Source organism: Xanthomonas hyacinthi (assembly GCF_009769165.1).
GTDB classification, from domain to species: Bacteria; Pseudomonadota; Gammaproteobacteria; order Xanthomonadales; family Xanthomonadaceae; genus Xanthomonas_A; species Xanthomonas_A hyacinthi.
The window spans coordinates 452,588-510,258 of record NZ_CP043476.1 but is presented as its reverse complement, the minus strand read 5'-3'; the positions used below and the strand labels follow the sequence as shown (position 1 = coordinate 510,258).

Annotated in this window: 35 protein-coding genes and 1 pseudogene (1 of these 36 cut by a window edge); 22 read left to right on the top strand and 14 right to left on the bottom strand. The window is 68.9% G+C overall.

Annotated elements, in window-relative coordinates; translation table 11 throughout:
• Nucleotides 1–179: 179 nt before the first annotated feature.
• The 9 genes from FZ025_RS02310 (at nucleotide 180) to FZ025_RS02270 (ending at nucleotide 25,182) form a co-directional block, all read left to right on the top strand.
• Nucleotides 180–2,540 carry a glucosidase family protein gene (locus FZ025_RS02310; RefSeq protein ID WP_104558658.1) on the top strand — a complete coding sequence of 787 codons (2,361 nt, stop codon included), beginning with the start codon at nucleotides 180–182 and terminating at the stop codon, nucleotides 2,538–2,540.
• A 354-nt stretch (nucleotides 2,541–2,894) separates the two neighbouring features.
• On the top strand, nucleotides 2,895–5,672 hold the full coding sequence (locus tag FZ025_RS02305; RefSeq protein ID WP_104558657.1) for a TonB-dependent receptor: 2,778 nt from the start codon (nucleotides 2,895–2,897) through the stop codon (nucleotides 5,670–5,672).
• An 81-nt stretch (nucleotides 5,673–5,753) separates the two neighbouring features.
• The gene (locus FZ025_RS02300; protein WP_046978312.1) at nucleotides 5,754–10,088 is read left to right on the top strand and encodes an Ig-like domain-containing protein; all 4,335 of its coding nucleotides are present in this window, start codon (nucleotides 5,754–5,756) and stop codon (nucleotides 10,086–10,088) included.
• Nucleotides 10,085–11,677: a family 43 glycosylhydrolase gene (locus FZ025_RS02295; protein ID WP_046978311.1), complete on the top strand. Its 1,593-nt coding sequence runs from the start codon at nucleotides 10,085–10,087 to the stop codon at nucleotides 11,675–11,677. The genes FZ025_RS02300 and FZ025_RS02295 overlap by 4 nt, the downstream gene beginning before the upstream one ends.
• Nucleotides 11,678–11,696: 19 nt before the next feature.
• Entirely contained in the window at nucleotides 11,697–14,018 is a 2,322-nt protein-coding gene (locus FZ025_RS02290; protein WP_046978310.1) for a S9 family peptidase, read from the top strand.
• A 375-nt stretch (nucleotides 14,019–14,393) separates the two neighbouring features.
• A complete protein-coding gene (locus FZ025_RS02285) occupies nucleotides 14,394–17,396 on the top strand; it encodes a TonB-dependent receptor plug domain-containing protein (RefSeq protein ID WP_244292445.1) in 3,003 nt (1,000 codons plus the stop codon).
• Between the two features lie 207 nt (nucleotides 17,397–17,603).
• The gene (locus FZ025_RS02280) at nucleotides 17,604–20,027 is read left to right on the top strand and encodes a glycoside hydrolase family 127 protein (protein ID WP_046978309.1); all 2,424 of its coding nucleotides are present in this window, start codon (nucleotides 17,604–17,606) and stop codon (nucleotides 20,025–20,027) included.
• A gap of 56 nt (nucleotides 20,028–20,083) precedes the next feature.
• Nucleotides 20,084–21,670, top strand: a complete 1,587-nt coding sequence (locus FZ025_RS02275; protein ID WP_053057179.1) for a glycoside hydrolase family 27 protein — start codon at nucleotides 20,084–20,086, stop codon at nucleotides 21,668–21,670.
• A 617-nt stretch (nucleotides 21,671–22,287) separates the two neighbouring features.
• Nucleotides 22,288–25,182, top strand: a complete 2,895-nt coding sequence (locus FZ025_RS02270) for a TonB-dependent receptor (protein ID WP_386269922.1) — start codon at nucleotides 22,288–22,290, stop codon at nucleotides 25,180–25,182.
• Between the two features lie 282 nt (nucleotides 25,183–25,464).
• Here the strand turns inward: FZ025_RS02270 and htpG are convergent, their stop codons facing one another.
• Nucleotides 25,465–27,369, bottom strand: coding sequence for a molecular chaperone HtpG (gene htpG / locus FZ025_RS02265; RefSeq protein WP_046978307.1), 1,905 nt, complete (start codon nucleotides 27,367–27,369; stop codon nucleotides 25,465–25,467).
• Nucleotides 27,370–27,583: 214 nt separating this feature from the next.
• Between htpG and rsmD the strand changes: the two genes are divergently transcribed.
• Genes rsmD through FZ025_RS02250 form a run of 3 tightly spaced genes read left to right on the top strand, consistent with a single transcriptional unit; the run spans nucleotide 27,584 to nucleotide 29,223 of the window.
• Nucleotides 27,584–28,189, top strand: a complete 606-nt coding sequence (gene rsmD, locus FZ025_RS02260) for a 16S rRNA (guanine(966)-N(2))-methyltransferase RsmD (protein WP_046978306.1) — start codon at nucleotides 27,584–27,586, stop codon at nucleotides 28,187–28,189.
• Entirely contained in the window at nucleotides 28,186–28,692 is a 507-nt protein-coding gene (gene coaD / locus FZ025_RS02255; RefSeq protein WP_046978305.1) for a pantetheine-phosphate adenylyltransferase, read from the top strand. Before rsmD ends, coaD begins: the two co-directional genes overlap by 4 nt.
• A gap of 36 nt (nucleotides 28,693–28,728) precedes the next feature.
• Nucleotides 28,729–29,223: a hypothetical protein gene (locus FZ025_RS02250; RefSeq protein WP_046978304.1), complete on the top strand. Its 495-nt coding sequence runs from the start codon at nucleotides 28,729–28,731 to the stop codon at nucleotides 29,221–29,223.
• Nucleotides 29,224–29,628: 405 nt separating this feature from the next.
• Here the strand turns inward: FZ025_RS02250 and FZ025_RS02245 are convergent, their stop codons facing one another.
• From FZ025_RS02245 to FZ025_RS02230, 4 genes and pseudogenes are all read right to left on the bottom strand, one after another.
• Nucleotides 29,629–30,285: a type III effector AvrRps4 gene (locus FZ025_RS02245; protein WP_146093567.1), complete on the bottom strand. Its 657-nt coding sequence runs from the start codon at nucleotides 30,283–30,285 to the stop codon at nucleotides 29,629–29,631.
• Between the two features lie 696 nt (nucleotides 30,286–30,981).
• Complete coding sequence (locus FZ025_RS02240; protein ID WP_208803726.1) at nucleotides 30,982–32,340, bottom strand: MFS transporter; 1,359 nt, start codon at nucleotides 32,338–32,340, stop codon at nucleotides 30,982–30,984.
• 24 nt (nucleotides 32,341–32,364) lie between these two features.
• Nucleotides 32,365–32,695: pseudogene (locus tag FZ025_RS02235) on the bottom strand (IS30 family transposase); the annotation flags it as partial.
• A 95-nt stretch (nucleotides 32,696–32,790) separates the two neighbouring features.
• Nucleotides 32,791–35,229 carry a TonB-dependent receptor plug domain-containing protein gene (locus tag FZ025_RS02230; RefSeq protein ID WP_046978302.1) on the bottom strand — a complete coding sequence of 813 codons (2,439 nt, stop codon included), beginning with the start codon at nucleotides 35,227–35,229 and terminating at the stop codon, nucleotides 32,791–32,793.
• Between the two features lie 234 nt (nucleotides 35,230–35,463).
• Between FZ025_RS02230 and FZ025_RS02225 the strand changes: the two genes are divergently transcribed.
• The 4 genes from FZ025_RS02225 to FZ025_RS02210 all read left to right on the top strand — a co-directional run bounded on the left by FZ025_RS02225 (nucleotide 35,464) and on the right by FZ025_RS02210 (nucleotide 39,101).
• Nucleotides 35,464–35,943 carry a DUF3574 domain-containing protein gene (locus FZ025_RS02225; protein WP_046978314.1) on the top strand — a complete coding sequence of 160 codons (480 nt, stop codon included), beginning with the start codon at nucleotides 35,464–35,466 and terminating at the stop codon, nucleotides 35,941–35,943.
• 46 nt (nucleotides 35,944–35,989) lie between these two features.
• Nucleotides 35,990–36,451 carry a GNAT family N-acetyltransferase gene (locus FZ025_RS02220; RefSeq protein ID WP_046978301.1) on the top strand — a complete coding sequence of 154 codons (462 nt, stop codon included), beginning with the start codon at nucleotides 35,990–35,992 and terminating at the stop codon, nucleotides 36,449–36,451.
• A gap of 107 nt (nucleotides 36,452–36,558) precedes the next feature.
• Nucleotides 36,559–38,190: a hypothetical protein gene (locus FZ025_RS02215; RefSeq protein ID WP_104558654.1), complete on the top strand. Its 1,632-nt coding sequence runs from the start codon at nucleotides 36,559–36,561 to the stop codon at nucleotides 38,188–38,190.
• Between the two features lie 77 nt (nucleotides 38,191–38,267).
• The gene (locus tag FZ025_RS02210; protein ID WP_046978299.1) at nucleotides 38,268–39,101 is read left to right on the top strand and encodes a DUF3014 domain-containing protein; all 834 of its coding nucleotides are present in this window, start codon (nucleotides 38,268–38,270) and stop codon (nucleotides 39,099–39,101) included.
• A gap of 100 nt (nucleotides 39,102–39,201) precedes the next feature.
• Here the strand turns inward: FZ025_RS02210 and FZ025_RS02205 are convergent, their stop codons facing one another.
• Complete coding sequence (locus FZ025_RS02205; protein WP_046978298.1) at nucleotides 39,202–39,906, bottom strand: glutathione S-transferase; 705 nt, start codon at nucleotides 39,904–39,906, stop codon at nucleotides 39,202–39,204.
• 285 nt (nucleotides 39,907–40,191) lie between these two features.
• Between FZ025_RS02205 and clpB the strand changes: the two genes are divergently transcribed.
• The 5 genes from clpB to FZ025_RS02180 all read left to right on the top strand — a co-directional run bounded on the left by clpB (nucleotide 40,192) and on the right by FZ025_RS02180 (nucleotide 46,236).
• Nucleotides 40,192–42,777, top strand: a complete 2,586-nt coding sequence (gene clpB, locus FZ025_RS02200) for an ATP-dependent chaperone ClpB (RefSeq protein ID WP_046978297.1) — start codon at nucleotides 40,192–40,194, stop codon at nucleotides 42,775–42,777.
• A 147-nt stretch (nucleotides 42,778–42,924) separates the two neighbouring features.
• Nucleotides 42,925–43,134, top strand: coding sequence for a ribbon-helix-helix domain-containing protein (locus FZ025_RS02195; RefSeq protein ID WP_046978296.1), 210 nt, complete (start codon nucleotides 42,925–42,927; stop codon nucleotides 43,132–43,134).
• The gene (locus FZ025_RS02190; protein ID WP_046978295.1) at nucleotides 43,131–43,403 is read left to right on the top strand and encodes a hypothetical protein; all 273 of its coding nucleotides are present in this window, start codon (nucleotides 43,131–43,133) and stop codon (nucleotides 43,401–43,403) included. The genes FZ025_RS02195 and FZ025_RS02190 overlap by 4 nt, the downstream gene beginning before the upstream one ends.
• Nucleotides 43,404–43,523: 120 nt before the next feature.
• Nucleotides 43,524–44,810 carry an O-acetylhomoserine aminocarboxypropyltransferase/cysteine synthase family protein gene (locus tag FZ025_RS02185; protein WP_046978294.1) on the top strand — a complete coding sequence of 429 codons (1,287 nt, stop codon included), beginning with the start codon at nucleotides 43,524–43,526 and terminating at the stop codon, nucleotides 44,808–44,810.
• Between the two features lie 337 nt (nucleotides 44,811–45,147).
• The gene (locus FZ025_RS02180; protein ID WP_046978293.1) at nucleotides 45,148–46,236 is read left to right on the top strand and encodes a sterol desaturase family protein; all 1,089 of its coding nucleotides are present in this window, start codon (nucleotides 45,148–45,150) and stop codon (nucleotides 46,234–46,236) included.
• A 73-nt stretch (nucleotides 46,237–46,309) separates the two neighbouring features.
• On the opposite strand, the gene FZ025_RS02175 is transcribed toward FZ025_RS02180, so the two are convergent.
• Both FZ025_RS02175 and FZ025_RS02170 read right to left on the bottom strand, forming a co-directional pair.
• Nucleotides 46,310–46,624, bottom strand: coding sequence for a PsiF family protein (locus tag FZ025_RS02175; protein ID WP_046978292.1), 315 nt, complete (start codon nucleotides 46,622–46,624; stop codon nucleotides 46,310–46,312).
• Between the two features lie 111 nt (nucleotides 46,625–46,735).
• Nucleotides 46,736–47,545: an AraC family transcriptional regulator gene (locus FZ025_RS02170; RefSeq protein ID WP_046978291.1), complete on the bottom strand. Its 810-nt coding sequence runs from the start codon at nucleotides 47,543–47,545 to the stop codon at nucleotides 46,736–46,738.
• A gap of 57 nt (nucleotides 47,546–47,602) precedes the next feature.
• Between FZ025_RS02170 and FZ025_RS02165 the strand changes: the two genes are divergently transcribed.
• Nucleotides 47,603–48,829, top strand: a complete 1,227-nt coding sequence (locus FZ025_RS02165) for an MFS transporter (protein ID WP_046978290.1) — start codon at nucleotides 47,603–47,605, stop codon at nucleotides 48,827–48,829.
• On the opposite strand, the gene FZ025_RS02160 is transcribed toward FZ025_RS02165, so the two are convergent.
• The 6 genes from FZ025_RS02160 to FZ025_RS02135 form a co-directional block, all read right to left on the bottom strand.
• A complete protein-coding gene (locus FZ025_RS02160) occupies nucleotides 48,826–50,052 on the bottom strand; it encodes a type III PLP-dependent enzyme (RefSeq protein WP_046978289.1) in 1,227 nt (408 codons plus the stop codon). The two genes, FZ025_RS02165 and FZ025_RS02160, sit on opposite strands and share 4 nt — an antisense overlap.
• The gene (locus FZ025_RS02155) at nucleotides 50,049–51,797 is read right to left on the bottom strand and encodes an IucA/IucC family protein (RefSeq protein WP_104558674.1); all 1,749 of its coding nucleotides are present in this window, start codon (nucleotides 51,795–51,797) and stop codon (nucleotides 50,049–50,051) included. The genes FZ025_RS02160 and FZ025_RS02155 overlap by 4 nt, the downstream gene beginning before the upstream one ends.
• Nucleotides 51,790–52,962 carry an MFS transporter gene (locus FZ025_RS02150; RefSeq protein ID WP_046978287.1) on the bottom strand — a complete coding sequence of 391 codons (1,173 nt, stop codon included), beginning with the start codon at nucleotides 52,960–52,962 and terminating at the stop codon, nucleotides 51,790–51,792. Before FZ025_RS02150 ends, FZ025_RS02155 begins: the two co-directional genes overlap by 8 nt.
• A complete protein-coding gene (locus FZ025_RS02145; protein WP_104558653.1) occupies nucleotides 52,959–54,779 on the bottom strand; it encodes an IucA/IucC family protein in 1,821 nt (606 codons plus the stop codon). The genes FZ025_RS02150 and FZ025_RS02145 overlap by 4 nt, the downstream gene beginning before the upstream one ends.
• On the bottom strand, nucleotides 54,776–56,002 hold the full coding sequence (locus FZ025_RS02140; RefSeq protein WP_046978285.1) for an ATP-grasp domain-containing protein: 1,227 nt from the start codon (nucleotides 56,000–56,002) through the stop codon (nucleotides 54,776–54,778). The genes FZ025_RS02145 and FZ025_RS02140 overlap by 4 nt, the downstream gene beginning before the upstream one ends.
• A 252-nt stretch (nucleotides 56,003–56,254) precedes the next feature.
• A protein-coding gene (locus FZ025_RS02135) for a TonB-dependent receptor family protein (RefSeq protein WP_244292564.1) crosses the window boundary here: on the bottom strand, nucleotides 56,255–57,671 show its 3' portion. 635 nt of this gene lie beyond the right edge of the window; only the last 1,417 of its 2,052 coding nucleotides appear in the window; its start codon lies beyond the right edge, outside the window; its stop codon occupies nucleotides 56,255–56,257.

Here is a 57,671-nt window from a genome sequence, read left to right as displayed (position 1 = left end):
GAGCGAAGCCTCGCGCACCTGCTCTTGTTTAACCCTGACAGTACGCGCGAAGCATGGTGCAGCCACCGTTGCGCCAACCAAAGCTATGCAATTTTCCGCACCGGTCCTCGACACAGCACACAAGACCTCGCCGCCCCTGCAGCGCACGATGATGCGCTATTGCTCATCGGGGACGGGACATGGATCGGAGAGATTTCCTGCGCCAGGGGCTGGCGGTCGGCGCGGTAGCCGGGGTCGAAGCGCTCGCCGGCGGCATCGCCGCGCCCGCCAACGCCGCGCCGCCAGCGCCGGCCGCGCCGCGGCTGCAGCCGCTGGCCGCCGACGCGCTCGCCGGGCACACCCTGCAATGCCGCTTCGTCGACGCCGGCGCGCAGTGGCAGGTGTACGAAGACCTGCGCAGCGCCGATGGCGACCTGACCCTGCTCGGCCCCGGCGGCGCGCTGGTGCTCGGCAAGCGTACCGAACCGGTCTATCCCGCCGCGCAGGCGCCGTATTTCGGCATGCAGCTGGCCGAGGTGGCGCTGGCCGAGGCCGACCTGCTCGCCGACCGCCTGCTGCGCGACGGCGACCCGCGCGCCGACGAAGTGCGCGACGCGGCGCCGCCGCCGGCCTCGCAACTGGATCCCAAGGACGACAACGGGCGCCTGCCGTGGACCACCTTCGTCGGCACCCGCGAATGCGCCGACACCATGCCGGTGTATCCGGACGGCCGCACCCGCGCCTATCGCGCGCTGCACGCCTTTCCCGAGCTGGGCAAGGCCGACCTCGTCGCACGCCGCCACGAAGGCCTGATCGGCGGCTGGATGCCGGCGGTGCGCAAGGTGGTGGCGGCCGGCGCGGGCCGCTACTACGACGTGCTGCTGTTCGCCGACGTGCTCGCCACCGATCGCTTCATCGTGCAGACCTGGCACCGCAGCGCGCTGGTCGAGCACGGCCAGGTGACCAAGGTGGTGTACGGCTACAGCTATCCCGACTACCCGCCGCGGCGCGGCCCGCGCAGCGCCGAGGACTTCTACCGCGGCCTGCTCGCCTTCGCCGGCTACTGGCAGGGCCTGCTCGCCGACACCGTGCAGGCGCGGCTGCCCGACCCCAGTTGGAGCGACATGGCGCGCTTCGCCTTCGCCCGCGAACTGGTGGTACGCCCCGGCGGCACCTATCCGAAGTACGGCGCGGTCGATCGCGACTACTACGGCAACGAATACGACGGCTTCCAGGACACCTTCACCAGCTCGCTGTACGCGAACCTGGAATGGGGCCGCTTCGCCCAGGCCGCGGCGGTGCTGGACGGCTATTTCAGCGACTTCGTGCAGGACGACGGCATGGTCAACATGCGCGGCGCGGAGACCGGCCAGTTCGGCCTGACCCTGTCGCTGCTGGCCCGCTACCTGCGCTACACCGGCGATGCGGCGCTGCTGCGTAAGCACCGCGGCAAGATCGAAGCGACGGTGCAGGTCCTGCTGGAACTGCACGACGCCAGCCTGAAGCTGCCGGCGAAGGCGCCTGGGTACGGCCTGATCCATGGTTGGAACGAATCCGACGCCTGCCTGTTCCCGGATCCGACCCTGTGGTGGAAGCCGTACTACGCCAACAGCGCGCTGGCGATCCGTGGTTGGCAGGACATCGCCGCGGTGTGGACCGCGATCGCCGGGCCGGGCGCGCAAGCCGCCGCGGCGCAGTGGCGGCGGCGCGCGCAGCAACTGACCGCGCAACTGCACAAGACCCTGCGCGCCAATATCCGCCGCGACCTGACCCCGCCCTACATCGGCCCGCTGCCGGGAGTGAAGCTGACCTTCCGCCAGTCGCTGCAGCAGGAGACACCCAGCGAACAGGGCTGGCCGCACCGCGCCTACGCCGAACTGCTGCAGGCCGACGTGCTGCCCGACGATCTCGCGCACCTGGTCATCGATTGCGTGCGCGGCCATGGCGGCACCAGCCTGGGCGTGGTCGGCAACATCGCCCCGCCCACCCCGGAAGGGCGCGACCTGCTCGGCTTCATTTCCTACGGCTACGCGCAGCAGCTGTTGCGCCTGGACCGGATCGAGGAATACCTGCTGTTCCTGTACGCGCACCGCTACCACGTGCATACGCGCGGCAGCTGGACCGCGGGCGAGGTCAGCGGCATCACCGGCGGCATGCCGCTGTTCTGCATCCCGGCGCAGATGACCATCCCGCTGCTGCTGCGCTGGATGCTGGTGTTCGAGGACAGCGCCGGCGAAGAGCTGTTCCTGGCGCGCGCGCTGCCGCGCGACTGGCTGGGCAGCGGCGAGCCGATCGCGATCCAGGCCGCACCGACCCGCTGGGGCGCGGTGTCGCTGACCCTGCGCGGCGATCCGGCGCGCAAGCGCATCGACGGCACGCTGGCGTTGCCTGAGCAGGCGCCGGCACGCACCTGGCTGACCCTGCGCGTGCCGGCCGGCACGCAGCTGCGCGAGGTGCTGATCGACGGGCGCGCGGTGGCGCTGTCCGGCCCGCGCAACGAACGCGTGCGGGTGCCCGCCGGCGCAGCGCGGCAAATGACGATTGCGGCCGCCTACGGCTGAGTGGCGAAAGCGTTGGAGAAATGCCCCGGCGTGCGCGATTCAGTGCGATATTCCGCACGTTTCGCCGATAAATACGACAAGACAGCCCGACTACGCTACGCGCATATTGTGTCCATGCGGTGATATCCATGGGGGAGATTTCTGCACGATGGACAGGCTGCCGGACGCAGCGCCGTGGACCCTTTTAGCGTTGTCGCATTAGCGGCGTTGGGATCTCCCACCCAGCGCGGTTGCTGCGTACGGCGTCCCGCCTCACTCCCTTCGCCAACGACCGCTTGCGCTCGGCGTGGCTGTCCCTGGATCGGCTTGCCGTGGCTGCCGACCGGTGGCCATCGCAGCCCAAAGGAGAATCCGATGTCGTCTTTGTCTGCCCGCGTTGCATCGCCTTCCATCCGCCTGCGCTGGTCGCAGCGGCCGCGTCCGCTGGCCGCCGCGATCGGCACCGCGTTGGCGCTTGCTGCTATCGCGCCGTGCGCCCTGGCGCAGGAGGACAGGTCCACCGATACTGCGGCCAGCACGCTCGACACCGTCACCGTGACCGGCTCGCATATCCGCCGCGTGGACGTGGAGACGGCCAGCCCGGTGGTCACCATCGACCGCCAGCGCATCGAAGACAGTGGCAAGTCCACCGTCGGCGAACTGCTGCAGAACATGTCGGTGATGGCGGGCTACCAGGCCAATACCTCGATCAACAGCGGCTTCAGTCATGGCCGCGCGCTGGTGTCGATGCGCGGCCTGGGGCCGGAGCGGACCCTGGTACTGCTCAACGGCCACCGCATGAGCGGTCCGGCGAGCAGCGTCAGCGCCAGTCCGGGCGTGGACCTCAATTCGATTCCGGCCTCGATGATCGACCATATCGAAGTGCTGACCGCCGGCGCCTCGGCGATCTACGGCTCCGATGCCATCGGCGGCGTGGTCAATATCATCCTCAAGAAGGGCTACAACGGCGCCGCGTTGGAGACCGACTACGGCATCAGCGGCCACGGCGACGGCATCCGCCGCAATTTCGATCTGGAGTGGGGCAAGACCTGGGAGCGCGGCAGCGTGATGCTGGGGCTGAGCCACAACTCGCAGAACGCGCTGTACAACCGCGATCGCAGCTTCTCGCAGAGCCAGCTCAGCTACACCAACGGCGTCATCGGCAGCATGAGCGGTAGCAATACCCGCGCCGTGCTCAGCGACGGCTCCAGGCTCACCCCGAACAGCAACCTCGGCGCCGGCACGCTGACTGCCGCCGATTTCCATACCTTCGGCAGCGAGTCGGGCGACAGGTACAACTACTACGACACGCAGTACATGATCACCCCGGTGGAGCGCACCAACTTCACCATGCGCGCCACCTACGATCTGACCGACAGCATCCAGGCCTACGTCGATCTGCTGTGGACGCACAGCAAGACCACCTCGCATCTGCAGCCCTATGGCATCAGCGCCAGTTCGCTCGGCGTGGACATCGCCGCCAATCCCTACAACCCGTTCGGCTCCGATCTGAGCGACTACTACCTGCGTTCCCCGCTGTTCAGCCGCAAGTATGTCTCATCGATGGCGCAGACCAACCTGGTCGCCGGCCTGCACGGCGCGTTCGGCGATTCCAGTTGGCAGTGGGATGCCAGCGTCGGCTACGCCAAGTACAAGGACAAGCTGGTGCGCTATGGCTTTGCGGTGACCTCCGAGCTGGCCGAGGTCATGCAGAACGACAACGTCTTCAACCTGTCCGATCCGGCCACCATCGCCGCGCTGAACTCGACCTTGTTGCCGGTCGATCTGAAGGACGAGAGCACCAGCAAGAACGTCAACCTGGCGCTCAACGGTACGCTGTTCGCGCTACCGGCGGGCGACCTGCAGGCCGCGTTCGGCGCCGAGTACCGCAAGAACGATTTCCACCAGGGCACGCAGAGTTCGGTGGCGATGGCCGATGCGTTCGGCGCCTGCGACTACATGGACGGCTGCATCATGCGGCAGGGCCACGACGAGAGCATCAAGGAAGTCTATGTCGAGTTGCTGGTGCCGCTGTTGAAGGATCTGCCGCTGGTGCACTCGTTGAGCCTGGACATCGGCAGCCGCTATTCCAACTACAGCGCCTGGGGCGGCACCACCAACAGTTCGCTGGCGCTGGAGTGGCGCCCGATCGCCGACCTGCTGGTGCGCGGGACCGCCGCGCAGGTGTTCCGCGCGCCGGGGCTGGGCGACCTGTACGGCTCGCCGTACCAGGGCACCAACGATGTCGGCAGCTATACCGATCCGTGCGAGGGCTACACCGGTGGCGCCCCGGCCGGGGCGTGCCGGAACGTGCCCACCGACGGCAGCTTCGTCAACACCGGGACGATGAAGGTGTACGTCACCGGCGACGCCAACGCCGGGTTCGATCTGAAGCCCGAGTCCGGCCATTCCTACGATGTGGGCCTGGTCTACGATCCCGAGTGGCTGCCGGGCTTCTCGGCCAACCTGGACGCGTGGCGCGTCGAGTTGACCAACATGATTTCCGGCACCGACTACACCTATGTGTTGGAGCAGTGCTACAAGGGCGACGCGCGCTTCTGCGCCTTGGTGCAACGCAGTTCCACCGGCCAGCTGAGCAGCGTCACCGTGCCGTATGCGATCAACTACGACCAGGTGCAGATCCGCGGCTACGACTTCGCCACCAAGTACCAGTGGGACACCGAACGCTGGGGCAATTTCCGCCTCGGCCTGGACGCGACCTACATGTCCGAGTACCTGGTCGGCGACGACGGCCACAACTACGTCGGCGAGACCTCCGGCACCGGCGGCAACCTGCCGCGCTGGCGCGCCAACCTCAATGTCGGTTGGGACTACGCGCAGTGGCATGCGAGCTGGACGGCCCGTTACGTCGGCCACAGCACCGTCGGCAGTGCCTTCGAAGGCTATTGCTACAACACCGATGCCAGCGGCACGTGCGTCTATTTCGGCGTGCCGGTCTACATCTATCACGATGTTTCGGTGAGCCGGAAGTTCGAGAAGGCACACCTGAGCGCGTCGTTGGGCGTGGACAACGTCTTCGACAAGAAGCCGCCGCTCTACTACGGCTATTACTCCAACGCCTCCAATACCGATGCGTCCACGTACAACACGGTCGGGCGCTACGCCTGGGGCAAGTTGCGCTGGGAGTTCTGAGCATCGCGGTCGCCGTTGCGCAGGGCTGCTGCTACGCAGCCCGCGCCGTGGCGCCTGCATCCGCGGCTGTGATGGGATGACATGAAATCGAAGGTTGATTGCTACCGGCGCGGTCGCAGGCCGCAGCCGCTATGGCTGGCGCTGTCCCTGGCCGGTCTCGCCGGCATGCTGCCGAGTGCGCCGACGCAGGCCGATCCACATGTGTCGGCGACGCAAGCGGTGCGGGAAAACGCCGCGCTCGGCGATCCGCGCTTCAAGGGCACGCCGACGCCGATCCCCGACAGCGGCGTGGCCTTCGCGCCGGGCGGGCATCTGCAGCGGGTGTTCGCCGCCGACCTGGCGGCCGGCGCCGGCGCTGCGCCGGGCGAGGATTTCTGGATCGACCGCATGCTCGCGCGCAGCGGCACCGGCGGCGGTTTCGACGACAGCAACAACTGGCTGTTCAGCCGCGGCCGCGCCGCCTACATGTACACGCATCAGCCGCAGCAGCCGGGCTTCGTCGGCGACGTCGCCTACGCGCACAAGACCGGCCACGATGCGCTGTTCCGCCTGCAGGCGGAACTCGACGGCAAGCCGCTGCAACTGGTCGAGGACAGCGCGCAGCGGCGGCAGACGCCGAGCTATTTCAGCAGCGTCTACGCCGATGCCGGCGCCGGCGTACGGCTGCGCCTGGTCAAGTTCATCAGCGAGCAGAACGTGGCCGTGGCCGAGGCCACGCTGTCCAGCAGCGACGGCGTGGCGCGCACGCTGACCCTGCGCGCGATCTCGCCGATGGCCACGCATGCCGACGGCACCGAGCTCACCGGCGCGTTCGCCACCCACAATGCGATCACCACGGTATTCCCGCGGCTGTCCGGCGACGGCTTCGCGGTCGAGGGCGGCTCCATCGCGCGCCGCGTGGCGCTGCCGGCGAGCGGCGAGGCGGCCACGCTGAAGGTGCAGCTCGGGCTGGTCGCGCGCGAACTGCCGGCATCGCTGCAGGAATACCGGCGCATCGCCGCGCAGTCGCCGCAGCAGGCCTACAGCGAGCATGTGGTCGCCTACAACCGCTGGTGGGCCGACAACCTGCCGTACCTGGATACGCCCGAGGACAACATCGACAAGACGGTGTTCTACCGCTGGTGGCTGCTGCGCTTCAATTTCCTCGACGCCGCGGTGCCCGGCAACGACTACCAGTTCCCGGTGGCGATCGAAGGCGTGCTCGGCTACGACAACGCGATCGTGCTGACCACCGGCATGTTCATCGACGACCTCAAGTACCTGCGCGATCCCAGCTACGCCTACGGCTCGTGGCTGGGCGCCGGCGAGACCGCCGGCGGCGGCAAGTACGTGGACAATCCCGGCGCGCCGGAGAACTGGTCCAATTCCTACGCCCAATACCTCAGCGCCGCCGCCTGGCGCGCCTACCAGCTGCACGGCGGACCGCCGGCGGTGGCGGCGCAACTGGCGCGCTACGCCAGCGCCGACGTGGACGCGTTGTTGCGTGCCTACGACCGCAACGGCAACGGCCTGATCGAGTACGACTGGGCGGCGATGACCGGCAACGACGCCGATGCGGTGTCCTTCGACTGGGCCAGGCAGCACGGCCAGATCCGCATGGACCGCAGCGAGAGCGCCTACGTCTACGCCAACGCGCAGGCCGCGGCGCAGGCCGCGGAACTCGCCGGCGATGCGGCCACCGCTGTGCGCATGCAGGCGCTGGCGGCGAAGATCCGCAGCGCCGTGCTCGCCGTGCTGTGGCAGGACCACAGCGCCAGCGCCGACGGCATGGGCCTGCACGGCGACCTGCTCAAGCAGCGCCAGGCCGATGGCGCGCGGCTGCCGGTGGACTGGAAGGAGACCAACAACTACTACCCGTTCAGCGTCGGCCTGATGCCGCGGCAGGGCGATGCCGACTACGATCCGAAATACGTGCGCGCGCTGCGCCTGTTCGCCGACGCGCGGCAGTATCCGATCTTCCCGTTCTACACCGCCAACCAGGCCGACCGGCAGGCGCGCGGCGCCGGCGGCAGCAACAATTTCTCGGTGATCAATTCCACCGTTGCCTTCCGCCTGCTCGGCAGCGCGCTGCGCGACTATCCCAGTCCGTATCTGGACGCGGGCAGCTACCGCAAACTGCTGTACTGGAACGCCTGGGCGCACTACATCGACGGCGACAACCGCTACCCGGACCAGAACGAGTTCTGGGCGCAGGGCAGCGCCGCCGACGGCGGCAGCATCGGCTACCGCTCGTGGATCCACCACACCCAGCTCGGCGCGACCAACTTCACCGTGATCGAGGACGCGATGGGCCTGCGTCCGCGCAGCGACGCCAGGATCGAGCTGTCTCCGATCGATATCGGCTGGGATCACTTCGCCGCCGACGCGGTGCGCTACCGCGACCGCGACCTGGCCATCGTCTGGGACCGCGACGGCCGCCACTACGGCGGCGCGGTGCCCAAGGGCTATTCGCTGTATCTGGACGGGAAGCTGGCGTTCACCGTCGATCGCCTGGCGCATGTGCTCTACGACCCGGCCAGCGGCCGCGTGCAGGCGCTGCCGGACGCGGTCAACGCGGATGCCGCGCAGCTGCGTGTAGTCAGTTCGAAGGCCATTGCCCTGCAGGCGCCGGAGCAGGTGCGCTTCGCCGCCGATGCGCGCATCACCGCGGTGCTGGCCGACGCCGGCGTGGACACCACGCTGCCGGCGACCGCGCACAACCTCGCGCAAGGCGCGGCGGTGAGCGCCAGCTATGCCGCCGACGGTTTCCCGGCCAGCGCGGCGGTGGACGGCAGCACCGCCAACGAACCGTTCTGGGGCACGGTCGGGTCGCCGTCGCGCAGCGACTGGATCGAACTCGACCTGGGCCGTCCGCAACTGCTGGACGACGTGCGCCTGTACTTCTACCGCAGCTCCTCGCCGCCCGGCGAGCAGCACGGCTTTGCCTCCGGCACCCGCGCCGGCTACGCGCCGCCGTGGCTGTACGTGCTGCAGTATTTCGACGGGCATGCCTGGAAGACCGTGCCCGGCCAGGTGCGCGATGCGCCGATCGCGCAGGGCAACCGCAACCGCGTGCGCTTCCCGGCGCTGCGCGTGCAGCGGCTGCGCGTGCTGGTGACCCATGCCGGCACGCTGCGCACCGGGATCAAGGAAATCCAGGCCTATGCCAGCGGCGCGCGGGTGCCGGCGGTGAAGGCCAATCAGGCGCCGCAGGTCGAGGCCTGGCAGCAGGATGGCGCCGGCGGCGCGCTACGTCTCGTTGGCCGCGTCGGCGACGACGCGTTGCCGAACGGCAGCTTGGCGCTGCATTGGCGCGTGCTGCAGGCGCCGCCCGGCGGCGCGGCGATCTTCGAGGAACCGCAGGCGGCCAGCAGCAGCGTGCGCTTCACTGCGCCCGGCGCCTACACGCTGCGCTTGCAGGCCGACGATGGCGCGTTGCAAGGCCATGCCGACGTGGCCGTGGTCGCCGCGCCGACGCCGGCCGGGCAGGGCCTGGAAGTGCAGGGCGACGCCGAGGCCAGCGCGCAGGTCACCGCCGGCCATCACCGGTTGCAGGCGCTCAACGACGGGCTGCTGCCCGCGCCGGATCAAGCGCCGTCCGCGGATCGCCGCTGGGGCAGTTGGGGTCGCGCGCAGCCGGCCTCGGTGTGGGTGCAGTACCAATGGCGGCAACCGCAGCGCTTGAACGGTGCCGCGCTGTATTTCTGGGACGACCAGCCCGACGGCGGCGTGGCGCCGCCACGTGCGTGGAAGCTGCAATACCGCGATGGCGAGCAGTGGCGCGACATCGCCGTGCGCGGCGGCTATCCAGTCGCTGCGCGCGGCGAACCGAGCCGCGTGGCGTTCGCGCCGGTGACCACCAGCGCGTTGCGCGTGGTGCTGGACACCGCCGCGCAGGGCGAGGGCCACGCCGCGGTCGGCATCGACGAATGGCAGGTGTTCGCCGAGCGCGCCGACGCGGTCGAGCCGATTGATGTGCGCGTGGCGCCGGGCGAGACGCCAGCGCTGCCGCAGCGTATCGCCGGCTATTTCGCCGACGGCAGTTGGGCGTGGCTGGACGTGCGCTGGCCGCAACTCGAAGCGGCGGCGTTGGCCGGCGAGGGCCGCGTGCAGGTGCAGGGCCTGGTCGATGGCGGTTTGCCGGTCAGCGCCAGCATCTGGGTGCGCGCCACCGCGCCGGGCCAGATCAACACCGTGCAGGCGCCGCCGCCGCTGCATGTGCATGCCGGGCAGGTGCCGGCGCTGCCGGTATTCGTCGGCGTGCAATACAACGACGGCTCGCGCGAACGCGTGCCGGTGCAGTGGCCGCCGTTGGCGCCGGCCGCCTATGCCGCGCCGGGCACCAGCAGCATCGTCGGCAGCGCGCAGGGGCGCGGCGGCAGCGGGCAGTTGCCGGTGCGACTGCAGATCGTGGTCGATGCGGCGGTGGCGCCATGAGCCTGTATCGCGCAGCGCAGCGTGCCGCACGCGTCGGCACCTGCCTGCTGTTGGCGCTCGCCGTTGCCGGAGCGCAGGCGGCACCGTTGCTCGCGCGCAGCGTGCACAGCGCCGGCAATCCGATCCTGGCCGACGGCCGCGACTATTCCGCCGATCCGGCGCCGCTGGTCGCCGACGGCAAGCTGTACATCATCGCCGGCCGCGACGAGGCGCCGCCCGACGTCAACGACTTCGTGATCCAGCGCTGGCAAATGCTGGTGACCGACAATGTCGGCAGCGGCAACTGGACCCACTACCCATCGTTGCTGCGCCCCGAGCAGGTGTTCGCCTGGGCCGCCGCGGGCCGCGCCTATGCCGCGCAGATCGTGCAGGGGCCGGACCGGCGCTATTACCTGTACGCGCCGGTCGAAGAAAAACACTCGCCCAACGCCGATCCGTTCGCGATCGGCGTGGCGGTCGCCGACAGTCCGTTGGGGCCGTGGCGCGACGCGCACCCGCAAGGGCCGATCCTGTCGCAGTCGTTGCCGGTCAGGAACACGATCCAGAACATCGACCCGACCGTGCTGGTCGACGACGACGGCCGCGTGTATCTGTACTGGGGCACCTTCGGCAAGCTGTTCGGCATCGAGCTGGAGCGCGACATGGTCACGCCCAAGGGCGCGGCGGTGGCGGTGACCACGCTGGACGGCTATTTCGAAGCGCCATGGCTGTTCAAGCGCAATGGCACCTACTACATGGCCTATGCCGGCAACCGCGCCGGGCCGGACTCGGACTGCACGCCGACGCTGTATCACGCCTGCATCGCCTACGGCAGCGCGCCGTCGCCGCTGGGGCCGTGGACCTACCGCGGGGTGATCCTGCCGCCGGTGTCCTCCACCACCTCGCATTCGGGCATCGTGCAATTCAAGGGCCAGTGGTATCTGGTCTATCACACCGCCGATGCCAAGGGCGGCGGCCACTTCCGCCGCAGCGTGGCGATCGACCGGCTGGACTGGGACGACACGCAGCGGCCGGCACGCATTCGCCCGGTGCTGGCCACGCGCGCGCCGCAGCCGTCGGTGCCGCTGCAGCGCAACGTCGCCCGCTACGCCCATGCCAGCGCTTCCAACGGCCCGGACATCCCGCATCAGTACTGGATCGCCGCGCTCAACGACGGCGTGGTCAAGCGCAATCCGCTGCCGCCGCAGATGTGGGGCAGCTGGAATGCGCACAATCCGCCGCAGCAGTGGATCCAGTACAGCTGGGCGCAGCCGCTGACGCTGCAGCGCAGCCGCATCGTGTTCTGGGCCGACCATCCGCCCGGCGCCAACGAAGGCGTGGCGCCGCCGGCGCGCTGGCATCTGGAATACCGCAAGGACGGGCAGTGGCTGCCGCTGGCGCAGGCTGTGGGCGCTGCGGTCGCGGGCCGGGTGCAGACGCTGCGTTTCGCGCCGGTGACCACGCGCTGCGTGCGCGCGGTGTTCGATGCCTCCGGCGGCGACGGCGGCTATGCCGCGCTGGCGGTGCAGGAATGGGAAATGTGGGCCACGCGCGCGCAGCGCCTGGCCCAGGCCGGCGTTGCGGATGCGCAGCGCTGCGACACGCTTTGATGCATCAGGTGGTTGACGAATGAAGACGGATCGAAACGGGCGGCGCGTCGCGGCGCTGGGTGCGCTGCTGCTCGCAGTGGTGGCGCTGGCGCCATGCGCGCTGGCCGCGCCCAGCGCGGACGACTACCAGCGCGCGCAGGCGCTGAGCCAGCGCTACGAGGCGCTGGTCGATCGCCAGCCGTCGCAGCCGCTGTGGCTGGACGCCGGGCATTTCCTGTACCGGCGCTCGCTGGCGCGCGCCGGTGCCGCCCCGGCGATCGAGTACCGCCGGGTGGCGGTGGACGGCGGTCGCAACGAACTCGCCTTCGATCACGCGCGGCTGGCGGCGGCGATGTCCGCGGTTAGCGGCAAGCCGGTCGATGCGACGGCATTGCAGCTGTCCGAGGTGAAGCTGGATGCGCACCGGCTGGCCTTCGAGAGCGATCGGGTGCGCTGGCACTGCGACCTGCCGCAGTACCGTTGCACGCGCACCGAGATGGGCGCGTTGCCGCCCGATTCCTACGACATGAGCATCCCGCTGAAGCAGGGCGCGGCGTATGCGCAGGCGTCGCCGGACGGCAGGTGGCGGGCCTGGGTCGAGGCCGGCAACGTGGTGGTCGCGCCGGCCGGCGGCGGCACCCCGGTCGCGCTCAGCCGCGATGGCAGCGCCGCCGAGTACTACGCGGCGGACAGCCTCGCCTGGTCGCCGGATTCGACCCGGCTGGTCGCCTACCGCATCAAGCCGGCACCGCTGCGCACGGTGCACTACATCGAGTCGGCGCCGCCGGACCAGTTGCAGCCCAAGCTGCACCAGCAGATCTACGCCAAGCCCGGCGATCCGCTGCCGGTGCTGCAGCCGGTGCTGTTCGACCTGGCCTCGCGGCAGGCAAAGGCAGTGCCGGCAGGGCTGTTCCCGAATGCGTTCGCGCTGAGCTGGCCGCAGTGGCGCAGCGACGGCAGCGGCTTCACCTTCGAGTACAACGAACGCGGCCACCAGCGCTATCGCGTCATCGAGGCGGATGGGCGCAGCGCGCAGGCGCGCGCCCTGATCGAGGAAACCTCGCCGACCTTCATCGAGTATTCCAATCTCAGCGGCACCCACGAAGGCGGTGGCAAACGCTATCGCCACGATTTCGCCGATGGCGCGCGCACCCTGTGGGCCTCCGAGCGCGACGGCTGGGAGCAGCTGTACCTGTACGCCACGCGCAGCGGCGGTGCGCCGCGCCAGGTCACCCGCGGCGAGTGGGTGGTGCGCAAGGTCGAGCGCGTGGACGAGGCCGCGCAACAGATCTACTTCATCGCCTCGGGCATGACGCCCGGCGAGGATCCCTACTACCGTCACGCCTATCGCATCGGCCTGGACGGCAGCGAGCTGACCGCGCTGACCCCGGCGCAGGCCGACCATGAAGTCGTGCTGTCGCCCGACGGACGCTGGCTGCTCGACCTGTATTCGCGGGTGGACCTGGGGCCGGTGCTGGAACTGCGCCGCAGCGACGACGGGGCGCTGGCGCGGCAGGTCGAGCGCACCGACCTGAGCCGGCTGCGCGCGGCCGGCTGGGTGCCGCCGCTGCCGTTCCACGCGCCCGGCCGCGACGGCAAGACCGAGATCTGGGGCGTGATCCATCGGCCGCAGGCGCAAGCCGACGGGCAGCGCTACCGCGTGGTCGAGAACATCTACGCCGGGCCGCACGGCGCGTTCGTGCCCAAGACCTTCAGCGCGCGCGTGCCGGCGCTGACCGCGCTCGGCTTCGCCGTGGCGCAGATCGACGGCATGGGCACCAACAACCGTTCGCGCGCGTTCCACGACGTGGCCTGGCGCAACCTCAAGGACGCCGGGTTCCCCGATCGCATCGCCTGGCACCGCGCGGCGGCGGCGCAGTATCCGTGGTACGCGATCGAGCAGGGCGTGGGCATCTACGGCAGCTCCGCCGGTGGCCAGAGCGCGCTCGGCGGCTTGCTGTTCCATCCGGAGTTCTACGTCGCCGCGGTGGCCAATTCCGGCTGCCACGACAACCGCATGGACAAGATCTGGTGGAACGAGCAATGGATGGGCTGGCCGGTCGGGCCGTGGTATTCGGCTTCGTCCAATGTCGACAACGCCTGGCGCCTGCAAGGGCATCTGCTGCTGGTGACCGGCGACATGGATCGGAACGTGGATCCGGCCAGCACCTTGCAGGTCGCCGATCGGCTGATCAAGGCCGGCAAGGACTTCGATCTGCTGGTGGTGCCCGGCGGCGACCATGGCGCCGGCGGCGACTACGGCCGGCGCCGGTTGGCGGACTTCTTCGTGCGCTGGCTGCAGCAGGCACCGACGCCGGACTGGAACCGGCAAGCGGCGGCATCGGCGCCTGTCGCGCACTGAGGTTTGCGCGCGTGCCTGCGTGAGGTGGCGCGCGGCGTGCGGCAATCGCTGCGATCCATCGCAACATATCGACAAATTTCCACGTCAAAGGCGACGTTTTTCCACAAGACGCTGGCCCGGTCGACGTGAAACTCTGCAGTTGCGGTGCGTGGCGACGCGCAACAGGTTTTCCGGGGTGCGGAGGCGCGCAACGGTTCCTCGGGGCGCAGAGATGCGCAACGGTTTTCCGATGCGCAACACGCGCACCGCATTCTGCGCCGTGCGGGGATGCACGGCCTCCATCGATCGATGCGGGTTCTCGTTGCCGTGCGCAGCGAGGGCGCGGCGTCGTGCGGCCTGGATTTGCGTGCAGGCCGCTCAACCGAGAGACAGCCCATGCGCGACGTTCGCTTGCCTTCCCCACCTCCGGCCTCCGCCTGTCGCGATCGACGCGGACACGGGCGCACGCTGCTGTGCGCTGCGATCGGCATGGCGCTGCTCGCGGCGTTGCCGGCGGCGGCGCAGGAGGCGGCCACCGTGCGCGATACCGCCACCGCGGCCGCCGATGGCAGCGACAGCGCCGCCGACGCCAAGACCCTGGACAGCGTGGTCGTCACCGGTTCGCGCATCCGCCGCAACGATGCGCTGGACGGCCCCACGCCGCTGACCGTGATTGGCGCCGAGCAGATCCGCGCGGCCGGCTATACCGAGATCGCCGACGTGGTCAATCAACTGCCGAGCCTGGCGCTGACCCAGACCAGCCAGACCAGCAACCTGGCCGGCAATCCCGGCATCAACGCGCTGGACCTGCGCGGCATGGGCACCCAGCGCACCCTGGTGCTGGTCGACGGCCGCCGCCAGGTGCCGGCGATCCCGGGCACCTCGGCGGTGGACGTGAGCAATATTCCTTCCAGCCTGGTCGAACGGGTGGAAGTCATCACCGGCGGCGCCTCGGCGCTGTACGGCGCCGACGCGGTCACCGGCGTGGCCAACTTCATCCTGAAGAAGGATTTCCAGGGCCTGGACGCCAGCGCGCGCTACGGCATCTCCAGCCGCGGCGACATGCGCAGCAGCAGCGTCGATGCGCTGTTCGGGCACAACTTCGCCGACAACCGCGGCAACCTCACCGTCTACGGCTTCTACGAGCGCGAACCCGACGCGGTCTCCGGCCAGGACCGGCCGTGGACCGCCAGCGGCTACCCGATGTACACGCGCAACAACCGCAACCAGCGCTACTGGATCTCCGACAACAACCGCAACATCAACAACGCCGAGGACGCGCAGCTGATCCTGGGCGGACGCCACTACGCGATGACCGCCGATGGCCAGCTGCGCGACCCTGTGCTCGGCCCGGGCGGCTACGTCAACGCCGGGACGGTGAGCCTGGCCAATCCAACCGACGCGCTGGGCAGCCTGCTCAGCGACGGCGGCGAGTACGGCGGCCGCTACGACTCGTATTATCTGTCGGTGCCGTCGGACCGCTTCTCCAGCCGCGCCACGTTCAACTTCGATGTCGGCGACAGCCTGCGCCTGTTCGTCAACCTCGGCTACTCGCAGAACCAATCGCAATCGGCCTGGCGCGCGCTGAGCGCGTTCGGCAGCGAGGCGGTGCCGGCCGACAGCCCGTTCATCACCGACGAGATGCGCGCGGCCAACGGCGGCACGATCACCGACGGGGTCTACTTCGCGCGGCACTTCGACGCGGAGCTGGGGCAGGGCCACAGCGAATATCGGCGCCAGTTGTTGCAGGGCGTGGTCGGCGTGGAAGGCGATTTCAGCCTGGGCGCGCGCGCCTGGAACTATTCGGCGTACTACTCCTACGGCCGCACCCGGCAGCGCAACCGCGACATCGATACGGTGGCCTATCCCCGCTATTACCTGGCGGTCGATTCCACCGCCGCCGCCGACGGCAGCGCGGTCTGCCGCAGCACGCTCAGCGATCCTGGCAACGGCTGCGTGCCGTTGAATCCGTTCAAGCGGCTGACCACGCAGGAGATCGGCTACCTCCGCTACGACACGGACTGGGCCACCACCACGCTGACCCAGCAGGTGCTGTCGGCCTATGCGTCCGGCGGCATCTTCGACCTGCCCGGCGGCGAGGTGCAGATCGTGTTCGGCGGGGAGTACCGCAAGGAGCGCAACGACATCGGGACGATCGCCCAGTACGATCCGGCCAACCCGGCCTACGACGCCATGCTGGGCACTACCCAGCTGCCACTGAGCGGGCAGTACGACGTCAAGGAGGTGTATAGCGAACTGCATCTGCCGCTACTGGCGGGCAAGCCCTTTGCCGAGCGCCTGGCAGTGGATGCGGCGGTGCGCGTGTCCGATTACAACACTGCCGGCCGCACCGTCACCAACAAGTTCGGCATCGACTGGTCGCCGATCCGCGACATCACCCTGCGCGGCACCTACGGCAAGGCGGTGCGCGCGCCCAACATCGGCGAACTGTACACCGCCAGCAGCATCGGCGGGCTGTGGATCACCGATCCGTGCAACACCTACAATTTGAACTACCGCACCGACCGCAGCCAGTACACCGCGGCCAACTGCGCGCAGCTCAATCCCTCCGACAAGAGCACCTACTGGCTGTACCGCGACATCATCACCAAGGGCAACCTGGAGCTGGGCAACGAGACCGCCAAGACCCGGACCATCGGCGTGGTGCTGCGGCCGCGCTTCCTGCGCGACGTCTCGCTGTCGGTGGACTACTACAATATCGATCTGCGCGGGGCGATCGATTCGTTCCCGGCGCAGACCATCATCAACAAGTGCGTGGACGCGCCGACCCTGGACAACCAGTTCTGCTCCTTCGTCAGTCGCGACGCCGACGGCAACCTGCTCAACGTGGTCACGCAGAAGCTCAACCTGTCGCGCTACCTGACCCGCGGCGTCGACTTCGCCGCGCAGTACCGCTACGACCTGGCCGAGCGCTGGGGCCAGAATGCCGGCGCGCTGTCGTTCGACCTGAACTACACGCACCTGATCCGCCAGGACTACACGCTGGATCCGGACCAGCCGGACGAGGTCACCCGTTTCGCCGGCGTGTTCGGCTCGCCGTCCTGGAAGGGCGTGCTGCGCAGCACCTGGTCCAATGCGCATGCCGGCGCGACCTGGTCGCTGCGGCACTTCTCCAAGATGCGCAACAGCACCGAGATCACCGACACCGACTACCAGAAGGTGTGGACCGGCAACGTGTTCTACAGCGACGTGTCCGGCTACTACCGGCTCAAGTCGGGACTGGAGCTGTTCGGCGGGGTCAGCAACCTGTTCGATCGCGCGCCGCCGCGGGTGCCGGGGGCGGAGGCGGGCGGCGCCAATTTCGAACTGGGCTATCACGCCGGCGTGTACGACGTGATCGGTCGCATGTACTACGGCGGGATCCGCCTGGCGCTGTGAGAAACGGGTGCGATTCGGCGCAAATCCGCATGTCTGCGAGGCCGTGGCGACAAGACGCGATGACGTATCGATGACACAGTGGCGACAGGCCGCCCGTTCGTGGCCGCGGTCGGGCCTGCGCCTGCCGCCGCCAAGTGCAAAGGAGCACGCAATGCCGTCTCGCGTTTCCCCTCGGTTCCTGGTGGCCATCCACTCGCGCGGTGCCCGATGAGCGCGCGTTGCGGACACGTCCACACCGCGCACTGCGCGCGCACCGCGTCCGCGGACGCCGATGTGGCGGCGCTGGATCCATCGCGGCGCCGTTTCCTGCAATGGAGCGCATTGGCCGTGGCCGCGGGCCTGCTGCGCTTCCCGCTGGACGCCGCCGCCTCCAGCGCCGGCCGCGTGCAGGCGCTGCCGCTGCGGCAGGTCACGCTCAAACCGTCGCTGTTCCTGGATTCGCTGCAGACCAATCGCCGCTACCTGCTGGAACTGGAGCCGGACCGCCTGCTGCACAACTTCCTGCAATACGCCGGACTGCCGCCCAAGGGCGAGGTCTACGGCGGCTGGGAGGGCGACACCATCGCCGGGCACACGCTCGGCCACTACCTCAGCGCGCTGGCCAAGATGCATGCGCAGACCCGCGCTGCGGCGCTGCGCCAGCGCATCGACTACATCGTCGCCGAACTGGCGCGCGCGCAGGCGCGCGATCCGGACGGCTACGTCGGCGGGCTCACCCGCAAGAACGACAAGGGCGCCATCGACAGCGGCAAGCTGGTGTTCGAAGAGGTGCGCCGCGGCGTCATCAAGGGCAGCAAGTTCAATCTCAACGGCAGCTGGTCGCCGCTGTACACGGTGCACAAGCTGTTCGCCGGCCTGCTCGATGCGCATGAACTGGCGGGCAACGCGCAGGCGTTGCAGGTGCTGCTGCCGCTGGCCGGCTATCTCGGCGGCGTGTTCGACGCGCTCGACCACGCGCAGATGCAGACCCTGCTGGACACCGAGTTCGGCGGCCTCAACGAATCCTACATCGAACTGGGCGCACGCACCGGCGATCAGCGCTGGGTGGCGCTGGGCAAGCGCCTGCGGCACGAGAAGGTGATCGATCCGGCCGCGGCCGGCCGCGACGAACTGCCGCACATCCATGCCAATACCCAGGTGCCCAAGTTCATCGGCGAGGCACGCCAGTTCGAGGTCGCCGGCGATGCCGACGCGGCGGCGGCGGCGCGTTTCTTCTGGGAGACGGTGACCGGCCACTACAGCTACGTCATCGGCGGCAATGCCGACCGCGAGTATTTCCAGGAACCGGACACCATCGCCGCGTTCCTGACCGAGCAGACCTGCGAGCACTGCAACAGCTACAACATGCTCAAGCTGACCCGGCACCTGTACCAGTGGACGCCGCAGGCGCGCTATTTCGACTACTACGAGCGCACCCTGCACAACCACACGATGGCCGCGCAGCATCCGGCCACCGGCATGTTCACCTACATGACGCCGATGATCAGCGGCGGCGAGCGCGGCTACTCCGACAAGTTCGATTCGTTCTGGTGCTGCGTCGGCAGCGGCATGGAGGCGCACGCGCAGTTCGGCGACTCGATCTATTGGCAGGACGCGGCGTCGCTCTACGTCAACCTGTACATCCCCTCGACCCTGGACTGGCCCGAGCGCGACCTGGCGCTGGAGCTGGACAGCGGCGTGCCGGACAACGGCAAGGTGCGGCTGCAACTGCGCCGCGCCGGCGCGCGCACGCCGCGACGCCTGCTGCTGCGGCTGCCGGCCTGGTGCCAGGGCGGCTACACGCTGCGCGTCAACGGCAAGGCCCAGCGCGGCACGGCCGCCGACGGCTACCTGGCGCTGGAGCGGCAGTGGCGCAGCGGCGACGTGATCGAACTGGACCTGGCGATGCCGCTGCGCCTGGAGCATGCCGCCGGCGACGCCGACACGGTGGTGGTGATGCGCGGTCCGCTGGCGCTGGCCGCCGATCTCGGCCCGGTCGCCGATCCCTACGATGCGCCGGACCCGGCGCTGGTGGCCGCGGCCGATCCATTGGCAGGGTTCGCCGAATTGCCGCAGCCCGGGCACTTCCTGGCCGCCGCCACGCAGCCGCCGGGGCTGACCTTCGTGCCGTTCTACGCGCAGTACGAACGCCGCAGCGCGCTGTACTTCAAGCGCCTGGCGCCGGCGCAGTGGGCGCAGGAAGCGGCACGGCGCGCGCGCCAGCAGGCCGAGCGCGCCGCGCTGCAGGCCAGCGCGGTGGACATGATCCAGTTCGGCGACGATGCTTCCGAGCAGGCGCACAAGCTGCGCAGCGACACCTCCTTCGGCGGCGCCTACCGCCGCCAGCAATGCCGCGACGTGCGCGGCAAGGGCTTCGTCGAATTCCAGATGAAAGGCAGCGCGCAGCCGCTGGCGTTGCGCCTGCGCTTCTGGGGCAGCGACAAGGGCCGCTTCAATATCCTGATCGACGGCAAGCTGGCGGTGGAAGTGCAGGTGGACCGCAGCCAGGTCGTCGACTTCGTCGATCGCGATTACCCGTTGCCGCCGGCGCTGACCGGCGCCACGCAACTGACCTTCCGCATCGAGCCGCAGCACGGCGATACCGCCGGGCCGCTGTTCGGCGGCTGGTTGATCCCGGCCGCGAGCGCATGACGGCTGCGGCAGCGCACGCACGCGGCGCTGGCGTCGCGCCCTGACAGGAACCATCGATGGCTTCATGCACGCGCTTCGCTTTTCCCGCCCGCCGCTGGCTGTGGCGTGGCCTGCTCGCGCTCGCCGTGACTGGCAGTGGCGGCTGCGCGCATGCGCCGCCGCAGGCCGCGGCCGCGGCCAGCCCGCTGCACGGCATCTGGGTGATCGCGCAGGGGCCGTCGTTTCCCGGTCCGCGCTACCTGCGCATCGTCCAGCGCGACGGCCAGGCGCAGGGCAGCATCACCACCGACTGGTACGGCGAGGTGCCGATGCAGCAACTGCGCATCGACGGCGACGTGGCCCATTTCCAGATCGACAACGGCAATCCGCGGCTGCCGGCGCAGCCGTGGACCGCGACCCTGGAGCACGGCCAGCTGCACGTGGCCGGGCGCATCTGGGACGAGCAGGTCGACGTGCGCGCAAGCCGCGGCAGCGAGGCCGACGCGGCACGGCTGGCGTTCCCGGTCGCGCCGCTGCCGGCCTATGCCGCACTGCCGGGCGACGGCCTGGCGCCGACCCCGCCGCTGGGCTGGAGCAGCTGGAACCGCTTCGCCGAGCACATCGACGACGCCACCGTGCGCCGCATCGCCGACGCGATGGTCGCCTCCGGGCTGCGTGATGCCGGCTACGTCTACGTCAACATCGACGACGGCTGGCAGGGCCAGCGCGACCGCGACGGCGTCCTGCAGCCGAACGCGCGCTTCCCCGACATGCGCGCGCTGGCCGACTACGTGCACGGCAAGGGGCTGAAGCTCGGCCTGTACAGTTCGCCCGGTCCCAAGACCTGCGCCGGCTACACCGGCAGCTACGGCCACGTCGAACAGGACGCGCGCACCTGGGCCGGCTGGGGCATCGACTATCTCAAGTACGACCTGTGCTCGGGCGAGGGCATTTTCCGCGAACCGCAGCAGGTGCGCCGCGCCTATCTGCAGATGGGCCAGGCGCTGCGCGCGAGCGGGCGGCCGATCGTCTACAGCCTGTGCCAGTATGGCCGCGACCATGTCGGCCAATGGGGCCGCGAGGTCGGTGGGCACCTGTGGCGCACCACCGGCGACATCGAGGACAACTACGCGAAGATGGCCTCGATCGGCTTCGAGCGCAACGGCGATCCCGCCGATGCGGGGCCGGGCGGCTGGAACGATCCGGACATGCTCGAGGTCGGCAACGGCGGCATGAACGTGGACGAGTACCGCACGCATCTGGCGTTGTGGGCGCTGTCGGCGGCGCCGTTGCTGCTCGGCAACGACCTGCGGCAGATGACGCCGGCGACGCTGGCGCTGCTGCGCAACCGTGACGTGCTGGCGATCGACCAGGATGCGCTCGGCGTGCAGGGCAGGGCGGTGCGCAAGGACGGCGCGATCGAGATCTGGCGCAAGCCGCTGGCCGACGGCGGCGTCGCGCTTGGCGTGTTCAATCGCGATGCGCAGCCGCATCGGGTGGCGCTGACGGCGGACGACGCCGGCACCGCGTTGCACGGGCGCCGCTGGCGCGATCTGTGGCGCGGCGGCAGCCGGCCTGCTGGCGAGCTGCGCAGCGTGCAGGTCGCTGCGCATGGCGTGGTGTTGCTGCGGCTGTCGGCGCCGCCGGCTGCACACCCGCGTTGAGTTCGACAGGAAGGCGGGGACGTGCGGTTACGGGCGCGGTCCGTCATGCCTGCGCGCCTGCCCGGGTGTTGCGCGCGTGGCGCGGCTTGGCGATGGATTGCAACCATCGCCATGGTCCGACAAACGTTGTGCCGAGTTGCACGCGGCCTAACGCTGGCATGCACCGCCCCCTCCGGCGGAACCGGAAGCAACAGGCATGCATGCATGCCGGTCGGCCGCCCGATTGCGCTACCGAGTCGCGACCATGCGTTATTCCGCATGCAGAACCGCTAATTGCGACAAGACGCCGGCCGTGGTTCCGGGCACATTGTGATCGCATCGTTAAAGCGTGATGACTTTTTGCTTTCCGGCCGGCGGCCGGCGCGCGGGACAGGAGCCGCCGCCGTTCGCCACCCACCGCAGGACCGGGGATCTGCGCACGCGCAGCGTGCGAAGGACACCAAAGTATTCCCGTGGTGGCGTCCGGCCTTCCTAGAGGCCGCGGCGCAGGATGCGTAATGACCGGTGGCGCTGTTGCAGCGCCGCCCTCTTTGCACGATCCGTCCGCTGGCGCCCGCCGGCGCGGACCCGCTCGGCCCTTCGTTTCGCCCATGCCACGTGTCGCCATCGCTCAGGAGATTCCCATGTCGTTCCCGCACGCAAGCCATCTTTCCCATCACCGCGCACCGGTGCCGCAGCCGTTGGCGCTGGCCGTGGTCGCCGCGTTGTCGCTGGGCGCCGCATGCCCGGCGCTGGCGCAGGAGGCGGACGCGGACGACGGCAAGCCCCGGACCCTGGACAGCATCGCGGTCACCGGCTCGCGCCTGCGCCGCGTCGATACCGAGACCGCCAATCCGGTGGTGACGATCAGCCGCGCGCAGATCGAGGCGACCGGCAAGGCCACGCTCGGCGACCTGGTGCAGGAACTGCCGTCGATCGCTGGCAATGCGACCAATCCCAACACCAACAACGGCGGCGGCACCGGCGCCTCGACCATCTCGCTGCGCGGCCTCGGCGACAAGCGCACGCTGATCCTGGTCAACGGCACGCGCCTGGCCAGCAACGACGTCAACGCGATCCCGGCGACGATGATCGAGCGGGTCGAAGTGCTCAGCGACGGCGCCTCGGCGGTGTACGGTTCGGACGCGATCGGCGGCGTGGTCAACTTCATCCTGCGCAAGGGCTTCGACGGCATCGAGGCCAGCACCGACTTCGGCACCAGTTCGCGCAGCGACGGCAACCGCCGCAATTTCTCCCTGACCGCCGGCAAGACCGGCGAGCGCGGCAGCATCGTCGCCGGCCTGTCCTACCACAACATCGATGCGGTCTCGGCCGGCGCGCGCAGCTATTCCAAGGATGCGCTGTCGCTGATCGACGGCGTCGCGGTGAAGCAGGGCTCCTCGGCCACGCCGACCGGCAGCATCAGCTTCAACGACGGTTCCGATGCGGCCAGGGCGCTGGCGGCGAGCAACGGCTGCTCGCGGGTCACCTTCAACGGCGGCAGCGGCAGCCCGACCAATGCCAGCCAGTACCACTGCTACAACGCGGCCAGCGACTCCTACAACTACCAGCCGTACAACCTGCTGCAGACCCCGCAGGAGCGCACCAATGCCTTCGTGATCGGCAGCTTCCGCTTCAACGATCACCTGGAAGGCTACGTCAACAGCTACTTCAGCAAGACCAGCTCGGCCTCGGTGATCGCGCCGATCCCGATCTTCGCCAACGGCGACAATTTCCTGGTCTCGGCCGACAGCTACTACAACCCGTTCGGGCTGAACTTCGGCACCGACCGCAGCGCCGGCCAGTCGTACAACGACTTCAACACCCGCGCCACGGTGCTCGGCAACCGCCGCTACGAGTACAACACCTACAATTTCCAGATCAATCCGGGCCTGCGCGGCAGCGTCGGCGACAGCTCCTGGCAGTGGGACGCCAGCGTCAACTACGGCAAGGTCAAGCAGAAGTCGATCAACTACGGCTTCCTCGACTACGCCGGCTTCAACGCCGCGGTGGGGCCGTCGTTCCTGGACAGCGACGGCACGGTCAAGTGCGGCAGCGCCGGCGCGGCGATCGCCGGCTGTACCCCGATCGACATCTTCAACCTCAACAGCGCCAGCAACAAGGCCGCGCTGGAAGCGCTGGTGGTCAATCCGATCGTCACCAACGTCTACACGGTCAAGCAGTTCGAGGCCAATGCCAACGGCAACCTGTTCGACCTGCCGGCCGGCACGGTCAGCCTGGCGGCCGGCGTGTCGTATCGCAAGGAACGCACCTCCACCGCCGCCGATGCGCTGTGGACCGGCGACGAGAACGGCCTGTGCGGGGTGATCGAATTCTGCGCCACCGTGCTCGGCGGCAGCTTCAGCGTCAAGGAGGCCTATGCCGAGGCGCTGTTCCCGCTGCTGGCCGGCCTGCCGCTGGTGCATTCGCTGAACCTGACCGTGGGCAGCCGCTTCTCCGACTACGACACCGTCGGCAGCAAGACCAACAGCAAGGTCTCGCTGGAGTACCGCCCGATCGAGAACCTGCTGCTGCGCGGTACCGTGTCGCAGGTGTTCCGCGCGCCGAACATCAACGAGCTGTACTCCGGGGTGGTCGGCGATTCGCCGTCGGTCAACGATCCGTGCAACGGCTACACCGGCGGCCATGCCGCGGCCTGCGCCAACGTGCCCACCGACGGCAGCTACCGGCAGGCCGACAACCAGGTCGGCGCCAAGGCGTCCGGCGCGGTGGTGGCCGGCTACCAGCTCAAGCCGGAAACCGGCAAGTCCTACGATTTCGGCGTGGTCTACGATCCGGGCTGGCTGGACGGCCTGTCGATGAGCGCGGACCTGTGGAAGATCAATCTGCAGGACACCATCACCCAGGTGTCGGCGCAGACCGTGCTCAACCAGTGCTACGCCAATGCGTCCAGCGCGTTCTGCGCGCTGATCCACCGCAACGACAACGGCACCGTCAACTACATCGCCGAGCCGACCGTGAACCTCGGCAAGCTGTGGGCCAGCGGCGCCGATTTCAGCCTCAACTACCGCCTGCCGGACACCGCGTGGGGCAGCTTCAACGCCAGCCTCAACGGCACTTACGTGATCCGCTACGACATCAACCCGGACACCACCGACGCCAGCACCGTCACCATCCACAACGCCGGCAAGTACACCTACGCCTACGGCAACTTCCCGCGCTGGCGCGGGCTGGGCACGCTGAGCTGGAACCTGGGCGACTGGAGCGCGACGTGGCGCATCCGCTACATCGGCAGCACCGAGATCGGCAGCGCCGATACGCGCCAGGGTCTGTCGGCCGACGCCGATCAGGCCGCCGTGGTGCGCGGCATCGGCGCCTACGTCTATCACAACGTGCAGGTCGGCTATAACCTCAAGCCCTGGCACACCCGCGTCGAACTGGGCGTGGACAACCTCACCGACAAGCAGCCGCCGCTGTACTACGCCAACAACGTCACCAACGCCAACACCGACGTGGCCACCTACGATCTGCTCGGCCGCTACTACTGGGCGCGGGCGACGGTGAAGTTCTGAGTCGCGACGCTCGCCGCCGGTCCGCGCCGCCGCTGCGCGGGCCGGCCTGACCGGTTTGGGCGTGGCCAGACCCGGCCGCGGCGGCGTCTCTCCACGGCTGTGGCGTTCATTTGCTGTCGGCCTGCACCAAGCATCGCGCATGCCGATGCGCTTGCGCCGTGCCGCCGTGGAGCATGGCGCGGTTCACCGGCCGTCACGAAAAAAGGGCACGCAGGCCCTTTTTCGTTTCGTCGCGATGCCGCTCCTGCTGCGCTGTGCAACGCAGGCAGCGGCGTCGGTCGCCTACGCCGCCAGCTCCAGCAGCAGCTTGTTGAGCCGGCGCACATAGGCGGCCGGATCCTTCAGGCTGTCGCCGGCGGCCAGCGCGGCCTGGTCGAACAGCACCCGCGCCAGATCGCCGAAACGCTCGCCGTCGGCTTCCGCGTCGAGTTTCTCGATCAGCGGATGTGCCGGGTTGAACTCGAACACCGGCTTGCTCTCCGGCAGCGTCTGTCCGCTGGCTTCCAGGATCTGCCGCATCTGCAGGCCCAGGTCGCCCTGGCCGATGGCCAGGATCGCCGGCGAATCGGTCAGCCGGTGCGACACGCGCACTTCCGAGACGTCCTCGCCCAGCGCCTGCTGGATGCGCTCGACCAGGCCCTGCTTGGCCTTGGCCGCTTGTTCCATGGCCTGTTTTTCTTCGTCGCTGTCCAGCTTGCCCAGGTCCAGGTCGCCGCGCGCCACGTCGACGAAGGACTTGCCGTCGAATTCGGTGAGATAGCTCATCAGCCACTCGTCGATGCGGTCGGTGAGCAGCAGCACTTCGATGCCCTTCTTGCGGAACACTTCCAGGTGCGGGCTGTCCTTGATCTGCGCGTAGCTCTCGCCGGTCAGGTAGTACAGCTTGTCCTGGCCTTCGGGCATCCGCGCCACGTAGTCGGCCAGCGCCACGCTGTGCTCGGCGTCGCCGCTGTGGGTGGAGGCGAAGCGCAGCAGTCCGGCGACCTTTTCGCGGTTGCCGAAATCCTCCGCCGGACCTTCCTTCAGCACCTGGCCGAAGTTCTTCCACACGTTCTTGTAGCGCTCGGGCTCGTCCTTGGCCAGCTTCTCCAGCATGTCCAGCGCCCGCCTGCTCAGCGCCGACTTCATCGAGTCGATGACCGGGCCGGACTGCAGGATCTCGCGCGATACGTTCAGTGGCAGGTCGCTGGAATCGACGATGCCCTTGACGAAGCGCAGGTACAGCGGCAGGAACTGTTCGGCCTGGTCCATGATGAAGACGCGCTGCACGTACAGCTTGAGCCCGCGCGAGGCGTCGCGCTGGTACAGGTCGAACGGCGCGCGCCCGGGCAGGTACAGCAGCGAGGTGTACTCGAGCTTGCCTTCGACCTTGTTGTGGCTCCACGCCACCGGGTTCTCGTGGTCGTGCGCGATGTGCTTGTACAGCTCCTGGTATTCGGCGTCCTTGATCTCGTTGCGCGGCCGCGTCCACAGTGCGCTGGCGCGGTTGACGGTTTCCCACTCCGGGGTTTCCGGCTTGTCCTTGTCCTCGCCGTGGTGTTCCTTCGGCAGTTCGATCGGCAGCGCGATGTGGTCGGAATACTTGCGCACGATGCCGCGCAGCTTCCAGCCGTCGGCGAAGCCGTCCTCGCCTTCCTTCAGCTGCAGCACGATGCGGGTGCCGCGTTCGGGCTTGTCGATGGTGGCGACCTCGAACTCGCCTTCGCCGCGCGAGGACCAGTGCACGCCCTCGCTGGCCGGCAGCCCGGCGCGGCGGCTGTACACCTCGACCTGGTCGGCGACGATGAAGGCGCTGTAGAAGCCCACGCCGAACTGGCCGATCAGGTGCGAATCCTTCTTCTGGTCGCCGGACAGATGCTTGAGGAAGTCGGAGGTGCCGGACTTGGCGATGGTGCCCAGGTGCGAGACGATCTCCTCGCGGCTCATGCCGATGCCGTTGTCGTCGATGGTGACGGTGCCGGCGTCCTTGTCGAAGCCGATGCGGATGCGCAGCTGCGCGTCGCCGTCCAGCAGTTCGGGCTTGACCAGCGCCTCGAAGCGCAGCTTGTCGGCCGCGTCGGAGGCATTGGAGATCAGTTCGCGCAGGAAGATCTCCTTGTTGGAATACAGCGAGTGGATCATCAGCTGCAGCAGCTGCTTGACCTCGGTCTGAAAGCCCAGGGTTTCTTTTTGGGTTTCCACGCTCATCGGTGCTTGCTCCATGGGGGATGGCAGGCCGCGCGGAGGAGGGCGCGACTCTGCCACAGCAGATGGAGGCGGCGGCGCCCGGCTTCAAGCGCCCCGTGGCGCGAGCGGGCGCCATGGCGCTGGTCTATCATCCTGGCCCCGTTCCCTACCCAGCGCCGTCGATGCCGACCCCGTGCCCGTTGCCTCCCGATTTGCGGCCGTCGCGAGGCCGCCGATGAGCCGCGCCGGCGAGGGCCAGGTGCGCATCATCGGCGGGCGCTGGCGCAACACGCGGCTGCCGGTGCCGGACCTGCCGGGCCTGCGCCCGAGCTCCGACCGGGTCCGCGAGACCCTGTTCAACTGGCTGCTGCCGGCGTTGCCCGGCGCGCGCGTGCTGGACCTGTTCGCCGGCAGCGGCGCGCTCGGCCTGGAAGCGGTGTCGCGCGGCGCGGCCTCGGCCTGCCTGGTCGAGCGCGACCCGGCGCTGGCCGCCGCCCTGCGCGCCAGCGTCGCCAGGCTGCAGGCGCAGGCGCAGATCCAAGTGGTGCAGGACGACGCGCTGCGCTGGCTGCAGGGGCCGGGCGCCGACGCCCCGGCCGACATCGCCTTTGTCGACCCGCCGTTCGCCGCCGGGCTGTGGGACGCGGTGCTGCAGCGGCTGCCGGCGCGGCTGGCCGCCGATGCCTGGCTCTATGTGGAGTCGCCGGCCGGGCAGGCGCCGGCGCTGCCGGCGCCGTGGGCGCTGTACCGCGAGGGCGGCAGCCGCGAGGTCCGCGCTGCCCTGTACCGGCGCACCGCTGCTACACTTCGCGGCGACCTTCACGCGGTATCCAGCGCATGACCGTGGCCCATAGCCGCATCGCCGTCTACCCCGGGACCTTCGATCCGGTCACCAACGGTCACATCGACCTGGTCAACCGCGCCGCGCCGCTGTTCGAGCAGGTGGTGGTGGGCGTGGCGCAGAGTCCGTCCAAGGGGCCGACGCTGCCGCTGGAATTGCGCGTGGACCTGGCCCGCGAGGCGCTGGCCGGGCACCGCAACGTGGAGGTGATCGGCTTCGACACGCTGCTGGCGCATTTCGTGCGCTCGGTCGGCGGCGGGGTGCTGCTGCGCGGCCTGCGCGCGGTGTCGGATTTCGAATACGAGTTCCAGATGGCGAGCATGAACCGGCATCTGATCCCGGAGGTGGAGACGCTGTTCCTCACCCCGGCCGAGCAACACAGTTTCATTTCGTCGTCGCTGGTGCGCGAGATCGCGCGGCTGGGCGGGGACGTGTCCGGCTTCGTGCCGCCGTCGGTGGTGCAGGCGCTGGTCCAGGCCCGCCAGGCCGCGGCGCAGCGCTGAGCCGTCCGTCATTCACAGACAACAAGGGAGCCATCCATGAAGAACACCGTACGCGTGCTGCTGATCGTCTCGCTGGCACTGGGCTTCACCGCCTGCAAGAAGCAAGAGGCCGCCGCGCCTGCCGCCGACGCGCAGCCGGCGCTGGCCGCACCGTCCAAGGACGACGATGCCGGCTGGAAGAAGTACCTGCAGGAAGTGGCGATCCAGAACATGGGCAGCATCACCAACAGCCCGTTCCTGTACTACCTGCCGCCGGAGTCGGATGCGGATTTCCAGGCCAAGTACGAGCGCCAGGTCGAAAGCGCCACCACCGCCATCGGCCGCGGCATCCAGCCGGGCAACATGCTGGCGTTCGGCTCCTCGGCCTCGGCCAAGATGGCCGACCTGATCGCCGCCGCCTTCGCCAAGGTCGAGCCGAACACGATGAAGGGCGTGCGCGTGGTCTACATCGGCAACGCCGCCGACAACGCCCGCGTGCAGACGGCGATCCAGCCGAGCGGCGCCGAGTACATCTTCGTCGAGGCCAAGTAAGCCCTGCACTGTCGGCGTGCCTGCACGGGCACGCCGGCCCCGCGCGCATCCGCTGCCCGATCGCGGCGCGCGCCTCGGTTCACGCGGTGCCGAGGAACGCCTGCCGCTGCCTGCCGAGCCGCCAGCGCATGTCCTTGCCATGGCTCCTCTTCTCAAACGAAGGCGTCTTCTCAAACGAAGGCGCCTCCTCGGAAGCCGGGGCGGTTCGCACTGGTGTTGCGATACCGAGTCGAATGCTCCGCCACAATCGAGACTGGCAGCGCCTCCTGTCTGCAGGAGGTCGCGGCACCTCCCGCAGACAGCGCCTGCGGCTGAAACGATGGAAAGCTTCGGACAAATAGCGCGCCGTATGCGCCCAATGCCTGAAAGCAATATGCCCGAAAGCTGGTTGAGGCTCAGAGCTAATCAAGGATGATTGTTAAGTCTGAGATTCTCGTTCGTGAGCACCACTTCGCGTCTACGGAGTTCAAAAAGTTCTTCATTTACTTTATCTCTATTTTCAGTGGCAGCTTGCAATTGAGCATCATCATTCGGGTTTTCAATATCTTCTGTTAGTTCAATGATCAACTGTTCTTTTTTTCTTATTTCATCAGTCAATTTGGCAATGTTTCCAGCTGGGACAACGTTCACATGGCGTGACGAAGAGCCGAATTGATAGACGCGTTTGCCTGTGCCACCCAAGAGAGCGTTGCGCGTGAATGGGATTTGCAACCCGCCAGGCGCAGGCTTGAAACCACGTTGCTGGAGTTTGTCGATGGCGCTCAGATGAGGGTTGTTGGAAGGGCCGGCTTGAGTATTGATGTCCACGCGCTGAGCGTCAAAAGCTCTAGCTCGACATGCGTGCTCCGGTGACTTGGCGGAAGACCTGGTTGCGACCTGGCCCCGCTGCGGCGCTCGCGCGCTTGACCTTGCCGCGGGCAGTCCTCGAACTTCAGCGGGGGGTATTTCTGGAGCGGGTAAGGCAGCATCGTCGGCGGCTGCGGCAATGCGACTTTTCGATTCATGAACAGATGCGGAATTATTGAAGCCGGCACTGGCTGAACTGAATGAAATATTACGCATGGGAAACCTCATGTCAAAGAAATTGAACAGACACACACAAAGTATGGCTTCGATCAGACGGGCAAGGAGCAATCAGCGAAAATCTGCCCATTGTGCCGAAATATTTGACTGCGGCGGCTGATTCAACGCTGATACGCAATGCCGTTGCAGGTGCTCGTGACGGGCGAAACCGCACCGCAAGCCGGTTGCTGGCCTGGTAGCGCCCAACAAGAAACCGACCCTCCACTGGCACCACGCGTCCCCGCGTCCAGGCGCTCATCGCCGAACATCGCCTGCTGCGCGGGCATGAATTCCTTTCCGTGCCGGTTACCGCGATAGGCTGGGGCCGGCCTGCGCCTGGGTGTTCTGTTGCTGCGTCATCTCGATTTGTTGCTGGCACACCTGGTCCTGTTTGATGACCTCGGCCTGCTGTAGACACCGCCCTTGGCGTGACGCGCGCGGGCCACCGCGCCGGGATGACGACCGAGCTGCCGGGCCCTGTGCGCATTGGAAGCAGATAACGCAAACCCGCAGGCCGCCTGATAACGTTCGTCCTGGGTCGGGTATCGATAGGACATGCGCCATTCCACTTGGTCGTGTAGTGGCGCAGGCTGCGGCAGCTGGCCCACTACCGTTTGGGAAAGCTGCACTTCGTGCGCGAATCCACCCGCGCTTTCCTAATGCGCCGCGGCGTATTCGATAGTCTCCCTGCTGAAATCACTGCGCCAAGTGCGATGCGCGTCGAAGCGAGAATGAAGCGATGACGGCGATACCCATTGCTGCAGCACCCAGCCAGGATGCCGTCGTGTATCCGCTGTCGGTTGGAAACTTCGATCCAGCAGGGGTGTAGGCGGCCAGCGTTAGGCCACCTAACGCGCTGCCAATCGAGAAACCAACGCTTCGGATCACCTGATTGAAACTCATCGCACTGGACGTTTCTTCACGTGGGGTGACGGCGAGGATCGCTACGGGCATTGCCGCCGAGAAGATCCCGACGCCCAACCCCAACAAACCCATGACTGCAAACGCCAGCCACAGTTGGACTCGGGCCACGGCAAACAAGACCAGCGCCGCCAGAACCGCCGCGCCTCCCAGGGCCAGAATGGTTGCTGCAACCAACCGCGCGCGCAGCGGCGGCACCAACGTTCCGCCTACAAATCCGAGTGCGGAGAAAGGCACCAACACCAAACCGGCGACAAAGACGCTGACACCGAACCCGTGACCTGCCGCTACTGGTGTTTGCACGTATCGGGTGACGAGCGTGAGCAATAGATACATGCCGATGCCGCCCAATAGCATGACCGCGTTGGCTCCGGCCACTGCCGGATGACGTAGTAAGGCCACGTCAACTAGAGGAGCAGCGGATCGGGTTTCGTGGCGCGCCCAAAGGCCGATCAGAATTACAGCCGCGACTAGAATGGCGCCGGCGAACATGGGATGGTCGATCCACAGCGCTGTCTGGCTGATTGCGAGAAGAAGAGCCAGCAAGCCAGCACCCAGCAGTGTTGCGCCTTGCAGGTCTACGGATGCCGAGCGACGTTCAGGTGCTTGTGGTATCCAGAGCCAAGCCGCCAGCAGTGCGGGCACGCTAATCAGCAGGCCGAGGCCATACGCCGCACGCAATCCTGCCAAGTCGACCAGAAGTCCGGAAAGCGGATAGCCGATGCCAACGCCGATAGTCGAGACAACGGAGAGGTGGGCAATCGTGCTCGGCGAGTGCGCGGCGGGCAAATGATCCCTTGCAACGCCCATCATCAGCGCCGTCAGCCCCAGTCCAGCGCCTTGGGCGACCCGCCCGGCCAGTAGCCAGCCAAATGATGGCGGTACAGCCGTCAGCAAACTGCCGGCCGCGACGACAGCCAAGGTCGCCAGGATCGTTTGCCGACGATGAGCGCCGGTGCCAAGCCGACCCAACAGCGGGGTTGCGATCGCGCCCGCTAGCAGCGGGGCGGTGAGCGTCCACTGGGCGACAGCCAGCGATACGCCGAACTGGCTCGCCACGGACGTAATCAGCGGTGCACCGAGGCTGCCAACGACTGCGACGACGAGCGCGATGAATATCAGCGTCGGTACCATCGGACGTTCCTTGAGGGGGCGGATTCAACTCTGGTTCGCAACGCTGTTGGGGAACTCCTCGGAGAAAACTTCGAGGGGCGTTCTGAATTCGAGTATCTTGCGCGGGCGGTTGTAGAGTCGTTGCTCGATCCATCGCAAGTGCGCATCGCGTATCGTGCTGAAGTCGGTGTTCCCTGGCAAGTACTGCTGGGTCATCAATCCGTTGGCATTTTCGTTGCTGCCACGCTGTGTATGGATCAGCGAAGTAGAAGTCGCCCTGCAAGGCAGCAGCGATCAGTTGATGATCGGCGAACTCCTTGCCATTGTCGGCCGTCAGGGTATGCACTGCGTCGCCTGGCCGCCCCAGGCGCTGAATCCGCCCCGCACCCCCACCGCCCACGTCGGCGCAGTGCCCGCCGACGTGAGGCGCTGTTGCGAATCGCCAATTCCGAATCCCCAATCCCACCTTCGTCAGAAGGTATACCGCACCCGCCCGTAGTAATACGCACCGTTGCTGCCGATCGGCGACAGCACGTCGTAGGGCAGGTTGCCGAAGTAGTAGATGTCGCTGTTGGAGCGGTCGGAGTAGTTGTCGGTGAGGTTTTGCCCGCCCAGCGCCACGCTCCACTGCGCGGTGATGTGGTATTCGACCTCGGCGTCGAGCTGCCACTCGGCGCCGTAGGTCTGGCGCGGCACATAGCCATCGCCGAAGTCGAACACGCGGGTGGCGCTGCCGTAGCGGCTGAGGCGGGTCTGCAGCGCCCAGCGGTCGTTGTTCCAGTTCGCCGCGAACTGGGCGCGGCTGCGCGGCGCGGCGTCGGTCAGGGTGTTGCTCTCCTCCACGCCGAACAGCACGTAGTCCGGATTCAGCGCCAGCAGCTGCGGCGGCGTGGCGACCAGGTTCTTCAGTTCGGTCTTGGCGTAGCTCCAGGTGCCGGTGAGCTGCAGCTGGCCGTCGCCCAGCGCCTGCCGCCAGTTGCTGACCAGCTCGGCGCCGCGGGTGCGGGTGTCGGCGGCGTTGACGAAGAAGCTGGCGCTCTGCAGGCCGGTGACGCCGAAGTTCTGCGCCACGAACGCGGTCAGCGCGTCGCCGCTGATGTCTTCGGACAGCGCGATGCGGTCGTCGATGTCGATCTGGAACAGGTCCAGCGACAGGTCGAAGTGGGAACCGATGCGGCTGGTGAAGCCCAGGCTGTAGTTGACCGATTTCTCCGGCTTCAGCTCGCGTGCGCCCAGCGCCTGCGCGATCGGGTTGTTGACCGACAGCAGCCGGCCCTGCAGCAGCTGGCCGGCCGCGTCGTAGCCGCTGGAGGTGGCTTCGTAGCCGATCTGGCTCAGCGACGGCGCATGGAAGTTGTTGGAGATCGCGCCGCGCAGCGCGAACGCCGGCACGAACTCGTAGCGCGCGGCCAGCTTGCCGGTCAGTTCGTCGCCGAAATCCTGGTAGTGCTCGTAGCGCGCGGCCAGGTCGGTGGAGAACTTGTCGCCGAACTGGCTGGACACGCTGGCGTAGACGCTGGCGACGTTGCGCGACAGGTCGGCCGCGTCCTGCGGGGTCAGCCCGCCGCCGGCCTGGGCACCGGTGGGGCGATCGGTATAGGCGCCGGCGGCGTAGCTGGCCGGGTCGCCGGGTCGGGTGCGGTAGCGCTCGCGGCGGAACTCCACGCCGCTGCCGACGGTGTGGGTGGCGCCGGCGGCGTCGAAGCTGCGGCTCAGGTCCAGGTTGGCCACGCTCTGCTCGAAGGCGTAGTCGCCGGTCTTGAAGCGGGTCGGGCTGTCGGGGCCGAGCGAGGCGTTGAGCGAATTCTTCAGCCGGTAGGTGAAATCGTTGCGGCCGTAATCGAGGCTGGCGTCGTAGGCCCAGTCGCCCCATTGCCCGCGCGCGCCGGCCACGCTCTGGATGTCGCGGTTCTCGCCCAGCGACACCGGCCGGTAGCCGTTCGGGTAGACCTGGGTCCAGTTGGCGTCGCTGTCGGGATAGCGGAAATAGTTGGCGCCCTGCGTGTCGCGCTGATTGTAGGTGCCGAAGAAATAGAACTCGCTGCTCTGGCCGAACGGCAGCTTGCCGTTGATCCAGGCGTTGAGGTCCTTGCTGGCGCCGTCGCCGAGCACGTAGTTGCGCTTGCCGGCCAGGGCCAGGTTGGCTGGAGTCTGCGCCTCGAACGGCGGGATCTGGTCGTAGCCGGCGCGGTTGGTGCCCTCGCGGTTCTTCAGCTCCAGGCCGACCTTGAAGAAGCCGCCGTCGTCGCCGAGGCGGGTGCCGACCTTGGCGCTGGCATAGCTGGTCTGGCCGTCGGTGACGGTGCGGTCGATCGGCTTCACGTCGGTATGGTTGGCGCCGAAGCTGGCTTCCAGCGCGCCGCTGTCCGGATCGTCGTCGAGGATCACGTTGATCACCCCGGCCACCGCGTCGGAGCCGTACTGCGCGCCGGCGCCGTCGCGCAGCACCTCGATGCGCTTGATCGCGCTGATCGGGATCGAGTTGAAATCCACCGGGGTGGTGCCCTTGCCGATCTTGCTGTCGGTGTTGACCAGCGCCGAGGTGTGGCGGCGCTTGCCGTTGACCAGCACCAGCACCTGGTCGGGCGAGAGCCCGCGCAGCTGCGCGGCGCGGATGTGGTCGGCGCCGCCGGAGTTGGACTGGCGCGGGAAGTTGAACGAGGGCAGCAGCGCCTGCAGCGCGCTGCCCAGCTCGCCGTTGACCATGCCGGCCTTGCGGATGTCCTCGGCGCTGAGCACGTCCACCGGCGCGGTGGACTCGAGCACGGTGCGGCTGCTGGCGCGGGTACCGGTGACGATCACCGTGTCCAGGTTGGCTGCGGCGGCGGTCTCGGCCTGCTGCGCCAGGGCGGGGGCCGACAGGACCAGGGCGATGGCCAGGCTCAGCGGCTTGGCGAACGGATGCGACATGAGGAACTCTCTCCTGAAACGGTGACCGCGAAGGCCGCCGCAGGCGCCGTGGTCGGGCGCAATGCGCGGCAAGATTGCTGCATCCATCCGGATGAAGCGATATATTATCTTGCCGTTAACGCGGCGGCGAGCCGTTGCATTCCATCCGTTCGGCATCAGCTCATGTCCGGCGGTAACCGGATGCGCGCCGCCGCCTACCGTTGCGTCCTTCCGTTCCGCTTCCGAGATCTGCCGATGCTGCTGCGTGCCCCCTTGCTTGCCGTGTTCCTGGCCCTGACCGCCTGCGCCAGCGTGGCGCCGTCCGCTTCCACTGCGCCGGCCAAGGTCGGCGCCGCCATGCAGGGCGATGCCGCGCGCCCGGCGCAGGCCAGCGGCTGGGTGCGCAGCGAGCTGTATTTCGGGGTCGGCGAGGAGAGCGGCCCGGCCGATCGCGCGCAGGCCGAGCCGATCAGCGAGCCGCAATGGCGCGCGTTCCTGGACAAGCAGGTCACGCCGCGCTTCCCGGATGGCCTGACCGTGTTCGACGCCTATGGGCAGTGGCTGTTCCGCGGCGCCAAGGAGCCGAACCGGCTCAACACCAAGGTGCTGGTGATCCTGCACGAGGACACGCCGCAGCGCCGTGCCGACATCGAGGCGATCCGGCTGGCGTGGAAGCAGGCGACCGGGCACCAGTCGGTGCTGTGGTCGCGGCAGCCGGTGGAGGTGTCGTTTTGAAGCCGGGATTCGGGAGTGGGGAGTGGGGATTCGGAACAGCGGGGCGGTGACGTTTTCGATCCGCGAGGACGATCTGTCCGGTGAAGCGGTGCGTGCGTTGCTCGCGTACCACCTGCAGCAGATGCATGCGCAGTCGCCGCCGGGCAGCGTGTATGCGCTGGACCTGTCCGGGCTGCAACGCGCGGATGTGACCGTGTGGAGCGCCTGGCGCGGCGATGCGCTGGCCGCGGTCGGTGCGTTGCGCGTGCTCGACGACGGCGGCGGCGAACTGAAGTCGATGCGAACCCATCCGGACTTCCTGCGCCAGGGCGCGGCCGCGGCGCTGCTCGAACACATCGTGGACGTGGCGCGCGCCGCCGGCCTGCGCCGGCTGAGCCTGGAGACCGGCAGCGGCGCGGCGTTCGACGCGGCGCTGGCCTTGTACCGGCGACGCGGCTTCCGCAACGGACCGGCGTTCGCCGATTACGTGCCGAGTGCGTTCAACCAATTCCTGCATCTGCCGCTGTAGCCGCGTCGCACAGGCGCGGGCCGGGATGCTGCATCCCTGTTCGTGCGCCAATCCGCAGGCGCCGCTTCCATTACCATCCATCGATCCCTCACCAAGCCATCGCCCGCATGCCCAGCACCGCTCCTGTTTCGTCGCGCCCGCGCTGGTTCGTCGCCGGCGACCTCAACGGTTTCTTCGGCCTGGTGGTCGACAACCTGTCGATCCTCGGCTTCATCACCCTGGCCCTGGTCGGCCTGTTCCAGTTCCCGGCCGAGGTGATCTATACGCGGATGATTCCCGGCACCGCGTTCGGCGTGCTGATCGGCAATCTGCTGTACACCTGGATGGCGCGCCGGCTGGCCGCGCGCAGCGGGCGCAGCGACGTCACCGCGATGCCGCTGGGCCTGGACGCGCCGACCAGCATCGGCATGGCGCTGCTGGTGCTCGGCCCGGCGTTCGTGCGCTACAAGCAGCAGGGCCTGGACCCGCAGGCCGCGGCGCTCGCCACCTGGCATCTGGGCATGGCCGCGCTGGTGGTGATGGGCCTGCTGAAGACCGTGCTGTCGTTCTTCGGCGATGCGGTCACCCGCGCGCTGCCGCGGGCGGCGCTGCTCGGCTCGATCGCCGGCATCGCGCTGGTGCTGATGGGCTTCCTGCCGCTACTGGAAACGCTGCGCGCGCCGCTGGTCGGGCTGGTGGTGCTGGGCCTGCTGCTGTACGTGCTGATCGCCAAGGGCCGGCTGCCGTACGGCCTGCCCGGCGTGCCGCTGGCGCTGCTGCTGGGTACCGCGCTGTACTACTGGTCGAACGCGGCCGGGTTCGGCATTCCCGGCTATCAGGCGCCGCCGTGGGTGGCGCCGCAGCTGGTGTTGCCATGGCCGAGCCTGGGCTTCGTCGCCGGCCTGGCCGACAGCGTGCTGCTGCTGCCGCTGCTGCTGCCGTTCGGGCTGCTGATGGTGGTCGGCGGCATCAACGTCAGCGAGAGCGCGCGCGCCGCCGGCGACGACTACCGCACCCGCGACATCCTGCTGGTCGAGGCCTGCTCGACCCTGGTCGCCGGGGTCTGCGGCGGCGTCGCCCAGACCACGCCCTACATCGGCCAGCCGGCGTACAAGCACATGGGCGCGCGCAGCGGCTACACGCTGCTGACCGGGCTGTTCATCGGCCTGGGCGGCATGCTCGGGCTGGTCGCCGGGCTGGTGCAGTGGCTGCCGCTGGCGGTGCTGGCGCCGATCATCGTGTACGTGGCCATCGACATCACCACGCAGGCGTTCCAGGCCACGCCCAAGCGCCATGCCGGGGCGATGGTGCTGGGCTTCCTGCCATCGGTGGCCTACCTGCTGGCGATCAAGGCGCCGGGCTGGATCCCGGCGGACAAGCTGGCCGCGCTGACCACCACCCTGGACGGCCACGGGCTGCCCGAACTGGCAGTGATCTTCACCCTGGGCAACGGCTTCATCATCACCGCGATGCTGTGGACCGCGGCGGTGGCGGCGATGGTCGACGGGCGCCTGCGCCGCGCCGCGGTGTTCCTGCTGGTCGCGGCCGGGCTGACCCTGTTCGGCCTGATCCACTCGGTGGATCCGCGCGGCGGCATCTACCTGCCATGGACGCTGAGCGGCCTGCCCAAGCTGATCGCCTGGCAATTCGCCGGCGGCTACGTGGCCCTGGCCGCGCTGCTCGGCCTGCTGTCGCTGCAGAAGCCGCGTGTGGTGCTGGTGGACGCGCGCATCGCATTCGGCGCAGGGGCCGCTGGCTGAACGTGGGCCGTCCCGCGTTGGAACCGGCGACGGGTGCGGCGGTCACACCTGCCACGTTCAACGGAGAACCGGACACCATGCAGCCGCGTCATTCGTCCTGGCCCTGGATCCTGGTCGCTGTGCTGGTGGCCGCTGCCGCGTCGTGGCTGTTCCGCGACAAGCTGAGCGCGCTGCTGCGTGGCGCAGCGCCTGCGCCTGCTGCGCTGGCGCCGGCAGCTGCGTCGAGCGCGGCACCGCCCGCGCCCGTGGCCGCAGCGGCCGCAGTGCCGCCGCCGATCCAGCATCCGATCGATCCTGCCGCCGCCGCCGATGCGGCGATCCCGGCGCTGGCCGACAGCGACGCGGCGGCGTGGGCCGAACTGGCGACGCTGGCCGGCAGCGAGGCACCGCTGACGCTGTTGATCCGCGACCATCTGATCCAGCGCGCGGTGACGATGATCGACAACCTGCCGCAGCGCCGCGTCGCCGCGCGCACCCTGGCCTTGAAGCCGGTCCCCGGGCAACTGCAGATCGCCACCGATGCGGCCGATGCCAGCAGCATCGCCGAGGCCAACACGCAGCGCTACGCCCCGTACGTGCAGGCCTTCACCCAGGCCGATGCCGGCGCCATGGTGGCCGCGTATCGGCGCTTCTATCCCTTGTTCCAGCAGGCCTACGTGGAGCTGGGCTATCCCCAGGGCTATTTCAACGACCGCCTGGTGCAGGTGATCGACCATCTGCTGCAGGCGCCTGTACCGGCAACGCCGCCGGCAGTGGCCGCCGATGCGCGCACCGGCAAGTACCGCTTCGTCGATCCGGCGCTGGAGTCGCTGTCGGTCGGGCAGAAGGCGCTGCTGCGCCTGGGGCCGGCGCAGGCCGCGGCGGTGCGCAAGCAGCTGCAGGCGATCCGTGCGGCGTTGGTCCGGACCTGAGCGCCATCCTGGCTGTCTTCGGTACCGGCGTTGTGGAATGTCTTGTGCAGCGTTGCAGAATCATGTGCGACTCCCACAACAGGCATCATGCCGCCACGCCTCACCCATCCAGCTCCGGATAGCGCCGGAAAATGCCGTTGTCGTTGAACGGCAGGCGCCGCGCCGATGCCAGATACGCCGCGATGGCCGGGCGTTCGGACACGCGCTGCTGCAGGGCGCGCAGTTGCGGCAGCTTCGGCGAGAGCTTCTTCATCGCGGTGGGAAACGCGTAGTCCAGGCCGCTCATCAGCTGGAACAGCGACAGGTCCACGTAGGAATGTTCGCGCAGCGCATGGCGCCCGCCGCCCTGGCTCATGACCTGCTCGAAGTAGCCCAGGAACTTCGGCAGCCGCTGCGTGCGCAGGTCTTCGGCGCGGCGCCGCGCTTCGGGCTGCTGCTCTTCGTAGTACAGCGCGCTGGCGATGGGGTGGTGGCTGTCGTGGATCTCGGTCACCAGGTCGGCGATGGTCAGCTGTAATTGCAGCGCCTGCAGCCGCCGCGACGCGCTGTCCGGCACCAGTCCCAGCGATGGGCCCAGGTAATGCAGGATGTTGCCGACCTGCGCGATCAGCAGCCGCCCGGCTTTCAGGAACGGCGGCGCGAATGGCCGCGCGCCCGGCTGCGCGCCGTCGAGGAAGGGCTGCAGTGCCGCGTCGCCTTCCTCGCGGGCGACGTCGCGGTAGGCCGCGCCGGCATCCTCCAACGCCAGCCGCACGAACTCGCCGCGGCCCTGGATGCCGGTCCAGTAATAGAGTTCGTAGTGCATTGCGGCTCCTGTGCGGGAAGGTTCGGAAGCGCGAGGGTAGGGGCACTGGCGGTAGCGGCGTGTGACCGTGCGGCGACTGGCGCAGCACGCCGCTCGGTGGCGAGGGTGCTGCGCCGGATGCACGCCATGCGCGCACGGCGGCTGTCGTCGCGCAGCCCTTGGGCGGGCGGTCGGCCAGGCGGCGCAGACGGAGACAGGCAGGCCCGCGGCCTTGAAACATGCCGCAGCAACCGCATCTGACTAGCATGCCGGCGCGGCCGGCCCCCCTTTCAGAGGAACTTCCCGATGCGGATGGACAAGCTCACGTCGCGTTTCCAGCAGGCGCTGGCCGACGCCCAGTCGCTGGCCGTGGGCCGCGACCACACCATCGTCGAGCCGGTGCATGTGTTCACGGCGCTGCTCGACCAGTCCGGCGGCAGTACCCGGCCGCTGCTGGCGCAGGCCGGGGTCAACGTGCCGGTGCTGCGCGAGCGGCTGGGCGAGGCGCTGGACAAGCTGCCCAAGGTCAGCGGCCAGCCCGGCAACCTGTCGATCGGCAACGATCTGAGCCGCTTGCTCAACCAGACCGACAAGCTGGCGCAGCAGCACAACGACCAGTTCATCGCCAGCGAGTGGTTCGTGCTGGCCGCGGCCGACGATGCCGGCGCGCTGGGCCTGGCGCTGCGCGCCGCCGGCGCCGACAAGAACAAGCTCGAAGCGGCCATCGACAAGCTGCGCGGCGGCGAGACGGTGCAGTCGGAAAGCGCCGAAGAGCAGCGCCAGGCGCTTGAGAAATACACCATCGACCTCACCGCGCGCGCCGAGAGCGGCAAGCTGGATCCGGTGATCGGCCGCGATGAGGAAATCCGCCGCACCATCCAGGTGCTGCAGCGGCGCACCAAGAACAACCCGGTGCTGATCGGCGAACCCGGCGTCGGCAAGACCGCCATCGTCGAGGGGCTGGCCCAGCGCATCGTCAACGGCGAGGTGCCGGAAGGCCTGCGCGGCCGCCGCGTGCTGTCGCTGGACATGGGCGCGCTGATCGCCGGCGCCAAGTTCCGCGGCGAGTTCGAGGAGCGGCTCAAGGGCGTGCTCAACGACCTGTCCAGGACCGAAGGCCAGGTCATCCTGTTCATCGACGAACTGCACACCATGGTCGGCGCCGGCAAGGCCGACGGCGCGATGGACGCGGGCAACATGCTCAAGCCGGCGCTGGCGCGCGGCGAGCTGCACTGCATCGGCGCCACCACCCTGGACGAATACCGCAAGTACATCGAGAAGGACGCCGCGCTGGAGCGGCGCTTCCAGAAGGTGTTCGTCGGCGAGCCGACGGTGGAAGACACCATCGCCATCCTGCGCGGACTCAAGGAGCGCTACGCGGTGCATCACGGCGTGGAGATCACCGACCCGGCGATCGTCGCCGCGGCCACGCTGTCCAACCGCTACATCAGCGACCGCCAGCTGCCGGACAAGGCCATCGACCTGATGGACGAGGCCGCCAGCCGCATCCGCATGGAGATCGACTCCAAGCCGGAAGAACTGGATCGCCTGGAGCGGCGCCTGATCCAGCTCAAGATCCAGCGCGAGATGCTGAAGAAGGAAAAGGACGAGGCCTCGCGGCAGCGCCTGGCCGACCTGGAAAGCGATATCGACAAACTCGAGCGCGAGTTCTCCGACCTCGACGAAGTGTGGCGCTCGGAGAAGGCCACCTTGCAGGGCGCGACCAGGATCAAGGAGCAGATCGAGCAGGCGCGGGTCGAACTGGAAGCGGCGCATCGGCGCCAGGACTACGCCAAGATGAGCGAGATCCAGTACGGCCTGCTGCCGAACCTGGAGAAGCAGCTGGCCGCGGCCGGCGATGCCGAGCATCACGATTTCAAGCTGGTGCAGGACCGCGTCACCGCCGAGGAGATCGCCGAGGTGGTGTCGCGCTGGACCGGCATTCCGGTCAACCGCATGCTCGAGGGCGAGCGCGACAAGCTGCTGCGCATGGAAGACGAACTGCACCGGCGCGTGGTCGGCCAGGAAGAGGCGATCAAGGTGGTCTCCGATGCGGTGCGGCGCTCGCGCGCCGGCCTGTCCGATCCGAACCGGCCCAGCGGCTCGTTCCTGTTCCTGGGCCCGACCGGTGTCGGCAAGACCGAGCTGTGCAAGGCGCTGGCCGAGTTCCTGTTCGACAGCAGCGAGGCGATGATCCGCATCGACATGAGCGAGTTCATGGAGAAGCATTCGGTGGCGCGGCTGATCGGCGCGCCTCCGGGCTACGTCGGCTACGAGGAAGGCGGCTATCTGACCGAGGCGGTGCGGCGCCGGCCGTATTCGCTGATCCTGCTCGACGAGGTGGAGAAGGCGCACAGCGACGTGTTCAACATCCTGCTGCAGGTGCTCGACGATGGCCGCCTCACCGACGGCCAGGGCCGCACCGTGGACTTCCGCAACACCGTCATCGTGATGACCTCGAACCTGGGCTCGCACCAGATCCAGGAACTGAGCGGCGACGGCTCGGCCGAGGCCTACACGCAGATGAAGGCGGCGGTGATGGGCGTGGTGCAGGCGCATTTCCGCCCGGAGTTCATCAACCGGCTGGACGACATCGTGGTGTTCCATCCGCTGGACAAGGCGCAGATCAAGTCGATCGCGCGCATCCAGCTGGGCGGCCTGGACAAGCGCCTGGCCGAGCGCGGGCTGAAGATCGAACTCAGCGACCGCGCGCTGGAACTGCTCGGCAACGTCGGCTTCGATCCGGTGTACGGCGCGCGGCCGCTGAAGCGCGCGATCCAGTCGCAGCTGGAGAACCCGCTGGCGCAGCAGATCCTGTCCGCGCAGTTCCTGAGCGGCGACACGATCCGCGTGGATGCCGAGGGCGGACGCCTGGTGTTCGTGAAGGCCTGATGCGATCCGCGTCGCGGCCGCGGTCGCCATCGCCTGAATCCAGAATCGGGCGATGGAATCCGGCGGCCAGTTGGCTAATGGGTCGGCGAGGTGTCCTTGAGGGTATTTGATGTATATTTTCCTCATCCAACGACCCGCGAGGCTCCCATGTCCGTCCGCCTGAACCTGAATCTTTCCGACGATCTCAACAAGGCCATCGACCAGGCTGCCCTGGAATCCCAGCAGAGCAAGAGCGAGATCCTGCGCAAGGCGTTGCAGCTCTACCTGGCCGCCCGTGACGGCACCAAACAGGGGCGCAAGATCGGCCTGGTGAATCCGGAGACCCGCCAGCTCGAAACCGAGATCATCGGTTTATGAGCACGCTTGACCTGAACAGCCCGCCGAGCGGGCACAGTTTCAAGGTCAATGTTGAGAAGAACGAAACCGAGGCCGAGCGAGCGGTCCGCCTGACCAAGGACATCCTGTTGTTCTTGTTCGCCTCGGTGTTCATCGGCGCGATTGGCTGGATCTGCCTGACGACGCTGCTTGATACGACCGGCAAGGTATCGGCCGATGACAAGAAATGGGCGATGTCGTTCCTGACCGCAGTAGGCGGTGCCCTGGTCGGCTACCTGGTGCGCAAATAGCGCCATGCGATCTCAGGCCGCAGCGTCGCCGGCCTCAAGGCATAGGCTTATAACCAGCGGTTAGCAGGCGCTGCACGCGATCGCCGCTATCGTCTCGGCTCCTCTTGCCGAGACCCGCCCATGTCCGACCCGAACTGGAAGCTGGAAACCATCGCCGTGCATGGCGGCTACCGCCCCGATCCGACCACGCGCGCGGTGGCGGTGCCGATCTACCAGACCGTGGCCTATGCTTTCGACGACACCCAGCACGGCGCCGACCTGTTCGACCTGAAGGTGCAGGGCAACATCTACAGCCGCATCATGAATCCCACCACCGATGTGCTGGAACAGCGCATCGCCGCGCTGGAAGGCGGCATCGGCGCGCTGGCGGTGGCCTCCGGGCAGGCCGCGGTGACCTATGCGATCCAGACCATCGCCGAGGCCGGCGACAACATCGTCTCCTCCAGCGCGCTGTACGGCGGCACCTACAACCTGTTCGCGCACACGCTGCCGCTGTCGGGCATCGAAACCCGCTTCGCCGACTACCGCGATCCGGACGCGTTCGCCGGGCTGATCGACGACCGCACCAAGGCGATCTTCGTCGAGTCGATCGGCAATCCGCGCGGCAACGTCACCGACCTGGAAGCGGTCGCCGCGATCGCGCACGCGCACGGCGTGCCGCTGATCGTCGACAACACGGTGCCCACGCCATACCTGCTGCGGCCGATCGACTTCGGCGCCGACATCGTGGTGCATTCGCTGACCAAATACCTTGGCGGGCACGGCACCAGCCTGGGCGGTGCGATCGTGGACTCGGGCAAGTTCCCGTGGGCGGCGCATGCGCAGCGCTTCCGCCGCCTCAACGAACCGGACGTCAGCTACCACGGCGTGGTCTATACCGAAGCGCTGGGCGAGGCGGCCTACATCGGCCGCGCGCGGGTGGTGCCGTTGCGCAATACCGGCGCGGCGCTGTCGCCCTTCAACGCGTTCCTGATCCTGCAGGGCATCGAGACGCTGCCGCTGCGCATGGACCGGATCAACCAGAACACCTTGGCGGTGGCCCGGCATCTGCACAGCGAGGCCAAGGTGGAATGGGTCAACTACGCCGGCCTGCCCGGGCATCCGGAGCATGCGCTGGCGCAGAAGTATCTGCGCGGGCAGGGCTCGGGCGTGCTCACCTTCGGCCTGCGCGGCGGCCGCGCCGCCGGTGCGCGCTTCCTCGACGCGTTGCAGCTGTTCACCCGGCTGGTGAACATCGGCGATGCCAAGTCGCTGGCCACGCATCCGGCCTCGACCACGCACCGGCAATTGTCGGCGCAGGAGCTGGAGCGCAGCGGGGTCAGCGAGGACACGGTGCGGCTGTCGGTCGGCATCGAGCACATCGACGACCTGCTCGCCGACCTGCGGCAGGCGCTGGCGCAGGCCTGATCCCAGCCTGGTCACGTGCGGCGGCGGCGGCGTGGACGCTGCTGCCGGGACGACAGCAAGCACAACGCAAGCGGACAGCTTGGCGAAAGGATCGGCCGCCACGCTAAGGCGTGTCATCCGTCCCCGAGTAGCTCGCATTGGTCTGGCAGGCCGTTGTCTGGCGCCGCGTGGCGCAGCGCCAGACTGGGCGGTCGGGTCGCGCCGCGCGACGCCGGCTGGCGGCCTGCCAGCTCCAACCCGCAGCGCCGCTGTCGGCGCGATCTGCCCCGGGGATGGACGACACGCTTAATGTGCCCGGCAGTCGCGCCGGCGTCGTCGTGTCCCAGGAGCCGTCGTCATGTTGTCCATCGCGCATGCCTGGTCTGTCGTCGTCGCCGCGGTGGCCGAGCATGCGGTGGCGCCGTCGCTGGCGGCGCTGCACCTGACCGGACTCAGCGACGATCCGCGCGAGATCGCCGCTTCGTTGCTGATCGCGGCCCTGCAGCTGTGCATCATCGGCGTGCTGTTCCGGCCGCTGGAAAGCCTGTGGCCGGCCGAGCGCTGGGAGCATCGGCGCCTGGCCAGGATCGATTTCCACTACACCTGGCTGATGCTGGTCGGGGTGTTCCCGCTGTTCTCGTTGCTGATCCTGACCCCGCTGGCGAATGCGCTGGGCGGTGCCGATGCGAGCGCCGCGTCGGCGCCGGTGTTCGGCCTGCGCCACGCCTGGCCGTGGCTGGACCGGCATCCGCTGGCCTTGTTCGCGCTGTACTACCTGGCCTACGACTTCACCTACTACTGGATGCACCGGGTCCAGCACTGGCTGCCGTGGTGGTGGGCGATGCACAGCATGCACCACAGCCAGCGCCAGCTAAGTTGCTGGGCCAACGACCGCAGCAACTATCTGGACGGTGCGCTGCAATCGTTCGTGCTGGCCGCGGTGGGCGTGGCGTTCGGCATCGCCGCCGACGAGTTCGCCTGGCTGATGCTGCTCGGCGAACTGGTGCAGAACCTGTCGCACGCCAACGTGCGCTTCGGGTTCGGGCCGGTGCTGGACAAGCTCCTGGTCGATCCGCGCTTCCATCGCCTGCATCACATGCGCGTGGATCCGCAGCGGCCGAACCTGCACAACTGCAACTTCGGCCAGGTGTTCGCGTTCTGGGACGTGCTGTTCGGCACCGCGTTGTACGGCGAGCCGCTGCGCCCCACCGGGGTCGGCGACCCGATGGTGGATCGCGACAACGAGCTGGGCCTGGTCGCGCTGCAACTGGAGGGATTGAAGCGGTTCTGGGGTGCGGTACGGCGCCGCGCCGGATGGACGCCGGGCGAGGTCGCCTTCAGCGAGGACTATGTGCCGATCCCTGTCGAGCATGCCCCGGTCGATCATGCGGTGGCGCAGATCGACCACGTCGCGTCGGCGGACCGCGTCGCCGATCCTGCGGCTTAGCGCATTGCCAGATGCTGGACGCGGCCTGCGCAGGCCGCGTCCATGGCACGTTCGCGCCGCTGCGGCCGGCCGATCACTGCTTCTTCAGACAGCCGCTCATGAAGCTCTTGCGCGCATCGCCCTGCAGTTTCTGTGTGGCCGCCTTGGCGTTGCAGTCCTTCATCCGCTGCTGCGAGGCGTTGCCGGATGCCGGCGCCGCGCTGCCGCCGCTGAGGCAGGCCTTCTGCGCGCTCTTGTACTCGTCGCCTTTCTTGCCCTTGTTCTGTGCCGAACACTGGGCCATCAGCGACTGCTGCGCGGTCTGCGGCTTGGCCGCGGCGTCGGCCAGCAGCGGCACGGCGCTCAGGCTCAGCAGCAGGCACACGGCGAGGGAAATGGAACGGGTCATGGCGGTGCTCCAGTCGGGTGGTGCGCGCATCCTGCGCCTGCGGATCTGACCGAACCGTGACGCAGTATGCGGACCTGGGGCGTGTCCTACCCGGGAATGGAGGACACGCCGCTAACGGAAGAACTGGCTCGGCGGCTGGCCGAACTGGCGCTTGAACATCGCGGCGAATGCGCTGGGGCTGTCGTAGCCGAGTTCGACCGCCACATCGATGATGCGGTCGCCCGCGGCCAGCCGTTCCAGCCCGCGCAGCAGGCGCAGCTGCTGCCGCCATTGGCCGAAGCGCATCTGCAACTCGCGCCGGCACAGGCGCTGGATGGTCTTGACGTCCACGCCCAGCCGCGCCGCCCAGCCGTGCAGGGTGGTGGCGTCGGCCGGGTCGGCTTCCAGCGCCGCAGCGATGCGCAGCAGGCGCGCATCGTGCGCTTGCGGCAGGTGCAGCGGCAGCGCCGGCAGGGCATGCAGCTCGTCCAGGATCAGCCGCATCAGGCGCCCGTCGCGCGAGTCGGCGGGGTAGTCCCAGGGCACGCTGGCGGCGCTGCGGATCAGCGCTTCCAGCAGCGGTTCCACCGCCATCACCGATGGCTGTGTCGGCATGCCGGCGATCGCGCCGGGGCGGATGTACAGGCTGCGCATGCCCAGCGTGCCGACGCAGCGCACGCTGTGCACGGTGCCGGCCGGCATCCACAGCGCACGGGTGCTCGGCACCACCCAGTGGCCCTGGCCGGAGCGCACCACCATCAGCCCGTACAGGGCGTAGACCAACTGATGGCGCGCATGCCGGTGCGGGGCGATGGCGGTCTCGCTGGGATAGTCGGCGGCCTTGCACACCACGTCGGCGGGCGCGTCGTCGATGCTCCACGCGGACGGCGTCGTGGCGCTGGTGGTGTCCTTTTCTCGACGAGTGGTGGGCATGTTGCGCAGGAAGGTCGAAGCGGGTCAGCCTACCATGCGCGCCGTCCCTCCATCGCCCGGTTTGCCATGTCGAGTCTGCGTCCTGCCGCCGCCACCGTTCCCGCCGCCGCTGCGCCCCGTCCGGTGGTGACCGGCGTGCTCGCCGCGATCACCTCCTCGCACCTGATCAACGACATGATGCAGTCGCTGATCCTGGCGCTGTACCCGGTGCTGAAAGGCCAGTTCCAGCTCAGCTTCGCCCAGGTCGGGCTGATCACGCTGACCTACCAGCTGACCGCCTCGCTGTTCCAGCCGCTGATCGGGCTGCGCACCGACCGGCGGCCGGCGCCGTACTCGCTGCCGCTGGGCATGACCTCGACCCTGTGCGGCCTGCTGCTGCTGGCGTATGCGCCGAGTTTCGCGATGGTGCTGCTGGCCGCGGCGCTGGTCGGGATCGGCTCGGCGATCTTCCATCCGGAATCCTCGCGGATCGCGCGGCTGGCCTCGGGTGGACGCCACGGGCTGGCGCAGTCGGTGTTCCAGGTCGGCGGCAACACCGGCACCGCGCTCGGGCCGCTGATCGCCGCGGCGGTGATCGTGCCCAACGGTCGCCAAAGCGTGGCCTGGTTCGGCGCCGCGGCGCTGCTCGGTATCGCCTTGCTGTCCTACGTCGGCCGCTGGTACGCCTTGCATCTGCAGGCGGTGCGCGCCGCACCGCGGCCCGCCGCGGTGGCGCCGGCGCTGCCGCGCAGGACCGTGCTGCGGATCGTGGCGATCCTGCTGCTGCTGATCTTCTCCAAGTATTTCTACATCGCCGGGCTGAGCAGCTATTACACGTTCTATCTGATCCAGCGCTTCGGGGTGTCGGTGCAGAGCGCGCAGCTGCACCTGTTCGCGTTCCTGCTGGCCTCGGCGCTGGGCACGCTGATCGGCGGTCCGGTCGGCGACCGGATCGGGCGCAAGCCGGTGATCTGGGTGTCGATCCTGGGCGTGGCGCCGTTCGCGCTGGCGCTGCCCTACGTCGGCCTGCACGCGGCGACCGCGCTGACCGTGCTGATCGGCTTCGTGCTGTCCTCGGCGTTCTCGGCGATCCTGGTGTATGCGCAGGAAATGATGCCCGGCCGCATCGGCACCATCTCCGGGCTGTTCTTCGGCTTCGCCTTCGGCATGGGCGGGCTGGGTGCGGCGGTGCTCGGCCTGCTCGCCGACCGCGAGGGCATCGTGTTCGTATACCAGGCGATGTCCTACCTGCCGCTGCTGGGCATCGTGGCGGCGCTGCTGCCGAGCCGGCGTCCGGCGCCGGCTCAGGTTTAGGGCGTATCGCTAACGGGTGACGCGCCTTCGCCCGTGCCGTCCACGAACAGCATCTGCGGCGGCGGGTGCATCAGGAACTGCTGGTGCGAGATGTTCCAGGCGTAGGCGCCGGCGAGCGGGAACGCCAGGCAGTCGCCCGGCGCCAGGGCCGCGACCGGTTGCGCGCGCGCCAGCACGTCCTTGGGCGTACATAGCTGGCCGACCAGGGTCACCCGCGTGTCGCGCAGCACCGGCGCCTGGGTGCCGCGCAGCACCAGGAATGGATGGTCGTGGCCTTGCGCGGCCGGGGTGCGGAAGTGGTGCGTGCCGCCACGGCCGATGGCGAAATATTCGCCATGGCTGCGCTTGATGTCGAGCACTTCCATCAGATACCAGCCGCAGCTCGCGCTGACGTAGCGGCCCGGCTCCAGGCGCAGGCGCAGGCCGTCGCCATGCGTGCGCAGCAGCGCCGGCAGGCCGGCGCAGAATCCGGACCAGTCGAACGAGGCCGCCGCTTCGGCGTAGTTCACGCCGAAGCCGCCGCCGGCGTTCACCGTCAGCGGACCCAGCTTGTAGGCCTGGCGCCAGCCCTGCACGGTCTGCAGGTAGCTGGCGACCAGGCGCAGCTGCGCTTGCGCGTCGCACTGGTGCGACATCAGGTGGAAGTGGAAGCCGGTCAGCTGCAGCGCCGGGCTATCGCGCAGCAACTGCATGGCCGCGTCCAGGTCGAGTATGTCCAACCCGAACGGCGACGGCCGCCCGCCCATCACCAGGCGCGTGTCCTGCATGCCGGGCACGGCGATGTTCATGCGCAGGAACACCGGCACGCGGAGCGTGCCCTGCGCGGCGATGCGCGCCAGCCGCCGCAGTTCGCCCAGGCTCTCCACGTGCAGCGTGCACTCGGGCAATGACGTTGCCAGCTGCAGTTCGGCGTCGAGCTTGCCGGGGCCGCCGAACAGCAGCGGCCGGCCCGGCTGGTGTTCGTGCAGCCATTGCAGTTCGCCGCCGGATGCCGCCTCGAAGCCGTCCACCCACGGCGCCAGCGTGCGCAACAGCGGCGGCTCGGCATTGGCCTTGGCCGCGTAGTACAGCTCGCAGGCGGCGGGCAGTTGCGCGCGCATCGCTGCGGCGTGGCGGCGCAGCGCGGCCAGGTCGTAGACGTAGGCGCACACTGGCCCGTCGCCGCATTCGCGCAACTGCGGCAGCGCTGCCGCCAGCGGCGCCGGATCGATGCGCAGGCTCATGCCGCGGCCTGCCGCTGCGCCGGCAGCGCGATCGGATTGGGCAGCAGGGTGTAGTCGGCATGGCGGTCGGCGCGTTGCAGCAGGCGCAGGCGCAGGTTGTTCTTGGCCGGCAGCGGCGCGCCTTCGAGCAGCGCCTGCAGCGCCGGTTGCGGGCCGTGGCGCTGCTGCCAGGACTGGGCGATGGTGCCGACGATCCGCCACAGCTGCCGCTCGCGGCGCTCGTGGCCGTCGGCCAGATGGAAGATCGCCTCGGCCAGGTTGTTGACCAGCGCGCAGTAGGCGATCCGGTTCCAGCCCTGTTCGGCGCTGTAGTACAGCGACTGCCGCGCGGTCTCCGACATGCCGTGCAGGCGCGCCGCCGGCCAGCGCGCCGGCAGCAGCTTGGTGCCTTCCAGGTCGCGGATCCAGACCCGCGCCGGCAGGCCGTCCACGCAACCGATCACGGTGTTCTGCAGGTGCGGCTCGAGCACGATGCCGTAGTCGAACCAGGCGCTCCAGACGCCGTCCAGCAGCAGCCGCGCGTAGGCCTGGAACCAGGCCGCTGTCGCCGCATCCAGGCTGCCGTAGCGGCCTGCCAGCGCCCGCAGCGGCGCGGCGCAGGCGGCATCGCCGCGCGCATCGCGGGTGAACAGCGCGCCGGCCACCTGCGGCTGGAAGCGCAGCCGTTGCGGCGCCGGGATCGCCTGCCGGTAGAGCATGCCGAAGCTTTCGCCGAGCGCGCGGCAGGCCTGCGCATCGCCGCCCAGCGCGGAGAAATCCAGATCGGTGGCGGCCGGTTCCAGCAACACCTGGAAGCCCGGCACGCGCTGCGCCAGTTCGCGCCAGGCCGGCGCCAGCAGGCGGGTCAGCGCGACCGCGCTTTCCAGTTCGTACCAGGCGTTCTTGCGCACGCAGTTGGTCAGGCGCACATGCACCGACAGCTTGAGGAAGTAATCCAGCTCGGCGTGGTAGAGCGTGCGCACCGACGAGGTCGGGCGCAGCGCCAGGCCGCGTTCGCCCAGCGGTTCGATCCAGCCGCGCGCCTGCGCCTGGCGCAGCAGCGGGTGCGCGAGCACGCGCTCGGCTTCCCATGGATGGCACGGATACAGATCCGCGGCAGCGCCGGCCTGCGCCAGCGTGGCGCGCACGTCCTGGCCCTGCGCGCGGTACAGGCGTGGATCGATGCGGAACCAGAACAGCGGGAAGCGGCTGCGCGCTTCCGGCGCGCAGGCCAGCACCTGCGCCAGCGGCACGCCTTCGCGGCTCTTCGGCGTCGGGTGCAGCGCGTGCCCCCACAGCATCGATTGTTCGGCATCGATCATCGTCTCACCGCTGGGCACGGCGACCTCGGCGCAGCGCAGCAGCTGTGCGGTCACCGCGATGCTGTTGTCGCTCTGCGCCAGCAGTTCGGCGTTGAACGCCTCGCCGTCGGCCAGTTCCTGCAACAGCAAGCGCACCAGCGCCGTCGCGTCCAGACAGTGCCACGGCTGTGCGTTGGCTTTCAGGTACGGCGCCGAGTCGAAGCGGCAGCGGCCGAGCGTGTCGGTCTGCGCCAGGCGGATGCACAGCGCGGCGCCGGAAGGCAGGTGCAGGCGCAGCCAGCGTTCGCCGGCGCTGGCGATGCCGGGACGGTCCAGGCCGCGGTAGTCGAACTCGGCCTGGCCGCGGCCGATCGCCACTTCGCGCAGATAGCAGTTGAGCCAGCAGGTGATCGCCTGCGCTTGCGCCAGGCTGTCGTACCACGGGTCGTGCAGCGGTTCATGCATCGCGAGCTGGGACATGTGCGGTTCTCCGTACGGATGTGAGCGAGAGGGCCGGCGCCAGCGCCAGCAGGGCCGCGGCGGTCGCGGCGAGGAACGGCACGACCAGGCCGTGGCCTTGCACCAGGGCGCCGGCGAGCGCGCCGCCGGCCACGCCGGCGTATTTGCCGAACGCATCGAAGCGCCCGAACAACTGCCCGGCGCCGTGCGCGCTGGCGATGCCGGCCAGGCTGCGGTTGAGCCCGCGCAGCGCCATCCACATGCCCACGCCGAACAGCAGGCGCGCGGCGATCAGCCACGCTTGCGCGTGCAGCACGGCCTGCAGCAGGCAGGCCAGCGCGAACAGCGCCAGCCCGGCCGGCAGCGGCGAGGCGCCGTGTTCGCGGCCGCGCCAGCATGGCAACAGCACCAGGTAGACCAGGTGCGGCAGGCTGTACAGCAAGCCTGCGGCGGCGGCGTTGCCGATGCCCTGCGCCTGCGCGTACGGCAGGAAGTACGGGAAGGTCACCACCATCGCGAAGCAGAACAGGAATTGCGTGCTCCACAGCGCCCAGCGCTGGCGACGGCGGCTGGCGTCGTCGTGCGCGTCGGCATCCGTTGCCGCCGCGGCGTGGCGTGGCCGCGGCGGATCGGCGGGTAGCCGCCAACTCAGCGCGAAGGCGAGCAGCGGCAGCAGCGCCAGATAGCGGTACAGCGATTGCGCCGGACCCAGCGCGCTGGCCAGGCCGAGCAGCGCCGGCGCGGTGACCATCGCCAGCCGCGCCGAGAACTGGGTCCAGTCCAGCGCGCGCGCCAGCGGCCCGGTCCGCGCCTGCGTGGTCAGATAGGCATTGGTCGCGGCCAGCGAACCGCCGCAGGCGCCTTGCACCACCAGCCCGGCCACCAGCCAGCCCAGGTCGGGCGCGAAGCCGGCCATCGCGAAGCCCAGCGCCAGGCCCAACTGCGCGCGCAGCAGCGAGCGCTTGCGTCCGTAGCGGTCGGCCAGCCGGCCCCAGGCGCTGGCGGTGAGCGCGGTGCACAGCGTCGGCAGCACGTACAGCACGCCGCTCCAGCCGATCGCCGCGCCTGGCGCCAGCTGCTGCAGCACCTGCGGCAGGAACAGCGGCATGCCCAGCGCAGTGAACGCGGCCAGGTAGTGCGCGGCCAGCACCGGGCCGAGGATCCGCTTCATCGCGCGGCTCCGTGCGTGAATGCCGCCCGCGCCGGCAGCGCGACCGCGGGCGCTGTCGCCGCGGCGGGGTCCTCGCGCAGCAGATTGGGCGCGCTGTCGCCGTAGAACTTGTTGATGTCGGCGGCGCCGGTGATCTGCTTGCCGAGCAGGCTGCCGGCGCTGAGCAGGTACTTCACCGGCAGCCGCGGCGCTGCCAGCAGCGCCTGCGCCGGCGCGCTGTCGATGCCTTCGGCATGCAGTTCGCGCAAGGTGCCGTGCAGGCGCGCGCGCAATTGCGCGTACAGCGGCGCGCGCAGCGCCGGCTGCGCGTCGGCCAGGCCTTCCAGCACCGCCTGCAGGTCGAGCTGCAGGATGATGGTGCAGAACATCCGCGCCAGCGCGGCCTCGTCTTCCACCGCGATGCGCGCGTCGCGCGGCGGACCCAGTTGCGCCAATTCCGGCCGCTGCGCATACAGCCGCGACAATTTCACCCGCGCCGCGTCGTTGTCCTTCAGCAGCAGCCGTGGGGCGCGGCCGCGGGCGTAGATCAGCACGCTGTTCTGCTGGTTGGCCTCCAGCGCGATGCCGTAGCGCAGCCACAGCCGCAGATGCACCTGGCACATCAACGCGAGGTAGGCGTCCCACCATGCGTGGAGGTCGCCGCCGTGGAAGCGCTCGGCCAGGTGCAGCGCCAGCGGGCGGCCGTCCGGCAGCGCGGCGCACAGGCCGGCCACCGGCACCAGCGTCGCCTCCGCCAGCGGCGGATAGCGGCGCAGCAGATAGGCCAGGTGACGCGCCTCGCCGACCTGGCCGGCGTGGGATTCGTCCGCATGCAGGTAGCGCGCGTCCAAGGCCGGATCGTGCGCGGCGATGGCGCGCAGCACGCGTTCGAACCAGTGCCCGTCGTACAGCGTGGACGGCTTGATCAGGCGCAGGTTGAGCGCGCCGAGGGTGCGCATCGGCAGCGGTAGCTTGAGGTGCTGGTCCGGATATTCCAGCGGGATCAGCGTGCGCACCGACAGCGATGGGCGCACCTGCAACCAGGGTTGCGGCGCGGCGAGCGCGCCGTCGGGCAGCGCGAAGCCGTCTTCGCCCAGGCGCGCGAAGGTCAGCGGGTGCAGTGGCCAGGCGACGTGGCTGGCATCCAGCGCCGGCGCCAGCCCGAGCATGCTCGGGCGCGGCCAGAACGCCGGCGGCGGCGTGGTCTGCGCCACCGCCACCGCCGGCAGCGCCAGCCAGCGCAGCGCGAAACACGGTGCGAACTCGGGCGCATAGTGCGGCAGCTGCGCATCGTCCAGCCCGACCTTGGCGCGCGCGGTCGGGTAGAACGGATGGTCGCGATGGCTGGCCAGCTGTTCGCAGCGGTAGGCGCGTTCGTGCGCATCGGCCGCGTCCAAAGCGGCGGCCAGCGGCGCGCGCTGTTGCGCGTAGGCCTGCCGCACCAGCGCACGCTGGCGCACCGCGCAATCCGCTTCGTCGGCATAGGCGCGGTGCAGGCGCCGGGTGTCCGCATCCAGCCCGGCGCTGATCCGTGCCAGCCAGGTGGCGGCGCCGGATTCGAAGACGATGCGTTCGCCGTCGCGCAGCAGCCAGCCGTCGCTGCAGGCGCTGAGTTCCTGCAGGTAGCCGCGGCGTTGCAGCGGCAGCCACAGCTCGCCGTCGGGCAGGTGTGCGATGCGCCACCAGGTCGCGCTGGGCAGCGGCGCCGGCCACGCCGCCAGCAGCGCCGGCGATGGCGTGGCCGCGGCGCCGCGGCTGACGATGCCGCGCAGGTCTTCGCGCAGGCAGGCGTCGATGATGCGCAGCTCGATGTAGCGGCGGTCGTCGTCGCGGTTCATGGCTGCGCTCCCGCATTGCTCTCGATCCGCCACTGCAGCGGTGCCTCGGCCGCGGCAAGCGCGAGCGGCAGGTCGGCCGCGGCGTCGGCGAGCACGTCCAGCGCGCCCAGGTAGTCCTTGTTGGAGTGGCTCAGGCGGATGCTGTCGCCGGGTTGCCGCAGGCGCCGGTAGCGCGCTTCCCAGTGCATGCCGTCGCAGGCCTGGTCGTCGCTGGCCATGGCCAGGGTGCCTTCGGCCTCGGCGACGTAGTAGCGCACCAGCGCGTGTTCGCGCTGCGCGCGCAGGGTCGGCAGCGGCTGCCCCAGGTGCAGGCCGAGCACGCTGTCGAACCAGCGTCCGCCGAACATGCGGTCGAGCAGGAATTCGCGGCCGTCGCCGATGCTGCGGTAGTTGATCTCGACCAGCACCGGCCCGTCGGCGGTGAGGATGAATTCGCTGTGGCAGGCGCCGAAACCGATCCCGAATGCCTGCAACTGCGCCAGCGCCTGGCGCCGCGCCGGCGTGTCGGCATCGCCGCGCCAGCTGGCCTCGCATTCGACGAAGTGCGGCGGCGCCGACAGGCGCACGTCGAAGCCGCCCAACGCCTGCAGGCGCTGCCCGTCGCCGAGCGTTTCCACGGTGAACAACGGGCCTTGCAGCACGCCCTCCAGCAACACGCTGCGCTGCGGATGGCGCTGCCAGAAATCGTCCAGATAGGCCTGCAGCGCGGCGGCGTCGGCGCAATGGCGCACGTCCAGGCTGGCCACGCCTTCGCGCGGCTTGGCGATCAACGGCCACGGCGCCTGCGCCGGGATCGCCGCGCCCGGCGCCAGGCTGCAGAACCACGGCGCCGGCAGGCCGCGCGCGTGCAGCCGCTGGCGCATCGCGGCCTTGTTCTTGGCCGCATAGCAGATCTGCCAGTCCTTGCCCGGCAGTTCCAGCGCGGCGGCGACCAGCGCGGCGCTGGTCTGCAGATGATCGCTGTTGCTGAACACCGCGCGCGGCTGCACTTGCAGAGTGCTGAGCAGGTCGAGCACGCCGAGCGGATTGAACACGTCGCACTCCAGGATCTGCAACGGCACCGTGGGCGGATGCCGGCGGAAGTGCGCCAGATGGTCGTGGCGGTGGTCGGTCAGCAGCAGCACCGGCACGCCCAGGCGCTGCGCGGCGGGGATGAAGCCATCGGTCACTGCCGGATGGCAGACGTGGCTGAGGATCAGCAGGGGAGCGTCATGCGGGGTCATGATCGGTTCTCGTTCGGAAGACGGGGACGGACGCACGCGACGCCGCGCGCGGCCGCGATCGGGCGGACACGGGAAACAAGCCGCCGCTGCGGCGGGTCGGAACGCTGCCTGGCGCACGCATCGGGCGCGCGCTGGGTGCGCTGCGAACGCGGCCGCGTTCGCGGTGATGGCCCGCGTCTCCCGCGGGCGGCGGCGCGCCGGGTGGCGCGCGGTGCTGCAAACGCTAGCGTCGTCGTCCGACGCCAGCGGCGATCAGAAGCGGTATTCCAGGCCGAGGGTGACGCTGCGGCCCGGCGCCGGCTGCCGGCCCCACGGGCTGGTGTCGATGCCGCGGTACCAGTATTTCCGGTCGAACAGGTTGTTCACCGCCAGCGAGGCGCTGAGCTTGCCGTTGTCGCGCTCGCTGAGCACCTGGCTCAGCTGCGCGTTCCAGACCCAGTACGCCGGCAGCTCGCCGACCGAGCCGATCGCGTTTTCCTGCACGCTGTTGGCGGCGTCGCTGAAGGCGCGGCTGAAGTAATAGCCGGACACTGCGACCGTGCTGCGACCGGGCTGGTAGGAGGCGCCGAGGCTGAGCTGGTTGCGCGAGGTGTAGGGCACCTGCTTGCCGTCGTAGGCGCCCGATTCCTGGCGTGCGTCCAGATAGGCGTAGCCGGCGTTGAGAGTCAGCGCGCGCAGCTGCGCCGGACTCCATTGCAGTTCCACCTCGCCGCCCTGGTGACGGGTCTTGCCCAGGTTGCGGTAGGTGCGGGTGGTGTTGTCGAGCTGGATCTGCTGGTCGAAATCGATCAGGTAGCCGCCGAACTGCACGCGGGTGCGGGCGTTGGGCTGGTAGCGTGCGCCGGCCTCGTAGTTCCAGGCCAGCTCGGCATCGAGATTGTCGCCGTAGATGATCTGGGTGACCTGCGGCGCGCGCAGCGAGCGCTGCCCGTCGGCATACAGATACCACTGCGGCGTGGCCTGGAAACCGAGGGTCAGGCCGGGCAGCACATCGCTGGTGGTGTTGCGCGTGCTGGTGCCGCTGGCGAGGTTGTAATAGCGCGAATCCACCCGCTCATAGCGCAGCCCGGGGGTGATGGTGACGCGGCCGTCGGCCAGCCCGATCGCATCGCTGACGTAGGCGGCGGCGCCGCGGTCCTTGAAGCGCCAGTCGCGCACCAGGGTATACACGCCGTCGCTCAGCCGCGTGTTGCCGACCAGGAAGTCGATGTCCTCGCTGATCGCGCGCGCGCCCACGGTCCACTGCTGGCTTACCGAACCGGAGTCCATCTTCCAGCTCAGCCGCGGCTCGCTGCCGTAGACCTTGAAATCGCGCGGGGCGCTCTGCCGCAACTGCGGCGGCAGATCGGGACGCCAGGTCTCGCTGCTCGCCTGGCGCATGCCGACGATGAAGTTGCGGTTGCTGCGCGCGCTGAAGTTGCTCCAGTCCAGGCGCAGGTCCTGCAACGGACCCAGGTCGCCGAACTCCTGCTGGTAGACCAGCGAAGCGCGCGTGGTGCGGCCGGTGAATTCATCCAGCGGCCGCGTCGACTGGCGCGCATCGCGCAGATAGTCGGCGGTCGACAAGGCGCCGGCCATGTCCATGTCGGCCACGTAGCGCTGCACGCTGGCCTTGAGCAGCTTGTCCGGCGCCAGCCACCATTCGGCGCGCAGGCGCAGGTTCTTGATG

What these genes read in the sequence shown, in the direction of transcription:
- FZ025_RS02310 (WP_104558658.1), top strand. Translation starts at nt 180, where the DNA reads ATGGATCGGAGAGATTTCCTGCGCCAGGGGCTGGCGGTCGGCGCGGTA.
- FZ025_RS02305 (WP_104558657.1), top strand. Translation starts at nt 2,895, where the DNA reads ATGTCGTCTTTGTCTGCCCGCGTTGCATCGCCTTCCATCCGCCTGCGC.
- FZ025_RS02300 (WP_046978312.1), top strand. Translation starts at nt 5,754, where the DNA reads ATGAAATCGAAGGTTGATTGCTACCGGCGCGGTCGCAGGCCGCAGCCG.
- FZ025_RS02295 (WP_046978311.1), top strand. Translation starts at nt 10,085, where the DNA reads ATGAGCCTGTATCGCGCAGCGCAGCGTGCCGCACGCGTCGGCACCTGC.
- FZ025_RS02290 (WP_046978310.1), top strand. Translation starts at nt 11,697, where the DNA reads ATGAAGACGGATCGAAACGGGCGGCGCGTCGCGGCGCTGGGTGCGCTG.
- FZ025_RS02285 (WP_244292445.1), top strand. Translation starts at nt 14,394, where the DNA reads ATGCGCGACGTTCGCTTGCCTTCCCCACCTCCGGCCTCCGCCTGTCGC.
- FZ025_RS02280 (WP_046978309.1), top strand. Translation starts at nt 17,604, where the DNA reads ATGAGCGCGCGTTGCGGACACGTCCACACCGCGCACTGCGCGCGCACC.
- FZ025_RS02275 (WP_053057179.1), top strand. Translation starts at nt 20,084, where the DNA reads ATGGCTTCATGCACGCGCTTCGCTTTTCCCGCCCGCCGCTGGCTGTGG.
- htpG (WP_046978307.1), bottom strand. Translation starts at nt 27,369, where the DNA reads ATGAGCGTGGAAACCCAAAAAGAAACCCTGGGCTTTCAGACCGAGGTC.
- rsmD (WP_046978306.1), top strand. Translation starts at nt 27,584, where the DNA reads ATGAGCCGCGCCGGCGAGGGCCAGGTGCGCATCATCGGCGGGCGCTGG.
- coaD (WP_046978305.1), top strand. Translation starts at nt 28,186, where the DNA reads ATGACCGTGGCCCATAGCCGCATCGCCGTCTACCCCGGGACCTTCGAT.
- FZ025_RS02250 (WP_046978304.1), top strand. Translation starts at nt 28,729, where the DNA reads ATGAAGAACACCGTACGCGTGCTGCTGATCGTCTCGCTGGCACTGGGC.
- FZ025_RS02245 (WP_146093567.1), bottom strand. Translation starts at nt 30,285, where the DNA reads ATGCGTAATATTTCATTCAGTTCAGCCAGTGCCGGCTTCAATAATTCC.
- FZ025_RS02240 (WP_208803726.1), bottom strand. Translation starts at nt 32,340, where the DNA reads ATGGTACCGACGCTGATATTCATCGCGCTCGTCGTCGCAGTCGTTGGC.
- FZ025_RS02230 (WP_046978302.1), bottom strand. Translation starts at nt 35,229, where the DNA reads ATGTCGCATCCGTTCGCCAAGCCGCTGAGCCTGGCCATCGCCCTGGTC.
- FZ025_RS02225 (WP_046978314.1), top strand. Translation starts at nt 35,464, where the DNA reads ATGCTGCTGCGTGCCCCCTTGCTTGCCGTGTTCCTGGCCCTGACCGCC.
- FZ025_RS02215 (WP_104558654.1), top strand. Translation starts at nt 36,559, where the DNA reads ATGCCCAGCACCGCTCCTGTTTCGTCGCGCCCGCGCTGGTTCGTCGCC.
- FZ025_RS02210 (WP_046978299.1), top strand. Translation starts at nt 38,268, where the DNA reads ATGCAGCCGCGTCATTCGTCCTGGCCCTGGATCCTGGTCGCTGTGCTG.
- FZ025_RS02205 (WP_046978298.1), bottom strand. Translation starts at nt 39,906, where the DNA reads ATGCACTACGAACTCTATTACTGGACCGGCATCCAGGGCCGCGGCGAG.
- clpB (WP_046978297.1), top strand. Translation starts at nt 40,192, where the DNA reads ATGCGGATGGACAAGCTCACGTCGCGTTTCCAGCAGGCGCTGGCCGAC.
- FZ025_RS02195 (WP_046978296.1), top strand. Translation starts at nt 42,925, where the DNA reads ATGTCCGTCCGCCTGAACCTGAATCTTTCCGACGATCTCAACAAGGCC.
- FZ025_RS02190 (WP_046978295.1), top strand. Translation starts at nt 43,131, where the DNA reads ATGAGCACGCTTGACCTGAACAGCCCGCCGAGCGGGCACAGTTTCAAG.
- FZ025_RS02185 (WP_046978294.1), top strand. Translation starts at nt 43,524, where the DNA reads ATGTCCGACCCGAACTGGAAGCTGGAAACCATCGCCGTGCATGGCGGC.
- FZ025_RS02180 (WP_046978293.1), top strand. Translation starts at nt 45,148, where the DNA reads ATGTTGTCCATCGCGCATGCCTGGTCTGTCGTCGTCGCCGCGGTGGCC.
- FZ025_RS02175 (WP_046978292.1), bottom strand. Translation starts at nt 46,624, where the DNA reads ATGACCCGTTCCATTTCCCTCGCCGTGTGCCTGCTGCTGAGCCTGAGC.
- FZ025_RS02165 (WP_046978290.1), top strand. Translation starts at nt 47,603, where the DNA reads ATGTCGAGTCTGCGTCCTGCCGCCGCCACCGTTCCCGCCGCCGCTGCG.
- FZ025_RS02160 (WP_046978289.1), bottom strand. Translation starts at nt 50,052, where the DNA reads ATGAGCCTGCGCATCGATCCGGCGCCGCTGGCGGCAGCGCTGCCGCAG.
- FZ025_RS02155 (WP_104558674.1), bottom strand. Translation starts at nt 51,797, where the DNA reads ATGCATGAACCGCTGCACGACCCGTGGTACGACAGCCTGGCGCAAGCG.
- FZ025_RS02150 (WP_046978287.1), bottom strand. Translation starts at nt 52,962, where the DNA reads ATGAAGCGGATCCTCGGCCCGGTGCTGGCCGCGCACTACCTGGCCGCG.
- FZ025_RS02145 (WP_104558653.1), bottom strand. Translation starts at nt 54,779, where the DNA reads ATGAACCGCGACGACGACCGCCGCTACATCGAGCTGCGCATCATCGAC.
- FZ025_RS02140 (WP_046978285.1), bottom strand. Translation starts at nt 56,002, where the DNA reads ATGACCCCGCATGACGCTCCCCTGCTGATCCTCAGCCACGTCTGCCAT.